The following is a 57671-nucleotide window of genomic DNA, read 5'->3' on the forward strand; positions in this document are numbered from 1 at the left end:
AGGCTACGTTCAACTTCGATAGATTGCCTGGGAGACCCCGGATAACACCTTTCGGTGTTTCCGGGGTAAAAACAGGCTATGCCTGTTTTTACTTCTTGGTGTATGCCGCTATGATGACTATGGTTTGGCCGTTTACTTTGCCTTCGATATGCAAGGGGTTATTCGTCAGGCGAATGTTACGTACCGGGGTGCCGCGTTTAGCTGTGAAGTTCGCGCCTTTAACCGTGAGATCTTTAATCAGGTGAACTGAATCCCCGGCTTTAAGCACGTCACCATTGCTGTCCAGTGTTGGTTCACGATCGTCAATGCCGGCTTTGGCCCATTCCAGCGTATCGTCATCCAGGTACAGCATATCGAGCAAATCCTGGGCCCAGGTCTCGCTTTCAAGCTGTTTTAACATCCGCCATGAAACCACCTGTACTGCCGGTACCTGCGACCACATGGCATCATTTAAACAACGCCAGTGATTAACGTCGATTGCGCCGGCATCGTTTAACTGCGGCAAACAAGTGGAACAAACTGCTACGGCACAGTTATCAGAATCGTTGGGGGATTCAGGCACCATGTAAAGGCTCAATCCCTCACTGTTACCACATAACTCGCATGCCTCATTAGCGCGCTTAAATACTGTTTGTTCATTTGCCATTGTTTTAGCCCGAAAGTAAAAAACCGCGAGTATAGCACAGGCCCGCTATTTTATAATAAACAATACCTACATTTAACTTTGACTATCCTTGTGCTCAACCCAGATCAGTTTAGAGGTGTCAAAGCCCAGTGATTTGGCTTTTTTGATCAGTCCATCCAGCACTGTTTGCGGTAACTCGGGTGTCCGGGAAAGTATCCACAGATAAGTCTTGTCCGGCCCGGTTACCAGCGAATAATGGTAATTTTCTTTATCCAGTTCGGCCACCACATAACTGGCATAAAACGGGCCAAAAAACGAGACTTTTAAATGACCGGTTTGCTTATCCTCCACAAAATAAGCCTTGCCCTCGGCTTCGTTCCATTCACCCTCCTCGGCATTATACCCCCGGTTCAGTACGCGAATTCCGCCATCGTCACGCATGGAGTAGTTCGCCGTTATTTGCGAAAGCCCACGTTCGAAACTGTGATCAAAGCGGGCTATCTCATACCAGGTGCCCAGATAACGGTCGGCTTCAAATCCCTGTACAGGCTTCACCCCTTCAGGTACCGACGTGCAGCCCCAAATGAGCCACACTGACGAAAGGACAATTAAAAAACGTTGCATAGTCATTCCTTGTAATGAAAACGGTTGTCAGCCGTCAATACGGTGGTCAACTATGTTTGTATCACTTAAAGGTTTAAGATAGGGTGTGATCAACATAAAAAATCGTAAAACACTATGCTAAAAACACAATTTCCACATGCCTCCAAACTAATTTTCGGTTGTATGGGACTGGGCGGGAACTGGTCTCATCAACCCTATACTAAAGCGGATCTTAACCTTGCAACCCAAGCCATAGAGCAAGCGTTAGCCTCGAACATAACTGTTTTCGATCACGCCGACATTTACACTCACGGCAATGCAGAAAAGGTCTTTGCAGAAGTGCTTGGGAATCAGCCCGACTGGCGCGAGAATATGATTATTCAATCTAAGTGTGGGATCCGATTTGAAGATAACAGAGGACCAAAGCGGTATGACTTCTCACCAGAGTGGATCTCCGCATCGGTGGAAGGGATTCTAAGCAGGCTTAATATCGAGCATCTCGACGTGTTATTACTGCACCGTCCGGATCCACTGGCCGATTTACCCGCCGTGGCAGAGTGCCTGACTCGATTGCATCAGGAAGGTAAGTTTGGTTACCTGGGGGTTTCCAATATGCACTGGTATCAAATTGATGCTCTCAACAAACTTCTGCCATTCCCGGTCATTGCAAATCAGTTGGAAATGAGTCTGGGCTATCGTGACTGGGTCGAAGAAGGTATTTGTACCAACAGCCCGCACAACAGCCAAAATGGTTATACCGCTGGTACATTGGAATACTGTCAGCAGCAGGGAGTTCAGCTTCAGGCCTGGGCACCGCTGGCTCAGGGTAAGTATTCCGGAAACGGTGATGCCGCGTGCCCCACCAGCCAACGGGTTAACGAATTAGCTGCCAGCTACGGGGTGAGTCGTGAAGCAATTGTACTGGGCTGGTTAATGCGCCACCCTGCCGGTATTCAGCCGGTCATTGGTACCACCAACCCGGCTCGTATCGCGGCCTGTGCCGAAGCCGAATCACTCACGCTGTCTCGCGAACACTGGTACCAGTTGTTTGAGTCAGCCCGTGGACAGGAAGTGCCCTAGCCATGTTTAATGCCATCCATCATGTTGCCATTATTTGCAACGACTACCCCACATCAAAAACGTTTTACACGCAGGTGATGGGGTTTAACGTGGTTGCTGAAAACTACCGTGCTGAGCGTGATTCCTATAAATGCGATCTGGCATTAGCGGATGGCACTCAAATTGAGTTGTTCTCTTTTCCCGGAGCGCCGGCCAGGCCCAGTCGACCTGAAGCGCAAGGGCTTCGGCACCTTGCGTTTAAGGTCACGGATATTGATGCAGCGATTGCGCACCTGAATAGTCATCAGGTGGAGTGTGAGCCGGTACGGGTTGACCCCTATACCCAAAGTCGCTTCACTTTCTTTAACGATCCCGATGGCTTACCACTAGAGCTCTACGAAGTTTAGCTATCCAGTAACGCCAGGGCACCGAATAATCCCGAGCGGGTGCCTAAGCCTGGTAAACAAATGATATCGTCCAGGCCAACTCCCGCTGGCATCACAATGTAATCGTTGAGTCTGGCTGTGGTGACAGCGATCACTTTTTCAACCAGGCCATGCTTTTGCATCACACCGCCGCCTAAAATGATTTTTTCGGCACTCAGTGTAACCATCAGGTTATGGCACATATCCCCCAGCACTTCACTCAATCCGTCCCAGGCAGGATGGTCGTCAGTAAAAGTATGGGATGGCTGTGACCAGATTTTGCCCAAAGCAGTCCCTGAAGCCAGTCCTTCTACGCAGTTTTGATGGAAAGGACATACACCGGTAACCCCGGCCGGAGGCTGTACCAGCATATGGCCGATTTCCGGGTGTACCAGTCCGTGCAGCGGCTTGCCGTTAATCACCAAACCTCCGCCAACACCGGTGCCGACCGTAACATACACCGCTACCGCAGTGCCCTGCGCTGCGCCCCAGCGATACTCGCCAAGTGCCGCGCCATTCACGTCGGTATCGATGGTTATTTCACAATCGAGTTGCCTGGCCAGGTATCCGGCCAAATCGGTATCACTCCAGACGGGCTTCGGTGTTTTGGTAATATAGCCATAAGTAGCCGACGCCGGATTAAGATCAAGCGGCCCAAAACTGGCAATACCCATCCGATTAAACGCCAATCCCGCCTGACGCTGCTGCTGAAAAAAGTCTGCCGTTTTCGCCAATGTCTCTTCTGGCGTCGTGGTTGGAATGCGTATTTCCGCCACAATCTCGCGCTCTGCTGTAACCACAGCACAGTTAAATTTGGTACCACCGGCTTCGATCACCGCATAGTAAGGATCAGTTAACGCCATATGCTATTGCCTCAATGTTCTGGAGCCTGGTTTAATAACGCCGACAGTCTGCTGCGGGTTATCAATACGTCGGGTTCTGTTAATTCACAAGAGTATTTGCCTGTTTATAAGTTGTAGCACGGAGCTGACAATTCTCACGGCCACCATTTAACAAAAATTATACAAACAGAAAAACTTAATCATTTAACTTAATTTAAGAAAATAGTAACCAAATAAAGTTCTTATTGGTAACCAAGTACTTTTGATGGACATTTAGTTGTAAATTTCTTGATAAATTAACTTAATCGTTTAAGATTAAAGCTAGCAAAGCTTAGAATTGCTGTAAACAAATTTGTGAAACTTTTGTAAAACCATCTTTGAAGTTAAAGTTGGCCGGAGAATACTGATGAATTACGCGGCGTCGAGTGAACAATGCCTGAGCAGAATACTGGCAGGGTCAGACTTATCGTTTTTGTCACAGCGCGACTATAAACTCTTCACCCAGCGCCTGAACAGCCATTTTCACGAATTGTTTTCACGCTATATCGATGTCTACGGCCATCAGTATGATTGCTACTATCATTTGTCCCAGTTGGTTTTGTCACTGGCGCAGGGACTCAAAAACCGAAAAGCCGATCTCAAACGCCTGGATAAAGCCAGAAGCGACGGTGACGCGCTATGGTATAAGGAAGAAAATCAGGTGGGTATGGCTTGCTATGTCGACCTGATGGGGCCAACCCTTAAAGACCTGCAGGAAAAAATCCCCTATTTTAAGTCGCTGGGGCTCACTTACCTGCACCTCATGCCACTTTATGCTGCGCCCGAGGGTGACAGTGACGGTGGTTATGCGGTGTCTGATTATCGCAAGGTCAATCCCGTGCTTGGCAACATGAAAGAACTGGACGCCTTATCAAAGGCCCTGCGCGATGCCGGCATTAACCTGGTTCTGGATTTTGTGTTTAACCACACCGCCGACGAACACCGCTGGGCGGAAGCCGCCCTTGCCGGTGATAAACATTACCAGAATTACTATTACCTGTTTGATGACCGCACTATCCCGGATCAGTATGAGCAAAGCCTGAGAGAAATTTTCCCTCAGGTTCGACGAGGCAGTTTTACCTGGAACGAGTCGATGCAAAAGTGGGTATGGACCACCTTCAATAGTTTCCAGTGGGACCTGAATTACAGCAACCCGGCTGTGTTTAACGCCATTACCGAAGAAATGCTATTTCTGGCCAATATTGGCTGCGCAGCCTTACGTTTGGATGCTCTGGCCTTTATCTGGAAAGAAATGGGCACCAATTGTGAAAACCAGCCCAATGCCCACAAACTTATTCAGGCGTTTAATTGCTGCCTGCAAATTACGGCACCCGCGGTTGTGTTTAAATCTGAAGCCATCGTTCACCCTGATGAAGTGCTTAAGTACATTCATAAAGACGAATGTCAGATATCCTACAACCCGTTGCTGATGGCACTCATCTGGAACAGCCTGGCAACGCGTAAAACCCGGTTATTAACCAGCTCCATGCAAAAGAGCTTTGCCATTGAGCAGGACTGTACCTGGGTAAACTATGTGCGCTGCCACGATGATATAGGCTGGACATTCGATGATGCCGTGGCACATCAACTGGGTATTAACCCCTATGATCACCGATATTTCCTCAACCAGTTCTTTACTGGTCGGTTTGAGGGCTCATATGCCGATGGCGTGCCGTTTGCGGAAAACCCATCAAACGGCGATTGTCGCGTCTGCGGCTCACTGGCATCTTTATGTGGATTGGAAGGCGCGTTGCAGGCTAAAGATGAACAGGCCATTGAGACGGCTATTCGTCGGATAATGCTGGTACACGGTGTCATTATGAGTATTGGCGGGATCCCATTAATTTATTCTGGCGATGAGATGGGCTTGCTCAACGATTATAGCTACCGTGACGACCCGGCCAAAGCCCATGACGATCGCTGGGTCAACCGTATTGCAGTTACCCCGGAACATATTAACGGCATTGAAACGCCTGTCGAGTCAACTGATTCACTGCAGCGTCAGACGCAAAAAGTGATTTTCAGCGGCATTAAAAACCTTATCTCTCTGCGTAAGAATAATGCCGTTTTTGGCCACGCCCGTACACACATTTTGCAGACCAGCAATCAGCATTGCTTTGTCTATTGCCGGGTAGCCGATAATGGCCAGAAGTTACTGGTTTTATGTAACTTCTGTGAGCACCCACAAACACTTGAAGCCAGTGTACTTAGTGTTTTTGATGGTCAACCTGCAAAAGATTTGCTCAGCGACACCCGCATTGATTCACCGTCCGATATCCACTTATCCCCCTATCAGCAATGCTGGCTGCTTGGTTGAATAAAGCCTAAAGGAGGTGAGACAGTCGCCTCCTCAACTTCCGCCTGCTACCGCCCTTCCTCAAAAAAGTCACTATCAGCATATTAATTATCCGATTCGCAGGAGACTTCGCTGAGAGCTGCTATAATTAAAAAGTGTTGAGTTCTTCACATAATTGACCTCATTACTGAGATAATGAGGCGTGGGGTATCACTTATATACCCAGGACAAAAGAAACAGGGCAATCAGCTTTTGATTGTCAAAGAAGGGATCGCTGTTTCGGAAAACCAAGGAGCAAACGGAAAATGCTAAGTCAGGCCTATTTAGAATATCGCTGTCCTCGTTGTGGCTATATTAATGCTATAGCTAAAGAAGTGGTATTAGACATGTACAAAGAACAGTTCGACGCGTGTCATCACTGTCAGCAAAAACTGGAGATCATTGCCGCCAATGGCATTAACGATCAAATCAACCTGATAGTTTCAGAACAGGAAGATGGCGCTAAATAACCGACAGACATTAAAAAAGGGGATGCCGTTATGGTATCCCCTTTTTGCTAGCTGAGCAGTTAGCAATAACTACCCGCCAAAAAACTCCCGGCGCAACTGTGTGTCAGCCAGAAACTGCCCTCCCAGTGCCGATGTCTTGGTATAGGAAAGGCTATCGCGTATGCCTCTCGCCTTTACACAATAATGCGTGGCGTTAATCACCACCGCCACGTCTTCGGTACCGGTTAATGCCTGCAATGCCACCAGCACTTGCTGAGTAAGGCGTTCCTGCACCTGAGGGCGCTGAGCAAAGAAACCCACCAGACGATTAATTTTAGACAAACCAATCACGGTATCCTTAGGGATATAAGCCACCGTGGCAGTCCCATCGATGGTGACAAAATGGTGTTCACAGGTGCTGGTAAGGCTGATATCACTCACCTGTACCGGCTGCCCTACCTGCATTTTATTTTCAATCTGGGTTATTTTGGGAAACTTGCGATAATCCAACCCGGAGAAAATTTCATCGACATACATTTTAGCGATGCGCTCTGGCGTCTCAGACAGGCTGTCATCTGACAAATCGAGGCCAAGCGTTTCCATCACGTCCCGCATGGCGTGCTCTATCCGCTGGCGCTTCGCTTCGTCGCTCAGACCATTTTCCAGCATAGGCGTTTCCAGGCCTTTCTCCACCAGTGCTTCATGCACTAACAGCGCCTCTTTGGAAATTCCCAGTTTTACAGCATCGCGCACAACTACCGCTTCTTTTGCTAACATTCACTCATTCCGTAACAACGACTAACCCTGCTTATACTAGTGATACTGCAGATTAGGATTAAAATAACCTGTTAATTTGTTATTAAAACGATCTGCAATCCGTGTAAAGTCGTAATTAGTACCAAAATTATCGGAGGTATTTTTTGTCTTTACCTATACTCATTACCGGTGGAAGTCAGCGTCTCGGACTCGCTATTGCTCAGGACCTGCTTGCCAACGATCAACCGGTTATCATCACATACCGACGACATAAGCCGTCTGTTGACGCGCTTAAGAAAGCCGGTGCAATTGTGTTGGAGGCGGATTTTAGCACTCAGGCGGGTATTTCGCGAGCAATAGAGCAAATAAAACGCACAGCGCCGAAGTTAAGAGGAATCATCCATAACGCGTCAGACTGGGTACCTGAAAATCCGGAGTCTGCGCCCGGTGATCTGATGCATAATATGATGATGGTTCATTCCAACGCGCCCTATCAACTCAATCTGGCACTCAAGGCCGCTTTGCAATCCGACGACGGTACTCTGACCGACATTATTCACATGACTGATTATGTACAGGAAACCGGTAGTGAAAACCACATTGCCTATGCAGCCAGCAAAGCGGCTCTGCACAACCTGACGCTGTCGTTTGCCCGCGTTTATGCTCCCCAGGTAAAAGTTAACAGTATTGCCCCGTCGCTGGTGATGTTCAATGAAGATGACACACAGGAATACCGGGAAAAGGCGCTCAACAAAAACCTGCTCGGTATCGTTCCCGGCGCCCAGGAAGCAGTTAAAGCGGTTAATTACCTGCTCAATGCCGACTATGTAACCGGTCAGACACTCCATTTAAATGGCGGCAGAAACTTAAAATAACCCATATCAGCGACCTAAGTTGTTGGCCCGCCTGGGCTGGCAGCGTATAATCGCAGGGTCAAATACTTAATCAGGAAACACTGTGACCACCTCACTTATTCCAGAATGGAAAGCCAGCGAAGCCGTTATTCTGGCCTGGCCTCATCAGGATACTGACTGGGCGCCTTGGCTGGAGGATGCCCGTCAGACCTATCTGTCTATCATCCGTATTATTAATGCCAATCAGGCCGGCGTGTTGCTACTGTGTCGCGAAGAAGACCTGGATGATGTGGAGAGCCGACTGGCGTCCGACGCACGGGTAATGCTTATCAAAGCCGATTACAATGATACGTGGGCACGGGATTTTGCCTTTTTAAGCTGCGGCAGCCTGGATGCGCCCTTTCCGGTAGAGTTTACCTTTAATGGCTGGGGCAACAAATTTAATGCCAGTAAAGACAATCTGGTCAACCAACGTTACCTTGCGCCGTTATGTCGCGAAAAGCTGCGTACATCACCAATTGTTGCCGAAGGTGGCGCGCTGGAAATAGACGATAACAGTCATCTGCTGTCCACCGCATCCTGTCTGTATAATCCGGCCCGCAACGGTCAGATGAGCGCTGCCTCCTATCACGATGAATTTACCTCTTACCTTGGTTGTGCCCGGTTGTCGATTTTCGAGCATGGGCATCTTGAAGGTGATGACACCGATGGCCATATCGATACCCTGGTACGATTCACACCAACCAACGGGCTGGTGATTCAGGCGGCCGATAACCGTCCCGACGACAGTCACTACCCGGGCCTGGCCGCATTAGTGCAGGAATGTGCGAAGGCTCTGCCAGACCATTCTCGTTATTTACTGCCCTTACCGGCTATGTTTAACGATGATGGCGACAGATTGCCCGCCTCTTACGCCAACTATCTTATTTGTAATCATACGGTTTTATTACCGGTTTACGGTCAGCCAGAGGACAGCGAGGCGGTTGCCGTGATGCAGCAGGCATTCCCGCACCATGAAATCGTGCCAGTAAATTGTGCCACGCTGGTTCAGCAGTTTGGCAGCCTGCATTGCATTTCCATGCAGGTCCCCTGTAATACTTTGAAAACTGACGTCATCCACCAATTAAACTCAGGAGTGACCCGATATGTCTGAGCGCACCTTAAAAGTTGGGCTGGTTCAACAGTCTGTTGCGGATAACGACAAAGCCACCAACTGGAATAAAAGCGCTGCGAAAATTGCTGAACTGGCAGAACAAGGCGCTGAGCTGATCCTGCTTCAGGAGCTGCACAGTACGCTGTATTTTTGTCAGAACGAAGATACCGATGCCTTCGACCTCGCCGAACCTATCCCCGGCCCTGCCACGGCATTTTTTGGCGAAATTGCTGAACAGCACAACATTGTGCTGGTGACCTCACTGTTTGAAAAGCGGGGTTCGGGCCTGTATCACAATACCGCTGTGGTGTTCGATCGTAGCCGCGAGATTGCCGGTAAATACCGCAAGATGCACATTCCGGATGATCCCGGTTTTTATGAGAAGTTTTACTTTACACCCGGCGATATGGGGTTTGAGCCGATTCAAACCAGTGTCGGCAAGCTCGGTGTATTGGTATGCTGGGATCAGTGGTACCCGGAAGCCGCCCGCCTGATGGCCATGGCCGGCGCTGAGATTCTGTTTTACCCCACCGCTATCGGCTGGGATATGACCGACACCAGTGATGAGCGTAAACGTCAGCATGATGCCTGGCACACCATTCAACGTGCCCATGCCGTCGCCAACTCGGTGCCGGTGGTTGTAGCCAACCGCACCGGTTTTGAAAGCTCGCCCACTGAAGGCGATCCGGGCATTCAATTCTGGGGGCAGAGCTTTATAGCGGGCCCGCAGGGTGAAATTCTGGCTCAGGCCAGTAGCGACCAGGAAGAAACCTTACTGGTCGACATTGATATGACCCGCACCGAACAGGTTAAGCGTATCTGGCCTTACTTTCGCGACCGCCGCATTGATGCCTACGACGATCTGGTAAAACGCTGGCGCGATTAACAACTAGCTCCCGGCGGGCAGTGTGATTACGCGCTGCTCGCACAACATATAGCACTGACGTTGCAGCTTGGGCGCGAGTGCCGTTAGCACTTCATCATCGATCATTAAACCACCGGTATACTGACCAAGTGCAGGCATTAGCATCAGCTTATCGGTGGTCACCAGACTTTTACCCCGAAAACGCCGTTTTCCCGAAACAAACCCGGCTTTGGGATGAAAATGACCGACAATCTGCAAGCCACTGTCGCGCTCAGGAATATGCCGGCAATGAATGACTGTGCCATGTTGCGTAAGCAGCGGATAAGAGTCCCCCCGCTCCCCGGGAAGCGCTTCAGGCACCTGCGGATCATGGTTCCCCTCCAGCCATATCCATTCTTTTACACCTGCCACTAAAGCCTGCAATTGTTGTACATCTTCGGCTAAAAGTCGGTCAAATGCGCCGATATCATGGAAGCTATCGCCCAGACATATGACCCGCTCGGGTTGATAATTATCCAGCAGCGAAGCTATCGTCCTTAACGTGGCTCGGGAATCATAACGAGGCACCGGCGAGGCATACTGCGAAAGATAACTGCCTTTTTCAAAATGCAGGTCGGCCAGCAACAGGCTGTCCTGCTCAGGCCAGTAAACCGCAGCGCGGCTATCGAGCAGCCACAAACTACCGCCAAACCGTAAAGGCAAAACCTGCTTAGTGTCGATAAACTGTTGTAACTGCCCGGTAGACAACATAGTCAGTCGTCACCCGACAGCAAGGCCCTGACCTCATCGAGCATAGATTCCGCTTCCGCATAGAGCGCGGCCTGATCAAGCAGCGCCTGTTCGCCGGCGCCCTTCACCTGTTCGCTTCTGACATCCAGCACAATAGGAATAGCCATGGGGGAGACCTTGGGTAAATCAATAAACTGCGTTTTCCCAACAAATCGTATCAAAGTATCTGCCAGTCGCCGCAGATCGAGTAGTTCTCGCTCCGCATCGTCTCGCGCAACCTTAAGCAGAATATGATCGGGTTCGTATTCTCGCAGCGTATCGTAAATCAGATCAGTAGAAAAGGTGACCTGCTTCATGGTTTTGCGTGTGCTGTGATAGCGCTGTTCGGTCAGTCCGCTAACAATGGCAACCTGGCGAAACGAACGTTTAAGCATGGGGGCGTTCAGCATCCAGTCTTCCAGCTCATCGCCAAGAATGTCTGGCTGAAACAGGGTGGCAATATGGCTTTCATCGATGGGCTTGAGTGCGCAGACCGACAAACCATAATCCGTTACGCTGAAACTGAGCGGCTTCAGACCCAGCTTTTCCATTCGCCGGGTAAGCAACATCCCAAGTGTCTGGTTGGCCTTGCGCCCTTCAAAGGTGTAATACAACGAATAGAACGCACGACGATAGGGAAACTGCTCAATAAGCACTTTATCCTGCGCCGGTATGCGTGAAAAAGCCTGTTGCAGATTGAGCCACTCACGCACCTGTGCGGGTAGAGCCTGCCACTGCTCGGGCGCATTCAATAATGCCCGCACACCATCAGCCAGATACGTGGAAAGGGGTAACTGGCCACCCACATAACTCGGAATTTTCGGCTCTTTCCCCTTCGCTGGCCTGGCGTGTAACTGCATGTCCCGAATGGCTTCAAAACGCAGCATTTCGCCGGCAAATAAAAAAGTATCGCCCGGAGTGAGCTGCTGGGCAAAGTACTCTTCCACTTCGCCAATGATCTTCCCCTGATTGCCCCGGCGGATCCGCTTTACCTTGAGCTTACCCGCCTCAACAATGGTACCTATATTCTGCCGGTGCCGCTGAGTTACCCGCTGACTGGCCGGTTTAAACGTGCCATCGGGCTGTTGCGTTAAACGCTGATAGCGCTCATAGCCTTTGAGCGCATAACCGCCATCCACACTAAACTGCCACAACTGGTGGAACTCGTCCGGCGTTAGACCCTGATAAGGCGAGGCATTAAGAATTTGCTGATACACCATGTGTGGCGATACCGCTGCGGAACATGCACAGTTGATGATAAACTGCGGGATGATATCCATCGCACCGGGTTGCACCAACGCGCCATCACGTGCACCCTGATTAATTGCTTCAATGGCGGCCTGACACTCCAGCGCTTCAAACCGGTTTGCCGGAACTAATAGTGCTTCACTGGGCTCCTCAAACCGATGGTTCGCCCGGCCAATACGTTGCAACAGGCGACTAACCCCTTTCGGCGCCCCTACCTGAATCACCAGATCCACATCGCCCCAATCGATCCCCAGTTCCAGTGCCGATGTAGTCACAATGGCTCGCAGCTTACCGGCAGCCATCATTTCTTCGGTTTTACGACGCTGATCCTTACTCAGCGAGCCATGATAGAGCGCAATGGGCAACACCTGAGAGTTTTCAGACCATAACAACTGAAACAGCAGCTCTGCCTGCGCCCGCGTATTGACAAATACCAGCGTGGTATCTGCTTTAACAATGGCCTGGTAGATATCCCCAATGGCATACTTAGCCATAAAGCCACCAAAGGGCATTCGCTGCTCGGAGCGCAGAATATTAATCGCCGGCCTGGCGGTATCTTCCACCTCCAGCAAGGCGGCCGGTTCGCCGGTAGGCCCCAGCCAGTCAGCCACTAAAACCGGTTTAGCCACCGTCGCAGAGAGTCCAATACGCTTGTAACCAGGTGCTAAGTGCTGTAAACGGGCTAATGCCAGTGTGGTGAAATCACCACGTTTATTGCCAATTAAGCTATGAACTTCGTCGATAATCACCGTTTTTAATTTACCAAAAATTGCTGGCGCATCGGCGTAGGACAGCATTAGCATCAACGATTCAGGGGTGGTCAGAAGAATATGCGGAGGACGCCTGCGCTGACGTTGGCGCTTATGTGACGGCGTATCGCCAGTGCGCGTCTCGACAGTGACCGGCAAGTCCATTTCTTCTATGGGGCGGAGTAAATTACGATGAATATCCTGAGTTAACGCTTTAAGCGGCGAGATATAAAGTGTGTGCAAATACTCAGACGTTTCATGTTGAAGATCTACTAGTGACGGTAAAAACCCAGACAGCGTTTTACCGGCACCGGTAGGCGCAATAAGCAGGGTGGCCTGTTCTGCAACACCACGGTTGAGCATCTCTTGCTGGTAAGGTCTCAAAGACCAGCCTTGCTGGCTAAACCAGGCAACAAATTCAGCGGGTAAAGGCAAATTCAATGAAACGGTAAATCCGGTTGGTAGAATGGTAAGGATATACGTTTAGTAACACAAAGCGGTTTAATCGTGACCACAACATTCGCTATACTGGCCATTCACTTTTTCTGCTTACTCCTCTACATGAAACGATTTGCCGTACGACTTTGCTTAATAACCGGTATTGGCGGGCTCAGTGCCTGCAGTGAGGGTTCCCTGCCAACCATCGGCCGTACTCATGGCGACGTGCCTATGAGCCGTCTGATTACCTTCGATACGCAGCAGAAATGCTACCGTTTTTTAGAAAATGTATCTTTTGAAGCCCCGTTTGCTGACGGAATGGCGTATCAGCAAACCACTTGTCTGACAGAGGGGAAAAAAATCGGCCGTAAAACCATTGAAGAGGTAGCCAGTCTGCACGTTTCACTCACCTCTGATGGTGAATATTACATCGTTAAAGGCGGCTATTGAGCTTTTCTGATTAACCCTGCGTAAAAGAAGCCAAATGGCTTTATTAACGGAGTGTTTTTGCAAGCAGATAAGTGGTTACAACCGCGGGATAACGGCCTTTATTGCATTGCCGCTGATTACTACATCGATCCTACTTCTGAGGTTGCCAACGCCCTGATCACCCACGGTCACGCCGATCATGCCATGGGCGGGCACCACAACGTTGTGGCAACCGTCCCCACCATCGCGATTATGCAGACCCGCTATGGTGAGGAGATGGCACAAACAGTTCAGGCTCTGGACTATGGCGCCTCCATTAAACTGGGTGATCCCGACGACCCGGTCAGCTGCACATTTTATCCGGCTGGGCATATCCTGGGGTCGGCACAAATTCTGCTTAGCTATCGCGGCACACGGGTGGTGATTTCCGGCGACTATAAGCGCCAGCCCGACCCCACCTGCTCGCCCTTTGAAGCCATTGATTGCGACGTTTTTATTACCGAGGCAACCTTTGCCCTGCCGGTATTTAAGCATCCGCCCATTGAGCAGGAATGCGAAAAACTGCTGCACTCACTTGCCCTGTTTCCGGAGCGTTGTCATCTGGTCGGCGTGTATGCGCTGGGTAAATGTCAGCGCATGATCCTGGGGTTACGCTCACTGGGCTATCACCAGCCTATTTACCTGCATGGTGCCCAACGACGGCTCTGTGATCTGTATCAGGACCACGGTATCGACCTTGGACAGCTAACGGATGTGGCGGATGTGTCCGACAAGTCTGAACTGGCCGGCCAGATAGTGCTGGCTCCGCCCTCAGCGTTGAGTGACCGCTGGTCACGCTCGTTACCGGAGGTTCGCAAGGCTATGGCATCCGGCTGGATGCAGATTCGTGCTCGGGCTCATCAACGGCAGGTTGAGTTGCCTCTGGTGGTCTCTGATCACTGCGACTGGCAGGCACTGCTGACTACCATCAACGAAATCAATCCGGGCGAGGTGTGGATAACCCATGGCCGGGAGGACGCTTTGCTACATCAGCTTACGACTCAGGGCGTAAAAGCCCGGGCATTATCGCTGATTGGCTATGACGAGGACGCCACAGACTAATGGACGCTTTTTCTCAACTCCTGCAACAACTGTATTTTACCAGCAGTAATAATGAGAAGAGCCGTCTGCTTCGTTATTATCTGGCCAATACGGCCGACCCGGATCGTGGCTGGGCGATAGCAGCACTCGCCGGCACCTTAAAGTTTGAGTTTTTTAAACGTAATGCGGTAAAAAACCTGATGCTGGAACGGGTAGATCCTGACCTTTTTGCCATGAGTTATGATTACGTTGGTGAAATGAGCGAGACAGTCGCCCACTTATGGCCCGACACCACCAGTAACATTGAACTTCCGGGCCTGGCAGATCTCATTGACCAGTTTCGCCAGGCCAACCGTGAGCAGGTAAAAGCACTGCTGGTGCATTATTTATCCGGCATGACAGCAGAACAGCGCTGGTCGCTGCTTAAACTGGGGACTCGCGGCCTCAGGGTCGGATTATCGGCCCGCAGCGTTAAACGCATCCTGGCCGAATATGGCCAGGTGCCGGTAAGTGAAATTGAAACCCTGTGGCATGCCCTGTCTCCCCCCTACAGAGAACTCTTCGACTGGCTGGAAGGCCGGGCTGATAAGCCCGATATTACCGGAGCCGTCACTTTTCATCCGGTCATGTTGTCGCACCCGCTGCCAGATAATAGTGCGGAGCGGCTGACGGTTAGTGACTGGCAGGTTGAATACAAGTACGACGGCATTCGTGTCCAGTTAGTTGTCACAGAGCAGGGAAAAGCCCTTTACAGCCGAACCGGGGACGACATTAGCGAGTCTTTCCCGGATGTCCTCAGCGGCGTTGACGAATGCGGTGTTATTGATGGCGAGCTGTTGATTATTCATGACGGTGAAATTGATTCCTTCAATGCGCTGCAGCAACGGCTGAACCGCAAAAAACCCGCGAAGAAACTCATCACACAAAAACCGGCTGGCATGGTTGTGTATGACCTCCTCACCGACGGCAACCAGGACATTACTGCGCTTTCACTGACTGAGCGACGCCAACGCCTTGAATACTGGCTTTCCCGTGCTGAGGCCAGGCATCTGCAATTATCGCCTTTGCTGCCGGTGAGTAACAATAAACAGTTACAGCAAGCCTATACCGATGCGGCAGCGGATCCCGGCGTAGAGGGGTTGATGCTTAAGCGCAAGGACAGCAGTTACCAGCCAGGCCGCCCGTCCGGACAATGGTTTAAATGGAAACGTGAAGCGCAGCATCTTGATGCAGTTATCATGTACGCTCAGCGTGGTCATGGTAAACGCTCAAGCTTCTATTCCGACTTTACCTTTGGCGTATGGCATGACAACACCCTGTTACCCATCGGCAAAGCCTACTCGGGCTTTACCGATGAAGAGTTAAAAAAGCTCGATAACTGGGTGAGACGTAACGCAGTGGGCCGCTTCGGACCAGTGCGTGAAGTGAAAAAGGAGTTGGTAGTAGAAGTCGCCTTTGACGCTATCCATCCCTCCTCACGGCACAAATCCGGTGTTGCCCTGCGCTTTCCCCGCTTTCACCGGATCCGCTGGGATAAACCGGCCAGCGAGGCCGATACGCTAACGAACGCCAAAGCGCTGATCATCACTTAGCTTTGGCGCGGCAGAGTGGCACTTTCAGGTATCTTTGCTAGTTTGAATAAAGGATAAATGGTTTACCACTCAAACAGGCCTTCGAATGATCCACCAAGCAACCAGCCAAAATGGCTTTGAAACCGTTTTTCAAAATTCCCAGGACGGGCTGGCCATTTTCAAGCAGGGCGTATTTGTAGACTGTAACCCTTCGATGTTGCGCATGGTAGGCCTGTCCCATAAAGAAGAACTGGTAGGTAAAACCCCTTTCGACTTTTCGCCGGCCCGCCAGCCCGATGGACGAACCTCGGAAGAAAAAGGGCTGGAGTATATTAACCGTTGTTTTACTGAAGGCAGCGTGAGGTTCGAGTGGGTACACCAAACCGTTAACGCAGAGCCCTTCTGGGCCGAAGTGCTTATCACCAAGATGGTGGTAGAAGGTGAAGTGGTTATTTATACCAATTGGCGCGACATATCAGAAAAGAAGGGGCTGGAGCTTAAGCTCGCAGAACAAAAAGAGAGCTTTGAGACCTTATTTAATGACTCCGTAGACGGACTCTGCCTGTTAGAGAATGAGCGTTACACTGACTGCAACAGAGCCTTTTTAAACCTGTCGGTTTTACCCGAAAAGAACAGGTTATAGGCCTCCACCCAGCCGATATTTCCTCTGCTATTCAAGCCGATGGCAAACCGCTTAGCGAGTCGGTACCGGCCAGACTAAAAGAAGCAGAAGATAACGAAAGTGTCAGATTCGAATGGAAACACAAGCGGGTAGACGATTCAGAGTTCTGGGCCGAAGTGCTGATAACCACCACGATTTTGAATGGTAAGAAAGTCCGTTACATTAGTACCCGTGACATTTCCGAGAAAAAAGAACTCGAAATAAAGCTGTCGCAACAAAAAGAGAGTTTTGAAACCCTGTTTAATGAATCCGTTGACGGCTTGTGCTGGCTGGAGGGCGATCGATACATCGACTGTAATAAAGCCTTTCTGACACTCTTCGGTTTCGAGTCGAAAGAGCAGGTAATTGGTCTCACTCCACTCGATCTCTCCGTTGAGTTCCAGGAGCAGGGCGTACCGTCCAAAGACCTCGTCCCCCTTCGACTTGGCGCAACCGACAGCCAGGAAAGTGTCAGATTTGAATGGCAACACAAAAAAGTCGACGGCACAAAATTCTGGGCAGAAATCATTTTAAGTCGAATCATGCTCAATGGCAGACACGTGCGCTACGCCATCACTCGTGATATCTCGGAAAAAAGAGAGTTAGCCATGAAGTTACAGGAACGTAACCACGCTCTGAACGCCTCTAATGCCGAGCTTGAGCAAATGCTGGTAAGTTTAAAAGAGGCTCAGGAAAAACTCATCGAGTCAGAAAAAATGGCCAGCCTGGGTTCTCTGGTAGCCGGTGTTGCCCACGAAATCAATACACCGGTAGGCGTCGGCCTGATGGGCATAACACAGTTTAAAGAAGACATCGATGCGGTTACCAAACGATACAACAACCGTGAGCTAACCCCGGACGATTTTGAAGATTTCCTGACCGATGCCAACGAGCTTTGTGAATTGGTCAGAGCAAACCTGGATCGAACGGCGCAATTAGTAAAAGGCTTCAAGCAGATTGCCGTTGACCAAACCAGTGAGGAAGACAGAGAGGTCAACCTTTACCACTACATTTCAGAGGTTGTGGCCAGCTTAAATTCGGTGTTAAAAAAATCGCAGGCTAGCGTTACTTTCACCTGCCCGGATAATATTCTGGTGATCATGAACCCGGGGCTACTCTATCAGGTACTGAGTAACCTGATTATGAATTCGATAAACCACGGCTTCAGAGACAAGCCTGAAGGACATATTCTGATTGATGTCGAGGATACCAGTGATACGCTGTTCTCACTTAATTATCGCGATAATGGCTCAGGCATCAGCGCCGAGCACCTGCCACAAATTTTTAATCCTTTTTTTACCACCAACCGCGCAAATGGTGGTACTGGACTGGGCTTAAATGTGACCTACAATATCATTACCAGTGCCCTGGGCGGTTCAATAGAATGTCGCAGCGATTGCGGGGAAGGCGTGGAATTTATGATTACATTTCAGGCTAAGCGCCGGCTTAAGCACAAGCAAAAATAGCCACAAAGCCCCTGCAGAGAAGGGGCCTGTTGATTGGCATTACGCTTTGGCGCTTGGTCGCTCACTCACCTGCTCATACCAGCGTTGCAAATGGGTGTGCTGTTCGCCGATACGAATTTTTACCACCCGGGCAAAGTCGATGGCGCACAGGGCAATGATATCTGCTATCGAAAATTGCTCTCCTCCAATGTAGGGGCTTTCCGCCAGATGCGTATCCAGCACGTCCAAAAACTTTATCGCGTCTTTTCCTGCCACCACGCCATAATCGGCAACGGGTGTCATACGATCACTAAAGTAGCCAGTTGTATGCTGGAAACAGTGAACGACCGGCAGCATCAGACACAAATCCACCCGTCGTTGCCACATGGCGACCAGCCCTTTTTCAAGAGCAGTCTTTCCGAGCAGGGGCGGATTAGGATAAGCCGCCTCAATGTAGGCGCAAATTGCATCACTTTCGCTGATGCAGGTCCCATCATCGAGTTCCAGAATGGGCAACTTCCCCATTGGATTTTTACTCAGCATTTCTGGCGTGAGGTTCTGACCGCCCTTTAAATCAACCTGTATGTATTGTGCACTAACGCCTTTTTCAGCAAGAAACATTCTTACCCGGCGAGGATTGGGTGCAGTTTGCGTATCGTAAATTTTCATCGCAAGCTCCTGATCGGTGAGGAAGGATCAGACTAATGGATTTCGTGGCCAAATCAACTCTCAATTCTGTTCAGTTCCCTGAACAGCCTGATAATCGGCCGGACCTTACGGGCTAAAACAGCCCATAAGACAGGTGAAGTAACGACTACTGAACCGTCAACATCGTAGAGTTGCCAGTCCAGTACAGCAGAATTACCTGCATTGCGTCAGTCAGACTCAGGTAATCACAAGGTTTGGTCATATAGGTATTGCAGCCTAAATCGTAACAGTCTTTGACATCCACATCGGTATCTGACGTGGAGAACATGATAACCGGGATGTGTTTCAGAGCGGTATTTTCACGGATCGCCGTTAAGACTTCCCGGCCGCCCATTCTCGGCATGTTCAAATCAAGCAGGATGAATGAAGGCAGCGGACCAGCCGGTGATAACTGCTCCATCAGATCAACACCATCGACGGCGGTTCTGATCTGGTTCTGTAGTAAATTACTGTCGATTAAAGCATCGGTAATCAGTTCGCGGTCGTCTTCATCATCATCAACAATGAAGATAAAGTTTAACTCACTGATCTTTTTTTGGTTAATTTCTAAATTATTCATAGCTCGTACATTATAACATTTTATCTTAACAACCTCACTGACGGCTTATTTCACCGGTAGTTGCATGTAAAAAACGCTACCTTCGTTCTCGCGGCCTTCGGCCCAGATACTTCCGTTGTGTTTTTCTACAATTTTTCTACAAATTGCGAGGCCCATTCCTGTTCCTTCGAACTCACTCTTGCCATGCAAGCGTTCAAATAGATTGAAAATTCTCGTGGCATACTGATTATCAAAACCAATGCCATTATCCCTGAAAGCCAGGGTTATATGCTCCTCTGTTCGCTCCACCACCGTTATTTCGATAACAGGGTGTCGCTCTGTGGCGACAAATTTAAGCGAGTTTTGCAGTAAATTCTGGAAAACCCGCATTATATGACCTTTATCAGCAAGAATGTTGCCAATGTCTGCCACTCTGATATCGGCCTGTTTATCATTTACCAGCAATGAAATATCGTCGAGCACAGTTTGCAAAGCACTGTTGGCATTGATGACCCTGAATTTCATGGCATCGCTGCTTAGCAGTGAAAAGCTCAGGGTATTTTTAATCAATGTCTGCATACGCTCTGCTGATGACCGCATCCGTTTCAAATAAGACTGGTTCTTTTCTGAGAAAGTGTCACCAGAACGCTGAATTCGGTCACCGAAAGTCTGAATTTTTCGCAGCGGCTCCTGCAGATCATGGGAGGCGATAAATGCAAAGCGCTCCAATTCACGGTTTGATGTTTCCGCATTCTCCAATGCTTCCAGCAAATGTAACTCTGCCGTTTTACGTTGTTTGATTTCCTGGTTGAGCTCGGCAGTGCGGTATGTCACCAACTCTTCGAGCATGTTATTCATTTTGAGTACTTTCTCAGACTCAATAATGATTTTACTCTGGATCATACTGCGCAACTTCAATGCACCTTCCAGCTCCGCCTCCTGCCAGGGCGCAGACTTCTTATATACATTTTGTTTCCACAGTTCGAAAGAACTTCTGGGCATTAAGCGATGACTGCCGTCATCGGTAAATTCGATGACTTTCTCGGGTTTACCGCCCCAGTTTTTTGCCTGAATAATCTCTTTACGAAACCACAGAATATATAAACTGTTATCAGCCGAAAGTGACACCATCATGACACCACTGGCAATATCAGCAAGGTGAGCAAAGTGCGGATTATCAATTCCCAGTTGGTGGGTGAAGTATGCTTCTTCCGGCTCTGTCATTTGCACAGCCAGCCACTCATGCAACTGCTCTATAGTGGCCGGATCTGGCACATCCCCGCTGGTGTGCACCGAACCGTCAAGACACCAGACCGCCCCCGTAGCATCCACCAGCGACAACAACTGCTCAGCTTTAATCTGCAGCGCATCCTGATAGTCCTGTTGTTCGGCCATGGCCGCTGAAATTTGCCCCAGCATCGCTAGCTGACGGGCATTACGCTGGGTGTCTTCTTCCTGAATTTTGACGGCAATGAGTTGTGACAACATGACCGAGATATACTGGGCAATTTCGCGTATTTCAAAGGGAACGAAATTGCTGGAATAATGATGACAGGCAATCAGCCCCCACAACTTGCCATTGATAATAATACTGATAGACATCGAGGCCTTAACGCCCATATTGCGTAAATACTGAATATGGATCGGTGAGACGCTTCGTAATGAACAGTAACTTAAATCAACATGGGGAGTGGCCGGATACAACCTGGCGACGGCCCCATCCACATCGCACAATAGTCGAATGGGATTCTTGATATAGAGTTCACGGGCTTGCTTGGGGATGTCAGACTCAGGGAAATGCTGTTTTAAAAACGCATTCAGGTGAGGCTCTTTCGCCTCGGCTATTACCTCACCATTATATTCATGGTCGAACTGGTAGAGCATCACGCGATCGAAACCAGAGAAGCGTTTTACCTCTTCCACAACGCTCTGATAAATTAAATCCAGTTTGTGAACGCCCATCAATGACTGCACGGAATTCTTGAGCATTTTGAGCACAGATTCATAAGCTTTGTCATTCACTTTAGAATCCGGCTCCAGCGCAATCAGGAGCACCGAGCCATTATAAGTAGCAATGGCTGACATCCTGTGGCTTTGCCCGTTAGAATGCTTAAGCGCAATCGACGTAGGGTTGAAAAGTTGTAAGGTTTCAGTGTGCCAGTGCTGGTTGATAATAGCGCAATACTCATCGTCAACCAGCTCATCCAACCCTTTACCAATACACTCATCCAGCGCCACACCACACACGTCAGTGATATTTTCACTAACACAGGATAACGTCATGGTAGCCGGGTCAACGACCAGCAAATAGCCATGAGGCTGGATAGAACCAGGGATATGAATGGGTTCTTCGTGGCAGTTATCCAGGGTTACTTCAAATTGATTAGTCAACCTGAACTCCTTTCATGAGGTCATTCATATTCGAAAATGACTGGTTGGCCCCTTGGATGACTTGCTCTTCACTGCCAGGGGTTGAGGCAACAAATTGCTGCAGGGCTGACTGAAACGCCCGCCACATTGCGGGCGTCTTCCGTCCGTAACTGTGAAAGAACCGCAACCCCTGCTCCGCGTCGAAACAGGGTTCGTGGCGCAGCTTATCAAGAATATGAGCGCCGCCCAGTGTCGCCCCCTCAAAGACATACAAAAAGCCCCAGGCCTGCGCCTCATTAACCGGCAGTTTAGTTGTCAGTGCATAATCCAACGGCTGTTCTTTGCGGTGTTGTTCACTACCGTCTTCCAGGTAATCGATATCACTGTTTAACCAGCTGATTTTGGAACGCTCTCTAATCATCACAGCGGTACTGTTAAATTCTGAAAGGCTGGCTTCAATTTGTGCATAATAATCGCGATGGCGACTGAGCATACGCTTATAGGCTTGTAGATCGATAGGCGTAGTAAAGAGAAGATCACTCATTACAGCTTCAATTTGACAGTGTGCGTCCCGGGTTTCTCGCCGCAGTCGCATAGCGATGTCGGGTTTTGCTACCTTGCAAGCAATTACGTTATCCGTCATGGTTCACTCTGGTTTAAAATAACTGATCCCGATGAAAAGACTGGGAAATGCAATCAATATACGCACCTCTGTTTTTTGTCAACAGAATCCTGCGAATTCGCAATAAGAATCAGATAGATTGGCATTACAATGCCTTTACTGAATCAGGTCCTGTCTGGACAGAACGGTTACCTGACGTTGTTTCAACGCTGATAAATCTGGATATAGTTAACTGCCAGAGACGATGATAATCGCCAGGTGCCGGTCAATGGGTTTAGCTTCATACCGGTTTCACTGACCAGTTCAAACTGCTCCGGTATAACCCATGCCTGAAGCTCTTCGGGTTTAACAAACATCTGCCAGTCATGGGTTCCCACCGGTAAATAGCGCATCACATACTCAGCACCAAGAATGGCAATTATCCACGACTTCATTGTGCGGTTCAGGGTTGCCAGTACCAGCGTGCCGGAAGATTTAACCAGCTTCGAACATTCGCTGATAAGCGCCGATTGGTCCGGGACATGTTCAACCACCTCGGCATTAATAACAGCGTCAAACCGCTCATCTTGCGCTAGCAACTCCCCGGCCAGACAATGGCGGTACGCCACCGTCAGACCAGATTGTTGCGCATGACGCCTGGCCACCTCGATACTCATTGCACTGGCATCGATTCCGGTGACTACCGCTCCTTTGCTGGCCAACGCTTCGCTGATGAGACCTCCGCCGCAGCCCACATCGAGAATACTGAGTCCTTTCAGGCAATGCTCAGTATTCGGATCCCGCCCGTGACAATGTGCCAGTTGGCGAACAATATACTCCGTTCGCGCCGCATTAAACGCCAGGGCGGTTTTGTATTTGCCATTGGGGTCCCACCACTCTTCCGCCAGGGCGTTAAATCGCGCAACCTCTTCGTGTGATACGTTTTCGGCGCCCACGGTGCCAGTGACTTTGCTTTTATCCAGCATAGCAAGAATTCACTTATAACTGTTCGCTCAGGCGGCGAATATCCTGGTTCAGTTTACGATCATTCTGGCTATAATCGACCGGGCAATCAATAATATGAACCCCTGGCTCAGCAATACACTGACGCATAAGTGCCCCGAGTTCTTCTGTCGCTGTCACCCGGTGACCTTTGGCGCCATAGCTTTGTGCGTAAGTAACAAAGTCCGGATTGCCGTAATCGAGTCCAAAATTATCAAATTCCATATGCGCCTGTTTCCACTTGATCATGCCATAGGCGTCGTCTCGCAGAATCAGTACTACCAGGTCTAAATTAAGGCGCACGGCCGTTTCGATTTCCTGACTGTTCATCATAAAGCCGCCGTCACCACAAACTGCCATCACAGGCTGTTCGGGATTAACCAATTTAGCCGCCATCGCGGAAGGAAGACCGGCTCCCATGGATGCCAGCGCATTATCCAACAGCAGAGTGTTGGGTGCATAAGCCGGATAATTACGTGCAAACCAGATTTTATAGATACCGTTATCCAGTGCGACCACACCATTATCGGGCATGACGGCCCGCACTTCGCTGACTAATCGCTCTGGCAGTACCGGAAAGCGGTTATCGCTGTCTGATTCCTGACGATGCTGTACGTAGGCATCATGCACATCCTGATAGAGATCCCGCTTCCAGTGGGGTTGAGGCGTTAGTCGCTCATTGATCTGCCAGACACTGTTAGCGATGTCGCCAACCACTTCTAACTGGGGAAAATACACCGGATCCACAGCCGCTGGTTCGAAGTTTATATGGATAACCTGTTTGCCATTGTGATGCATAAAGAAAGGGGGTTTCTCGACCACATCATGGCCAACATTAATAATAAGGTCAGCCCGCTCGATGGCTTTATGAACAAAATCACCGTCTGACAGCGCGGTATTGCCGACAAACAATGGATCGGATTCATTCAGCACCCCTTTACCCATTTGAGTAGTTACAAATGGAATACCGGTATGGTCCACGAACCGGCGTAGCATCTTTGCCGTGAGTTTACGGTTGGCGCCGGCACCAATGAGCAGCAAAGGAGCAGAAGCTTGTTCTATCATTGCTTTGGCCCGCTCTACGGCTTTCTCTTCGGCCACCGGCCGGCGAGACTGACTTTGCTTTAATAGTGGGGCCGTAGTGGATTCTCGGGCGATATCTTCAGGGATCTCAATATGAGCCGCTCCGGGCCGTTCTTCAGCGGCAAGTCTGAATGCTTCACGGATGACCGAAGGGATACGTTCACCGCTCACAATTTGCGTAGTGTACTTGGTTATCGGGCGCATCATATCGACGACATCCACAACCTGAAAACGCCCTTGTTTGCTGGTTTTAATCGGTTTCTGCCCAGTAATCATGAGCATCGGCATCGCACCGAGCTGGGCATAGGCTGCTGGCGTTACCAGATTGGTAGCGCCGGGCCCGAGGGTGGATAAACAAACGCCAACTTTGCCGGTAAGCCGTCCATAGGTAGCAGCCATGAACCCCGCGCCCTGTTCGTGTCGGGTGAGGACCAGTTTAATCGATGAGTGGCGTAAGGATTCGAGTAAATCCAGATTCTCTTCACCCGGTATGCCGAAGATATACTCGACGCCCTCGGCTTCCAGGGCTTGCACAAATAAATCTGCTGCTTTCATATTCCTTCTGCTTATTGGCTCACAATAGTAATTGCTACGCAGACGGCGATAAATAGTTTAGTTCAACAATCAATTAGCACGATTTACTGGGCGGATTTCCAGTTTTCCAGAGCGTCCTGGGTGCGTTTATCAATAGCGTCTTTATTATTGCTCACCCAGTATTTTTCCATGATCCGCACGTTCGCCTGGTTGGCCTTGTAGAAAAAATCGGCAATATCACCTACCAGCGGAATAAACCCCAACCCGAAATCGAGTAAACAATTGCGAACCATGACTTTAATAAGGCCTTTAGGCAGTCCCATTTGCTTACCGAGTTGCACTATCCGAAAAGACACCAGCAACATTAGCACGTCACCCACCCCGGGAATTAATCCCACCAGTGCATCCAGGCCGATACGAAAATTAATCAGTGGAATTTTAACCGACGTATCCAGCAGGTTAGCTAGCTTCTGTGCTTTCAGTAACGGTTTGGGCGCAGAGCCCGGGTAGTCATTCATCTTGGACATCCGTGTTTTTTGGCCAGTTGTGCACGCAATTCCACGTCAGAGTCTGCCTGCCAGCCGTGCAGGTTTTCCTTTACGAGTTCGAACAGCATTGAAATGTGAGCCGGCTCGCTGTTAAGTGCCGGGATGTATTCATAGCGCTCACCGCCGGCTTCCATGAAGTAATCGCGATTCTCTTCACCAATCTCTTCAATGGTTTCCAGACAATCCGATGAGAAGCCCGGACACACCACCTGCACTGATTTGATGCCCTCAGCGGGCAGCGCTTTAAGCGTTTCATCCGTGTAAGGTTTCAACCATTCCTCGCGACCAAACCGCGACTGAAATGTGGTCATATAGCGGGTGTTGTCCAGGCCAAGTTCTTCGGCTACAAGGCGGGATGTTTTAAGGCACTCACAGTGGTACGGATCGCCGTTATCAAGATACCGACGGGGCACACCGTGATAGGACATAATAAGCTTTTCGGCCTGCCCATTGATTTCCCAGTGCTGGCGAATCGTTTCGGCTACGGCTTTGATGTACCCGGGGCGGTCATGATAATGGCTGACAAAACGAAAATCGGGCAACCACCGGCGTTTTTGAAAGTCGGCCGCAATGGCATCGAAAGTAGATCCCACGGTCGAGGCGCTGTACTGCGGATAAAGCGGCAGCACCAGCAGCTTTCTGACGCCATTACTTAGCATACGCTCGACGACTTTTGACACCGCAGGCTCGCCATAACGCATTGCAAAGTCTACCACTACGTCATCGCCAAACTCGCGTTCGCATCGTTTCGCCAGGGCTTCGGCCTGTGCCTTGGTATGTACCATCAGCGGTGAACCCTGCTCTGACCAGACGGTCTCGTAAGCTTTAGCCGACCGTTTGGGACGAATATTTAAAATAACCCCATTCAGAATAAACCACCAGATCAGACGCGGTACCTCAACCACTCTTGGATCAGATAAAAACTCTTTCAGGTACGGCTTAAGCGCATCCTTAGTAGGTGCTTGCGGCGTACCAAGATTGGTAATCACAACACCAATTTTATCTGCCTGACCATGGCTGAATCCCGCGTTACTGGTGTACTTCATAAATATCAAATCTCAATAGTAAAATAGTTAACTGCTAATAATACGGCTTAACAGCCAAATTGGACTGCTAGGGTTGATAGTAAGTAGGTGTTTCCCACCCCACAGGCAGACCCAGGACAAAGACCCACAGATAAAACAGCAATGTCCAGCCCACAATGAATACCATGGAATAAGGCAACATCATCGCGATTAGCGTCCCCATCCCGACATCTTTCTTATACTTGGCGGCCATCGCCATAATCAAACCAAAATAGCTCATCATTGGTGAGATAACGTTAGTTACCGAGTCTCCAATACGGTAAGCCGCCTGAATCACTTCAGGCGCATAACCCAGTAACATTAGCATTGGCACAAAGACGGGTGCCGTGACCGCCCATTGCGCCGAGGCGCTGCCAAGAGACAGGTTAACGAGGCCGCACATCAGAATGAATAACAGAAAAACTTCCGGCCCCTTCAAATCCAGTTGAATAAGTAGAGCCGCCCCTTCTACTGCCAGTACCGTCCCCAGGTTGGTGTATTTGAAGAACGCAACAAACTGAGCAGCGAAAAAGACCAGCGCAATATACAGTCCCATGCTGCTCATACTGCGTGCCATGCCCTCAATGACATCGCGGTCATTTTTCATCGTACCTGCCACTTTACCGTACACAAAACCCGGGATGGCAAACATGACAAAAATCAACACAACAATCCCTTTTAAAAACGGCGAGCCCTTTAATCCGCCTGTTTCAGGGTTACGCAATAGTCCGTCGTCCGGGACCACTGCCAGTGCCACTAAGATGCACAGGGCCAAAAACGCCAGCCCGGCCATTTTCATGGCTTTCATTTCCTGGGCGCTGGGCAATGCCATGGCTTTTTCGTCGAGCACCATGGTTGACTTCGACTCATCAAACTTGCCCAGTCGCGGCTCTACTATCCGATCCGTAACAAAGAAACCCAGCGCAGCGATAACAAAGGTACTGGCAATCATAAAGAATTGATTGGACGCAGCACCAACCACATAGTTTGGATCAATCATCTGCGCTGCCGGCGTGGTAATCCCGGCCAGTAACGGATCGATTGTGCCTAGGAACAGGTTGGCGCTGTAACCGGCGGATACCCCTGCAAATGCCGCGGCAAGACCCGCCAGAGGATGGCGTCCCAGAGAATGGAAGATCATCGCCGCCAGCGGAATCAGTACTACATAGCCGAGTTCGGAGGCCGTATTGGACAAAATACCGCTTAATACAACGATAAAAGTAACCAGTCGACGGGGCGCATTAAGCACTAATGCCCGCATCGCCGTGGATAACAACCCGGAATGTTCGGCCACCGAGACCCCCAGCAGAGCTACCAGTACGGTTCCCAGCGGCGCAAAACCAGTAAAGTTTGTCACTACATGGGTGATGATCCAGTGCAGACCTTCCACGCTCATTAACGAGACGACCTCGATAGTGCCGGATGCGGTCTGGGCATCTTCGGGTCTGGGGTCGGCAACAGAAACACCGAGCCAGCTTAAAAAACCACTCAGTAGTACAATAAACACGGTAAGAATGGCAAACAGAGTCACCGGGTGAGGTAACAGATTACCTAACCACTCTACCGTTGCTAAAAACCGGGAAAACCATCCCTTATTATTGTCAGCTGTTGCCGTTATATTATTTTCTGTCAAAACAATTCCTCAGTCTTTTTATTATGGCTGCATTCACCGTTCTGTTTCGCTGAACAGATTTGGTCAATGCAGTCCGGCTGTCCCTGGCCGGTGATAGTATTATCTTACTGGCCTTTGAGCATTACTCCGGCCGTTTTTTATAGCGGCAGTTTACCTTAAATCGATACTCTTTGGCAGAGTTGGCCACTTTTAGCGGCAAAATTTGCGCATAAAAAAACCGGCTATAAAAGCCGGTTTTTAACTAAGGTCGAAAGCATTACTGACCAGAGCGCTTATTCATGTAACGGAAGAAGTCGCTGTCAGGCTCTACTACCAGAATATCGTCTTTGCTGTTAAAGCTGGCACGATAGGCATCCATACTGCGCAGGAAGCCGTAAAATTCCGGGTTTTTCGAGTATGTTTCAGCGTAAATTTGCGCTGCCGTTGCATCACCTTCACCGCGAAGCTGACGAGCATTACGTTCAGCATCGGCCAGCATAACGGTTACCTTGGCCTCTATATTCGCTTTGATAACTTCAGCCTGTTCCTGACCCTCTGAACGGTGTTCACGAGCCACTGCCGCGCGCTCAGCCCGCATACGCTGGAAGATGGAGTTGCTGACCTCGGTAGGCAGATTGATTTGCTTCACCCGCACATCTACGATTTCGATACCCAGCTCATCAGATGAACTTGAGGCCTGCTCCATTGCCTGTTCCATTAACTCAGTACGTTCGCCAGACACAATCTGGGCAATGGTACGGCTACCGAACTCAGTACGCAGACCGTTATTTACCTTCTGTTTTAACAGCGCTTCAGCCTGCAATTTATTACCGCCGTTAGTCGAAAGGTAATAACGTGCAAAGTCTTTAATCCGCCATTTAACATAAGAATCAACAATTAAGTCTTTTTTCTCTGATGTTACGAAACGATCCGGAGAATCATCAAGCGTTTGAATACGGGCATCAAGTTGACGTACCGAATCAATAAACGGCAGTTTAAAGTGTAAGCCTGGTTCAAATACTTTGGTGTCGCCGGTCTCAGCATCACGCTGAACTTTACCAAATTGGATGACAATAGCACGCTGCCCTTCGCGAACGACAAACAGTGAGCCAGTCGCCAGCACCAATAAAGTGATTAAGATTGCGATTATAAAATTTTTCATCAGTTCTTATCTCCCACCACGACCGCTGTCACTGCGCAGACCGGAAGTTGATGAAGTCGAGCTACGCGAGTTGTTGCCACCGGAGTTTGCAACATTGTTCTGCAACCCTTCCAGGGTGTTACGCATACGATCCAACGTAGAACTATTGGTGCCCTGATTTTGCATCATCTTATCCAGCGGTAAGTACATAATGTTGTTACCACCGTCACCGCTATCAACCATAATCTTACTGGTGCTTGAGAATACCTGCTCCATGGTTTCCAGATAAATACGTTGACGAGTCACTTCCGGGGCTTTTTCGTATTGTGGCAACAGCTCTTCAAAACGGGCCACTTCACCCTGTGCTTCAAGCGTAACACGCTCTTTATATGCCTGGGCTTCTTCATTCATACGGTTAACCTGTCCACGGGCGCGTGGCTCAATCTCACGTGCGTAGGCTTCTGCTTCGCGGATAAAACGCTGTTCATCTTCCTGAGCAGCAATAGCGTCATCAAACGCATCTTTTACCTGCTCCGGCGGACGAGCGTCTTTAAAGTTCATATCAACAATAGCCACGCCAATGTTGTAGGGCTCCAGGATACCTTCCAGTTCTTCCCATACACGCTGACGAGTCACTTCACGGCCGTCGGTCAGCACATCATCCATCGCCGAGTGACCCACCACATAGCGAATTGCACTATCAAGTGCCTGGCTCAGGCTGGTTTCAGGGCTGGTTACCGCAAACGTCCAGCGATACGGGTCAACCACCCGGTACTGAACTTCCATCTGCACGCTTACCAGGTTTTCATCTTCGGTTAGCATTGAACCTGATGAAGACTGATAGCGGATAGACTGCACATCAACCGGAATGACTGAGTCAACAAAGGTCGGCTTCCAGCGCAGACCCGGCTCAACCAGTGAATTGTATTCGCCGAAACGCAGTACCACGCCGGACTCTGCCTCACGAATGGTGTAGAAGCCACTGACGAAATACACGATTGCCAGTAAGCCAATCAGGAATGCCGCGCCAATACCGCCCAGCTTCTTACCTGAGCCGCCGCCATCACCGCCGCCGCCCATTTTACCGAGCTTACCGAACAGGTTCTTAAACACATCATCCAAATCCGGAGGACCTTGGTCTCGTCCTCCGCGATTTTTCCACGGGTCATTATTTTTATCACCCGGCTCATTCCAAGCCATGCTAGTACTCCGAAAATTTAATTATTTAATACTGAATTCTATTGTTTTTAGATTTCAAAATATATAAAACACGCTATCAGTGCTTAACGACAAACTCTGATAAACCATGATCTAAGCGTTTTTCTAACCGGTTCCAATCAGCGGCCGGCATTCGCACATCGACCACCCAGTCGCCCTGTGCGTCGTAGGATTGCTCTGAAATACAATCCAATTCATACAATACGCCACGCAAACGACTCTGCGCAGGCGGGATTTTGAGAGTGTAACTCACCATGCTCTGAGCCAGGCAATCATTGATTGCCTCAAACAACAACTCCGTCCCCTGGCCGGTTTTTGCCGACAGCCAAACCCGGATTGGTGTGCCCTGTTCATCCCTGTCAATTTTAGGCTCAACTTCTTCCAACTGGTCTATTTTATTGCAAACAATCAGTTGTTGAATGTCACCGGCATCAATTTCATCGAGTACCGTATTAACTTCATCCATGGTTTCCAGATAATTATTGGCAGAATAATCCACCACATGTAGCAACAAGTCGGCTTCCTGGGTTTCTTGCAACGTTGCTTTAAAAGCTGCTACCAGATCATGGGGGAGATGACGAATAAAACCAACCGTGTCAGCCAGAATTACTGGCCCCACTTCCTTGAGATCCAGCTTGCGAAGCGTTGGATCCAACGTAGCGAACAGCTGATCTGCGGCGTAAACATTCGCATCGGTGATGTGATTGAAGAGGGTAGACTTACCGGCGTTGGTATAGCCAACCAGTGACATCGTTGGAATTTCTGCCCGTTTACGGGACCGTCTGCCCTGCTCGCGCTGTTTAGCGACTTTTTCAAGGCGACGAAGAATAGTTTTGATCCTGCCGCGCAATAAGCGACGGTCAGTTTCAAGCTGGGTCTCACCCGGTCCGCGTAAACCGATCCCGCCTTTTTGACGCTCGAGGTGTGTCCAGCCTCGGATCAAGCGGGTAGAAATATGTCTGAGCTGTGCGAGTTCCACCTGAAGCTTACCTTCATGCGTACGAGCCCGCTGCGCAAAAATATCCAGGATAAGACCAGTGCGATCAATCACCCGGCATTTGCAAATGGCTTCAAGATTTCTTTCCTGAGAAGGAGACAGCGCATGATTAAAGATCACCACATTGGCCTCGTGGGCTTTCACTGCAGCAGCGATCTCCTCAGCTTTACCCGATCCAACAAAATACTTTGGATGTGGGGCTCCTCTGGACGTGGTCAGTACATCAACAGCACTAACGCCCGCCGATGAAACCAGTAATTCCAGCTCAGCCAAGTCTTCGCGACTGTCTTCATCGGCAAAATTTACATGAACAAGTATAGCCTGTTCACCGGCTTCATAACGGTCAAACAAGCAGGTTACCTTTGCAATTACTCACTTTTGTTCTCAGAATCCCCTTGCGCGCTTGGCATCGTAATAGCTCGTGAAGGCACGACCGTTGAGATAGCATGCTTGTAAACCATCTGACTCACTGTGTTCTTTAACAGGATAACAAACTGGTCGAATGACTCTACCTGCCCCTGGAGTTTAATACCGTTCACTAAATAAATAGAGACCGGAATCCGCTCCTTCCGTAATGCGTTTAAAAACGGGTCTTGTAATGATTGCCCTTTAGCCATCTCAGATCCTTAATTTTTATTATTAAACCGACAACTCAAAAAAATTGTCCCAGCGCTAATTAAATTTATATCACACTTGTTCAAACTAAAGTGTGACTTTTGCAGTAATTTTAGTCAAATTATCTTTAGCAAATGTGTCAAGCCAGGTTAAATCTGACCACCCTCGTAACCAGGTCAACTGCCTTTTCGCTAACTGCCTGGTTGCAATGATACCTTTATCCCGCATTTCTGCATAGCTTAACTCACCTTTAAGGTACTGCCATACCTGACGGTACCCCACTGCCCTGATTGCTGGCATGTCCTCGTGAAGGTCGCCGCGCTCGTACAACGCTTTAACTTCGTCCACCAATCCTTGCGCTAACATCAAATCAAACCTTTGTGCTATCCGATCATGTAACACGGCTCGCTCCTGTGGTGCAATCGCAAACTGGTCAATCTTGTACGGACAACGGTAAATTGCCTTTTCCTGCCAGTGGGTTAGTGATTTCCCCGAACTGCGATACACTTCCAGTGCCCTGGTCAGCCGCTGCGGATCATTAGGATGAATACGCCCGGCACTGACCGGATCCACCTTTTCCAGATCGGCATGTAAAGCCTGCCAGCCCCGGTCTTCGGCTTCACCCATAATCGCTTCGCGAATCACAGGGTCAGACTTAGGTAGGGGCGAAATACCATTTATCAAGGCATTAAAATACATAATTGTTCCGCCAACTAATATGGGAAGGTTTCCCCTGGCGTGAATTTCGCTGATCAGGCGTGTGGTATCGGCCACAAAATCCGCCACCGAGTATGCCTCGGTGGGTTCGATAATATCGACCAGCCAGTGCGGCGCAACGGCCATTTCCTCTGGCGTCGGTTTGGCCGTACCAATATTCATATGTTTATACACCAGTGCCGAGTCGACACTGATTATCTCAGCCGGTACCTGACTGGCCAACGCCAGCGCCAATCCGGTCTTGCCGGATGCAGTGGGACCCATTATTGATACCACAGGGCCTGTTTGATTACTCATTGCTTGTTTTAATCCAGTGAATAAGCTTTTGCTGCGCCACATCGAAGCCGTTTTGTTCAAGTATGTCAGCTTGTGCCGAAACCGCCAGCTGATCAAACCACTGCCACAATGGTAACGCTTTAGTGTCCTGATTCTGCAAGGCCAGTGCCAGGCTTTCATGCAGAGCATCGGCCTGTTGTGGAGAAGACTCTACCAGCGCAGGAAACAAGCCCGCCCAGGGTAACTGACGCAGGCCACCAGGCACTTTAAGCAAACGTGACTTGCCTCCGGCGGCACTGATATCAAAGCCTTGTTCCGCCAAAAAAGCCGCACTGTCTGCTATCAGCGACTGACTCACCGCCACAGGCATCAGTAAAGGCTGGGCTACACTTGCTTGCTGAAGCTTATGCGCTAACCAGGGGGTAATTAACTGGCGGTGCTCCAGCAACACACAATACTCATTCTGCACATACAGCCGTGCATCGGTTAATTGCACGAAACGTGGCGCACCGTCATGGCTTTCTGAATACTCTGCGGTTGGCGTCATCAGTTGCTGATAATGCGCCTGATACTGTCCGCTTACCCTGCTACCGGAAGGGGAGTAAGGCGCACCTCGCCCTGTAGCAGTACCCGACGCCCTAACCTGATGGGACGGCTCTGCCCCAGAGGTATGCTGCTCGTCGTTTCGCTGCACCAGCGGGCGGATGTAATCATGATTGGGTTGTAACGGCGACTCCGTGTGCATGACGTCCTGAACGTCTTCACTACTGCTTAGCGCATCACAGATAGCCTTGCAGATGAAGTCGTGTACCAGGCGGCTCTGTTGAAACCGAACTTCGTGTTTTGCCGGGTGTACATTGACATCAACTTCCTTTGGGTCAATAGTCAGATAAACCACGAAAGCCGGCTGCTCAGGCAAAGCCAGTACCGACTCATAGGCCTGACGCAGCGCATGCAGAATAAGTTTATCGCGCATGCCGCGGCCGTTAACAAAGCTGTACTGGCAGTCATTGCTGCTTCGCATCTGGCTGGCGTCTCCCAACCAGGCTTGCAGAGTGATGGCACCGTACTCACACTGTGTGTGAATAGCATGCTGCAAGAACGCCTGTCCGCAAACCTGCCCCACTCTTAAGGCTAGCTGGTCATCACCGACTGCCGCAAAGCGTTTGGTAATCTTACCGTTGTGACGAAGCACAAAGGCAACGTCCGGGCGACTCAGCGCGATCCGTTTGATTACGTCTTCAATATGCTGATATTCGGTTTTTTCGGTGCGCAAAAATTTGCGCCGTGCCGGGGTATTATAAAAAATGTCTGCCACATCAATGGTGGTACCGTCGGGATGTGCCGCTGGCTGGAGCGTAACCGCCATATCGCGGCCCTCACAGTTTGCCTGCCAGGCCTGCTCCTGGCCGGCCGGTTTTGAGGTTAGCGACAAACGGCTGACCGAGGAAATACTGGCCAGCGCCTCACCGCGAAACCCCAGTGACAATATTTGTTCAAGGTCGTCCAGCGTAGCGATTTTACTGGTCGCGTGCCGGGACAGTGCCAGCTCCAGCTCATCTTTGGCAATACCTGAGCCATTGTCCCGTAATTTAATACGCTTATGACCGCCTTTCTCAATATCGAGCTCAATGCGGGTGGCACCGGCGTCCAGACTGTTTTCAACCAGCTCCTTAACGACTGAAGCGGGGCGTTCCACCACTTCACCGGCAGCAATTTGGTTTGCCAGTCTGGGCGGCAAGAGTTTAATCGGCAAAGAAATTCCTGTTAACGTTTTGCTTAGGTGCTGGGAATAGTGAGTACCTGACCTATGCGGACCATGTCACTATTGAGGTTGTTAGCCGCTTTAATGCTGCTGACTTTCACATTATACCGTTGTGCAAGCAGCGATAAAGACTCGCCACTGCGTACTTTATGAGTGCGGGTTTCCGATTTAATAGAAGCCCATAATGTACCATCCGGCGGCGTTTGCCGGAAATAGCGTTTGGTTGCGCCTAGCAAAGCATCAGCAAGCTGTTGACGGTACTTCGACCAGTTGAGGTTTTTCTCTTCCTGAGGATTCGAAATAAACCCCACCTCAACCAAAATAGACGGGATATCGGGCGCGGTGAGCACCGCAAAACTGGCTGCCTGTGGCGCACGCTTATGAAGTCGGGTTATGCCCTTTAATTCGCTAATCACCTTTTTACTCAGGTCGTAGCTGGTAGACATGGAGTGGTCCATCGACAACCCAAGAATGGTCTCAGCCAGATATCGCTCTGACGCATTATCGGAAATGACCTCTGCGGCACCGCCCAGTAATTCTGAATGCCGCTCACTTTTTTCCAGCCAGCGTCCCAGCTCACTGTCGGCACGTCGCATCGACAATACCCACACCGAAGCACCACGCGGCTGGGGTTGACTGAAAGCGTCAGCATGAATTGAGATCAGCAAATCGGCCTTGTGTTTGCGGGCGACTTCCGGACGACCATTGGGCGAAATGTAATAATCGCCGCTACGAGTCATCACCGCACGCATGCCCACCTCGGCGTTAATCCGGCTTTCGAGCATTTTGGCAATGCTCAGCGTAATATTTTTTTCAAAACTGCCAGCGGGGCCAATTGAACCCGGGTCCTTACCGCCGTGCCCTGCATCAATCGCCACAATAATGTCACGATCGCGACTGGACTGATTCATGTCGAGCACCACTCCGGGCTCTCCGGAAGGGGCAGAATCGACCAAATCCACCACTAAGCGATGGCCTTTATCTTCGGCAGGGGGAATGGCAAACAGTGCAGTTTCGGCTTTACGATTGAGTTCCAGAACAATGCGGGTGGATCCGTCATCTTTGGGTGTGGAGTAGCGAACCCTTTTAAGTAATGACCCTTGTTTATCAATATCCAGCGGAGTATCGCTTTGCGTGGTGGCCAGGTCAATCACCAGCCTATCCGGGTTTCTCAACGTAAAATAGGTGAACTCAGGGGCGCTTTTAAGATCAAAAACCACCCGCGTACTGCCTTCCGAAGGCCATACACGCATATTGTTTATATCGTTTGCGGCACTCACGTTAAAGGTAAGTAAGCACAAACTTATAATGAGTAGTAACTTGTCGCGCAACATACTTAGCCCTGGTCTTAAATTATATTTATCAGGCCGTAAACTCCCCCGAATGACGAATGGATCCAGCCCCTGGCTATATCCGCTTACATTGCTGCAAAGTGGCTCGTCCTGTCAGCGAAATCGCCGCAATGTTAAATCGTCTTCCAGACTTATCTGGTTCTATACTAATCACTAAATCCGCTGGTGCCAAGTTTTGCCCGCCATTTTGCGGCCACTCAATAAGGCAAACGCGATTATCGCCAAAATAATCCCGGATCCCCATAAACTCGAGCTCTTCAGGATCAGAAAGCCGGTATAAATCAAAATGAAAGACTTCAATACCGCCCAGCGAATACGGCTCTACCAGAGTATAAGTTGGACTCTTAACGTTGCCTGAATGGCCGAGGGCCTGAATAAAGTGACGGCTGAAAGTGGTTTTCCCAGCGCCCAAATCGCCCTGCAGATAAACCACAATTCCCAGTGGTAACTGCTGCCTGACAGCCTGGGCTAAATCGATTGCCAGTTTGGCCGTATCCTGCTCAGTTGCCGCGTAAAACGCACCTTGCGCTAATGCCATTTCGATTACTGCTACTCAATGATTACTGATTGACCAACGCTCGCAGTGACTCAAACAAATCACTGGCAAGCATCCCGCGCTGACCATAAAGGCGCGCTACCTCATCGCCGGCTTTGGCATGAATGGAGACGCCGTATTTGGTTGCGATATCTTTGCTGAGCCCCTGCGCCAGCAACGAGCCAAGAATACCACTTAATACATCGCCCATACCAGCCGTGGCCATACCCGGATTGCCGTGCTGACAAACCCAGGTTTGCGTTTCGTTATCGATAATTGAACCGGCGCCTTTTAGCACACAGGTTGCATGAAACTTTTGTGCACATTGCTTAGTGCTGTTGAACCGGTCGGCTTCCACTTCATCTACGCTGGTATTGAGCAACCGTGCGGCTTCGCCGGCATGGGGGGTAATAATGCAATCGGTAATGGTGTAAGACAGCGCGTGCTTGCTCAGCAGATTAAGCGCATCCGCATCAATAACCATAGGCTTAGGATGAGTCTGACAATGCTTCATCGCCTGTTCAAACGCCGCCAGTGCCCAGTCGTCCTGGCCAAGACCCGGACCAATTACCACACAGGATGCCCAGTTAAGCGCGTCCTGCAGATTCTCATGGGATACCATCAGCTCAGGCCGGCCGGCGCTGACCTGAATAGTGGACGCCTCATGACAGAACACCTTTACTAAACCAGTACCACAACGCAATGCGGCTTCGCTGGCCAGACGAATTGCGCCGGCAGTGCCGCGATTACCGCCAATACAGAGCAATCTGCCGTACGTGCCTTTATGGCTGTGAATTTCCCGTGGTGCCATCCCCTGAAACTGCTCGATAGTCAGTAATGTTGCCGATGAACGGGCCAATTCAACGAAGGCCTTACCAATGCCCAGATCATCGAAAACCAACCGACCGCAGGATTGTTTACCGGCGCCGGTGGTTAAACCGGGTTTGATCCCCACAAAGGTGACCGTCACATCGGCTTCTATGCAACGCCCTAATGACTGCCCGGTGTTAGAGTCCAGGCCGGACGGTACATCAATACTAACCACAGGTTTATCGGCCTGATTCACCGCATCAATAATGTCGGCAAATTCATTGCGAATATAACTGTTAATCCCCGTGCCTAGCAGCGCATCAACGATCAATTCACACTTATCGATATGGGCGGCCTTGAATGGCTCAATTTTACCGCCCGCATCGAGCCATTTTTGTTGTGCTGTACCGGCGTCGCCTTCCAGGATCCGATGAGGCTCAACGGCGCACAGTAACACCTGTTTACCCGCCTCTTTGGCATGCAAAGCGGCAATGTAACCATCGCCGGCATTATTCCCCTGCCCCACCAGCACTAAAAACACATCGGTGTTGGGCAGCAGCAACTGGCACTGCTTGAAAACCGCTTTGCCGGCCCGCTGCATCAGCTCAAACATTTCCACACCAGACTTTTCTGCTGCGGTGCGTTCATTTTCCCGAACCTGGTCGGCGCGATAGAGTTTATATGGTAAGCTGTCGAGCAGTTGAGTATCTAGCATGTGTACATGTCCACTTTACAATCGATAGATCTGGTCAATTTGGTAGACGATATCAAGGCTTGGGCCGTTGCGCTAGGCTTTCAGCAGGTTGGTATCAGTGATATTGATCTTAGTCAGCATGAATATGCCCTGCAACAATGGCTGGACAAGCAGTATCACGGCGACATGGACTACATGGCCAGCCATGGTATGAAGCGGGCCCGCCCGGCTGAATTAGTGCCTGGCACCTTAAGGGTGATATCCGTAAGGATGGATTACCTTCCTCCTGATGCCTCCTTTGCCCGCCATCTCAAAGACGGCGACATGGCCTATATTTCCCGCTATGCACTGGGCCGTGATTACCACAAGGTCTTGCGTAAAAAGCTCAGGCAACTTGGCGAGCAGATCAGCGAGCGGCTGGCAGATACTCAGTTCCGCCCGTTTGTAGATTCTGCACCGGTACTGGAACACGCGATTGCCGAAAAAGCCGGACTGGGCTGGACCGGCAAACACTCTCTCACTCTCAATAAACAAGCAGGTTCGTGGTTTTTCCTCGGCGAGTTATTTATTAACCTGCCGTTACCGGTGGATGAGCCGGTAGAAGAAAACTGTGGTACCTGCACCGCTTGTATGACCATGTGCCCCACCCAGGCTATTGTCGCGCCTTATCAGGTAGATGCCAGACGCTGTATTTCCTACCTGACCATAGAATATAACGGCGTTATCCCCGAGGCATTGCGCCCGGCCATGGGTAATCGCATATACGGTTGCGACGATTGTCAGTTGGTTTGTCCATGGAATCGATTCGCGCCTGTCACATCGGAAAGTGATTTTCACCCCCGCCAGGTGCTCCACGGTCAGTCGTTACTGACCCTGTTCAACTGGGATGAGCCGACCTTCCTGCAAAATACTGAAGGCTCGCCCATTCGCCGTATCGGTTATGCAAAATGGCAGCGTAATCTGTGCGTAGCCATCGGCAATGCACCTTACTCGCCAGAGTATATTGCGGCGCTGAACGCAGCAAAAGAAAGCGCAGGTGAGCTGGTTTTGCCGCATTTAGAGTGGGCGCTTACACAACAGTGCAATAAGCAGCAAGTCAGTAATGAAGAGAACCGACAGTTGGCCAGGTTAACCCGGACTATCGAGAAAGGATTGCCGCGCGACGCCTGAGGTCACGCGGCCTGCACAAAGCAATTACTTGTGGTACTGAGCGCTTAAACGGTGAACTGACTCAACAAACACACCGGCATGCTCGGGTGGCACATCCAGATGAATGCCATGACCGAGGTTGAATACGTGGCCGCTCCCTTCACCGAAGCCAGCCAGGATATCGCCGACTTCCTGTTCAATGCGAGCTGGCGGCGCGTACAACATGGAGGGATCCATATTCCCCTGCAGAGCCACTTTATCGCCCACCCGGGCTTTGGCATCCGCGATATCAATGGTCCAGTCCAGCCCCACCGCATCGCAGCCGGTAGCTGCAATAGCTTCCAGCCACATACCGCCGTTTTTAGTAAACAGAGTCACTGGCACCCGGCGACCTTCACTTTCGCGGGTTAAACCTTCTACAATTCGCTGCATATATTGCAAGGAAAACTCTTTGTAATCCCGTGGCGATAACACACCACCCCAGGTATCAAATACCATGACAGATTGCGCACCAGCCGCAATCTGCGCATTCAAATAGCTGGTTACAGAATCCGCCAGCTTGGCCAGCAAGGCATGCAATACCTGCGGCTCAGCAAAAGCCATTTTCTTAATTTTAGTAAACGCTTTGCTTGAACCACCTTCAATCATGTAGGTGGCCAGCGTCCAGGGACTGCCAGAAAAACCAATCAGTGGTACATCGCCTTTGAGCTCACGACGAATAGTCCGCACAGCGTTCATTACATACTGCAGTTCACCCTCTGGATCGGGCACACCAATACGGTCCACATCGGCTTTACAGGTAATGGGGCGTTCGAAGCGCGGGCCTTCACCGGTTTCAAAATATAAACCCAGTCCCATAGCATCAGGAATCGTCAGAATGTCGGAGAACAGAATTGCCGCGTCCAGCTCAAAGCGACGCAGAGGCTGTAAGGTGACTTCACAAGCCAGCTCGGCATTTTTGCACAGTGACATAAAGTCGCCGGCAACCGCTCTGGTGGCTTTATATTCTGGTAAATAACGGCCAGCCTGGCGCATCATCCACACCGGCGTTACGTCTACAGGTTGCTTGAGCAACGCTCGCAGATAGCGGTCATTTTTTAAAGCTGGGCGCTCAATGCTGCCATTGGTTTCTGCCATGGGGTTCCCCGAATTAATTACACTACAAAAAATTGGCGGCGAGTATAGCAAGAATTGGCGAATGTTGCGTAAAAATGAAGAGTCTGATGAAAATTGCACCGATTTACTTGATTTATCGCAAATGCTCTGCTACTACTATTAAGCATAAATACAGAAGCTCGCTAACGGGCCCTTAGCTAAACATACTCAAACCCCGCATTTTGCGGGGTTTTTTATTGCGCTTGTATCGGGTTACGGCGCCTTACTCAGCCGCTCAATTAATGCTTCCAGCATTTTGCCGGCAATAGACAGTTTTGGCGGAAGTAATGGCAGATTGTCGATAGGGTACCAGGCGGCATCAACAATTTCTTTCTCATCTATCACGATGTCACCGCTGTCGTATTCGGCAAAATACCCCATCATTAATGAATGAGGGAAAGGCCATGCCTGGCTGCCGAAATATTCCAGATTCTTAATTCTGACACCGACCTCTTCACCCACTTCTCGGTGAGTAGCCTGCTCTACACTTTCGCCGCTTTCGACAAAACCTGCAATCACCGAGTACATCTTAGGATTACTATGACGCACGCCCCTGGCTAAAAGAATTTCCTGGCCTCGGTAAACCGCTACGATGGTGCATGGTGACACTCGCGGATAACAGCGATGCCCGCATTGGTGACATTGAACGGCCATTTCCCAATCGACAGCCTGTGTTGGCGAACCACAGCGACCACAAAAGCGATGGGTGCGTTGAAAATGAACATATTGCCAGGCCCGGGACAGGGTTTCATAGGTAACCGGTGGCTCACTGGTCATTAATTCACGCAAACCAGCGTTTCGCCAGCCAGTGGCGGTTAGGTTCTCCGCCCCGAGGTCAATAATGTATAAGGGGTGAGAAAGCGGTAAATCAGCGGCATGCAGATGATGCACCTGATCCTGATAGTGATGCAAAAAAGGCAAATCTGACCAACTCAATAATGGCAAGAGATCACCTTCTTCAGGTACCAGCAACTGATCGCGGTTGAAGATCAGCCAGTGACCCGGCTGCACCATGGAGTTTCCTGTAAACTTTAACATAACAGCTACCATAAAGACGTTGCTCGTATCCTAACACAGTGTCATTTAATTGAGCTAAACGCAGCTACCTTTTACCTGCTTAATGGCTATTTTCTATTATCCTTTAGAAGGTTAACGTGATTTATTTCCGACTGTCATTTGTGAGACTCTGAGGCAGTGTTATACTCAAATGAGATTGATGACAACCTCATGAGGAAGTTCAGAGTGTTAAATCAGGTAGAGATAGCCCGGCAACGCTGGGGCGGCGCAAGTAAAACCATCGATAACTGGCTGGATGAGCGAAGACAATTGCTCATTCAATATTGCCATTTGGCCGGCGTTAATTACCAATCAGCCAGTACGCTGCCTGACGAAGCCGAGGTGAATGAATTTTGTGCGTTGCTGATGGACTATTTATCAGTTGGCCATTTCGAAGTATACGAAATGTTAGTCAGCGATGATGAAGATGTCCAGGCGCTGAAACAGGAGTTATTTCCAAAACTCAGCGCCACCACTGATCAGGCGTTGGATTTCAACGACCAGTTTGCCGAAGGCTATACAGCAGAGAACACACGTGATTTTGAGCTGGCTATCACTCAATTAGGCGAAGCCCTCGACGACCGCTTTGAGTTGGAAGATCGTTTAATTCAAAGAATGCACGGCCTTGTTAACGACTCTGTTACCGGTTAGCGTCCCGGTCAGGAAAGGGTTATCATTATTTCTATGCCACTAATTCGTATCAAATTTATCAAAATACAGCATGAAAAACACCACTATAATAAGTAAAGCAAGAGCCTACTGCGAGCAAAGGGGAGCACGATTTACCCCTCTCAGGGAAAAAGTGTATGAACTCATGCTGGAAAAGCACGGGCCTATGGGCGCTTATGAGTTGCTCGACGGCCTCAAAGAAACCGAATCCAGCGCCAAGCCGGCGACCGTTTACCGGGCACTGGATTTTCTGCTCGATTTTGGTCTGATTCATCGCCTCGAGTCTACAAATGCCTTCGTTGCCTGCTACCATTTTGGTTGCCACCACCCGGTGCAGTTTCTAATTTGCGACAGTTGTGGTGACGTCTCAGAGATACAGTCTGAAGGACTAAAAGACACCCTCGACAACCAGGCCAGGCAGCACGGTTTTAAAATTTCAAAGCAAACCATTGAAGCTCATGGCCTTTGCGCGGACTGTCAGGAGAGCGAGTCCACTACACTGGGAGAAGAACAACATGAATGCTGAGTTCGTAAACCCTTTTATCGGCGGCCTGCTTAACGTTCTGGAAACCATGGCACAGACAACGCTAACCCCCGGTAAACCCAAGAAAAAAAGCGATGATGTTGCCCACGGCGACGTCTCTGGCCTGATTGGTATGCTGGGGCCTAATGTAAAAGGCTCAATGTCTATCACCTTCGATGAAGCGTTAATACTGGCCATTATGCAAAACATGCTCGGTGAAGCGTCCAGTGAAATTGATGCCGAAGTTGCCGACATGGTGGGTGAAATTACCAATATGATTTGTGGCAACGCCAAACGTGATCTGGCCGAGAAAGGGTATGAGTTTGGGATGGCAACGCCGGTTGTTGTCTCAGGAAAGCAACACAGTATCAGCCATCAGGTGGATGGTCCGAAGATAATATTGCCGTTTAATCATGAACTCGGTAAAGCTTATCTGGAAATCTGCTTTGATAAATAATTACTGGCACTCTGAAAAAATTACCCTGTCCGCTTATCCCAGAGGCTTTCATTTAATCACCGACACCATCATCAGTGCCTTACCGCAAATTCGCAATATCGAAGTCGGTTTACTGCACCTCATGCTCCAGCATACCAGCGCCAGTTTAACGATTAACGAAAATGCCGATCCATCGGTTAGAAAAGACCTGGAATCTTTTTTTAATCATACAGTTAAAGAAAACACACCGTATTTTATTCATACCTACGAGGGGCCTGACGATATGCCCGCTCATATCAAAAGCAGTCTGATGGGATGTCAGTTAACTATCCCCATCCAACAGGGAAGACTCGCGCTTGGCACCTGGCAGGGCATTATCCTCGGCGAACACCGCGATAGCGGCGGCTCGCGCTCAATTATCGCTACTCTTCAGGGCAACTCAGGCATATAATTGTTACACTTCAGTTCAATGCTGGCACAGCTTTAGCATAGAGCTACAGGACACACTTTATTGCCAACACAGGAAGTCAATAATGAAAAAATCAACGATTACTCTCGCACTCATTGCCGCTGGCTTAGTTTCAGCCCCTTCATTCGCTCAGGAAACAGAAGCGAAAAACTGGGCGGGTATCTACGGCCTTTATCACAGCACGGACGAAGGCAAACCAGAGCCAACCGGCCAGCTGGACGACGGTTTTGGTCTGGGTGCTGAATACGGTTTCCGCTTCGATGAAAGCTGGGCAGCCAGAGTTTCAGCTTCTTACCTTGATATAGACGGCACCAATGGCGGCAGCGACGAAAGCGGCCCAATGTTTGGTGTTGATGCTATGTACTTCTTCCAGGACGACCTTTTTTATGTTTTTGGTGGTTTATACCATCAGGATCTGGACGATGATTACCAAATGCTGGGTTACGGTATGGGTAAACACTGGGCAGTTAATGACGACGTAGCTGTCATCAGTGAAATTGCCGCTTACCGCGATCTGAGCGACAACTTGTATGACTACAGCGTGAAGCTGGGCGTTTCGTACACGTTTGGCAACACTTCCACATACTCAGAGCCAACGCCAGCACCTATGACTACCGCAGCACCGACTGACTCAGACTACGATGGTGTGGTAGATACACTGGACAAGTGTCCGGGTACGCCTTCGGGCACCGTGGTAGACAGCATGGGTTGTAACGCAGATAAAGACGGCGACGGCGTCATTAATAGCAAGGACCAGTGCCCTAACACGCGTGCAGGTGTAGCAGTTGACGGCGTAGGCTGTGCAATTGAGCCTGATAGCGATAATGACGGCGTTATCGACAGCCAGGATGCCTGCCCGGACACGCCGAAAGGCGACAAAGTACACCCTAACGGTTGTACAGTGTTCACCGACAAAGAAGTGTCTATTGAAGTGCGTATCCTGTTTGCCAATAACAGTGCGGATATCGAAGATGCCAACGATCCACAAATCGTCGACCTTGCAGAGTTCCTGAGCCGTTACGGCAGCACTTCAGCAACGATTGAAGGCCACTCTTCAGCACCTGGCGCTGCGCCGTACAACAAAGACTTGTCTCTGCGTCGCGCTAAAGCACTGAAATCAGTACTGGTTAACCAGTACGATATCGATGCCAGCCGTTTAAATACCGTAGGTTACGGTGAAGAACGTCTGTTAGATAGTGCCAACACTAAAGAAGCGCATCATCTGAATCGTCGCATCGAAGTAAAAGTCAGTGAGATCATTGAAGTACCAGCTCAGTAATCAATAACTGAACTAGTCACGATATAAAACGCCTGCTTTCGCAGGCGTTTTTGTTAGTGTAAAGTTTTCCGACTATTTAGAGACTTGCTTTAATCTGCTCTCGCAACGACCGGGTGGGATGACCAAGTAACTGACTCAGGACCTTGCTGTCATTAAATAACGCTCCCTGAGCGGCACCTGCATCTGAATCGGCAAGCATGTCAGCCAGGGGTAACGGTAAACCGGCTTGCACCAGGGCAGCGCTGAATTCTGCCGGCGGTAAATCGATATAAGGAATTTGATTACCTGACGCTTCGCTAAGAATGGCACACAACTGAGCCAGAGTGTAACTTTCATCACCAGCCAGCTCGTAAACGTTGCCCTGTTGAGGCAACTCACTCAAGAGTACTTTGGCCGCCGCTTCAGCATAATCTTCACGGGCAGCAGAACTAATTTTTCCTTCTTTAGCACTGCCGATAAAGCCACCGTTTTCAAGCGCCGGGCCAATACTGGCCAGGTAATTTTCGGTATACCATCCATTGCGTAATAACACGAACCCGACTCCGCTTTGCGCCAAATATGACTCCGTCGCCTGGTGCTCTGCCGCAAGCATCAAGGGGGAGTTATCAACGTTTAGTAAGCTGGTATAAGCAATAAGCTTAACGCCAGTCTGGCTGGCCGCATCAATCACATTTTGATGCTGAGGCACACGCTGCCCCACTTCACTGGAAGAGATTAAAAGTAACTTCTCAACTCCGCGCAGAGCGCCTTTGAGAGCCTCAGGCTCAGAGTAATCGGCAGTACGCACTTCCACCCCCAGCTCGCTGAGCTCTGAAGCCTTTTCCGGGTTGCGAACCACAGCCACAATATGGCTTGCTGTGCGTTCTTTAAGTAAATGTTTGATAACTAATCGGCCCAATTGGCCCGTCGCACCAGTCACTGCAATCATTCTTTGCTCCTTGGTTGTTTGTTGTCTGGACTGATAACTATTTTGCGCTTAAACTAACTAAAAGAAAGTACGCACCTTTTGGTAAGTATGATTTCCACCACCAGCAACGGAGTTTAAACGATGAATAACAGTGCCACTGCCGGCACAGATCCCACCCTGACGGATAAATTTCAACGGGGAAATGTGCTGGCAAATAGCTGCCCTTCTCGAGGCATATTGCAGGATGTCACCAGTCGATGGGGTGTCTTGGTGTTATTTGCATTGTTGCAGGGTACGCATCGTTTTAGTGAATTACGCAAGACCATTACGGGTGTGAGTGAGAAAATGCTTTCTCAAACCTTACACGCGCTGGAAGCGGATGGTTTCGTACTGCGCACCGCTCACCCGGTAATTCCTCCTCACGTGGAGTACAGCCTGACCAGTTCTGGTCGCGAAGTGGCCGCACGGGTAGAAGAGCTGGTGAATTGGATTGAGGTGAATATAAACCCGATCTTAAGTGCCCGCGATGAGTATGCGGCTCATAAATCAGCATAAGCCTCCTGGCCGGAACACAAAACATGACATCGCCTCTGTGGCTGGTGCTTGCATATTCACCGCTTAATTATTATTCTCGATAAAGTCTGTAAGCGGGCAGAGAGAATGTTTGTGCCGCGGTTCAGCCCCCATCATAAGACTGGCAGGGATTGCCAAAAGCCCTTATCAGTTTTGTTTTAAAACAGCGCTTTGGCGTTACGCAATATTTGTTGAGAATGTTTTATGTCCTGTGCCATTTCTGTATTAATGCCGGTATTAAATGGCGATTTCACCCACTTATCTGAAGCAATCAACAGCATTCTCAGACAATCATTCGGGGACTTTGAGTTCTTAATTGTGGATGATGGCAGTAACCAGGAGACCAAAGAATTTCTGGCCGACTATGCAGCAAAAGATGCACGCATCATCATTATCACTAACCCAACCAACATTGGTGTGGGTAACTCTTTGAATAAGGGGCTTGAACAAGCGTCAGGACGCTACGTCGCCAGGCATGACGCCGACGACGTGGCTCATCCCGAACGCCTTGCCAAACAGTTTGCTTACATGGAAGCCCATCCCTCCATTGTATTAAGTTGTACCACGGTAAATCATATCGATATGCAGGGCCAAAACATTGGCGGCTATCCGGTAAGCACCGACAGCGACTTACTCGAAGCAGAGCTACTGCTAAATAGCAGGTTGTGTCATCCAAGCCTGATGTTTCGGACCAAAGAAATCCGCGATAACGGTGGTTATCCGGTAACAAAAAGTGCCCAGGATTATTTGTTATACCTTAAATCGCTTAAAGCCGGCTTTAAGTTCGGCGGGATTGACGAGCCTCTGGTTGACTACCGAATCAATACCGAAAGTATCACTCGCAAAAACCGAGGCAAGCAATTATCCACAGCGCAAGCTGGCTCTTACCAGCATGTTACCCGGCTGGTCGGCGAAATAGACCCGCAGGCATTTGAACGCTTTTGGTTTTTTGTGGCGACTCAGGGCCAGAGCACTCTGCGTATCAGCGATATAAAAACCCTTCGTCCTCTGCTCAGCTATATTCAGCAGCATCCCGCTTATTACCAGGCCTGGAAAGGTTCGTTTCGCTATGTGTCCCGCAATGCGCTAGATCTAGGATTTTCGATTCAGAAACTCATGATTGCCATTTATTTCCGCTATTTTTTTAACGCACTTTATTAATGGAGCACTGTGTGGAGGTTTACTTTTATCACCCCGACTTTTCCAATTATACAGAAGATCAAATACTAGCATTGGAAGAAGATTGGCGTTATTTCGCAACCGGACCAAAAGTTTGGATTGTTCAAACTTACATCAGATTAAAAAAAGCGGGATATCCGGTAATCGCTATCTCAGAACCGCCAAAGACAGGAGTAGTGGTTCTGCATTATGAGCAATTCACGACATTTTGGAACAGCGCCCCTTCAACAAGAGGCATTGTAACTGTTGTGGTGAGAGCGGACCGGATTGAAAATAAATTTTCAGACTTTGAGGTCCTTCAAAATCAACATTTTGCAGATGAGAAGAAACTCTTTTTCATACCCCACTGGCCACAACCGAATATTATTCAGCGTAATAACGCCAGAGGCACAACGATCAAGAACATTGCATTCAAAGGCTTCCTAAGCAATTTACATCCAATACTTGAGTCTGATGAATGGAAGCAGTTTTTAGCCCAACGAAACATTGAATGGATAGCTGATGGTCAACAATGGGATAGCCTGGATGCCCGGTACGATTTAATTAACTGGAATGACTATAGTGAAACCGACCTCATTGTTGCCTTGAGGCAGGATTTAGCTCGCAATTATCCGGATAAACCCGCCTCCAAATTAATTAATGGCTGGACTGCTCAGGTGCCTTGCATACTTGGTCCGGAAATCGCATATCAGGAACTGAGAAGAAGTGAACTGGATTATATTGAAGTTAACGATTTAAAACCGTTAATGGTGGCGGTGGATCACTTGATTAATAACCCGGATGTTTATCAAAAAATGATAAGTAATGGTATATCCCGGGCTAAAGAGTTCTCTGTCGACAGTATCATTGAACGGTGGGGCAAGCTTCTGTTTGAAAAAATCATACCTCAGGCTAGCCGACCAGTTTCAAAATTATATTACTCCTTGTCGATCGGGGAGCGCAGAAAATTTAAACAGTTGATTAGTAATAGCTGAGTATAGCAATGAGAAATAACCCTGTAACATTAGCAAACTACTGGATCGTATTTGTTGTTTATTCGTCTTCTCGACTGGCCGAAAAACATCAACGCTTTTCAGCATTATTTGAGCTTTTCAGATCATTTGGGGCTGAGGGCGTTGTGATTGTCAATAATGCAGCAGGGAATGACGCTGCGGCAATCGACGCATTCTTCGCAGATTCAACAGCTGAGGTTATTGCCGGAACCAATCAAAATGCCGAGTTTTCCGGATGGATAGAAGGATTAAGCTATTTAAGAGAAAACAAAAAAATCGATGACTCCACTTCTTTTATACTGTTAAATGATACCGTGTTTAGTCATTACCCATTGTATCTCTCTTCAATACTGCGATACCTGAGGTCTGCCCCGCATGTTCATCAACACACCACACCAGCAATATGCGGTAGTCTCCACAAAATGTCCCAGCGTGAATGCAATGTATTGGGATTGAAGCTTCCGTCATTTGTTGCCACGGCAATATTTATGGTCAACGCCAAAGCGGCAAACTTACTTGTTGACCAATGCCAGAGAGTATTTAACGAATGGCAAAATGTCTCCATAAAGCAAGCTGATTCATTTTCACTGTTGAAGCAATTTTATAATGAATCAGGCGCGTACTATGTAGGCGGCTGGCTATTCTCTGGTGGATGGTATAACAGCAGTAGTTTTGACACTTTTGATAAAAACTTATTACGTTTAAAGCTGACCGCAATAATGTGTGAGCATAGTATTTCGGCCAGAGTGCTGGCCGAGCAGGGCGAACTGATCGACTATGAAAGCCTGACGCCTTCTAAAGGCTTACTTGGCACATTGAAGCAGTTCAACATGAAACAACTATTCGCTATTCTCAGGTACCGCAACAGTTGATCCGTATAAATCAGGCAACTTTAGTCTAAGTAACCGTTTGCAATGATTGATAGGCTTCGCTTAAATAGTCTTTGTTTTCAATAATTAACTTAAGCTTATTCACAGCAATCCAAAGTTCTTCAAAACTGACATAAAGCGGTGTAAAGCCGATTCTGAGTAAGTCGGGCGCTCTGAAGTCGGCAATAACGCCGGCATCTATCCAGGCCTGACAAATCGCATAAGCCTGCTCATGCTGAAAAGCCAGCTGGCTGCCCCTTTCTAAAGCGGAGTCAGGCGATACACAAACCAATTCTTTATCCAGCTCACAGGCCTTAAGACACTCAAGGAAGAATTCCCCCATGGCCAGGGATTTCTGTCTGACTTGCAACATATCGACTTGTGACCAGATAGAAAGGGCAGCCTCTAACACACTCATGGCTATCACTGCTGGCGTACCGGATAGGTTTTGTTTTACCCCTTGCACTGGTGCGTAGTCTGAATCGAAACTAAAGGGGGCAGCGTGTCCCATCCAGCCGCTTAACGGCTGCTTAAAGGCGGTCTGATGACGATGAGCGACATAAATAAATGCTGGCGCACCGGGGCCACCATTAAGGTATTTGTAAGTACAACCTACGGCAAAGTCCGCCTTACACTCATCAAGCTTTACCGGCAATGCGCCGGCAGAATGCGCCAGGTCCCATATCACCAGAATGCCCCTGGCATGAGCTGCTTCGGTGATGCGCTGCATATCCAGCAACCGTCCACTGCGGAAATTGACCTGGGTCAGTAACAGCATAGCTACACTCTCATCCAGTTGCGCCTCAATATCACTTTCATCGCTCAGCACCAGTTCACAGGACGCTGCTCCCAATTGTTGCTTAAGCCCTTCAATCACATAAATATCGGTGGGGAAATTATCCTTTGTGGTCACAACTTTTTGGCGCCCTTGCTGCATCTTCAGTGCGCCGCTTAATACTTTAAAGAGGTTCACCGAGATAGAGTCACAGCAAATCACCTGGCCTGGCGCAGCACCAATAACCGGTGCAATCAATTCACCGCATTGCTGAGGCAAATCAATCCAGGCGTGCTGGTTCCAACTGGTGATAAGGTCTTGCCCCCACTGCTGATTAACGACCTCAACAGCCCGTTCCTTAGCCGCAACAGGTAATGGCCCCAGTGAGTTACCATCCAGATAAACCGTGTTTTGCGGTAGCAAAAACTGCTGGCGAAGTCCGGCAAGGCTATCCTGCTTATCGAGTGTTTGCGCTGTGGACAACATTATTCAGCTCCTTTCAGCAACTGATTGAGAAACAGCTGATACGCAGGCGTTTCGCTGTGCAGCCAGTCGAAATGACCAGCGCCTTCGCTGATAATCACTTCGCTCCCGGCCAGCTCACTTTGTGTTACCGGTACAATGCTATCGGCATCGCCCTGGAGCAAAATTACCGGTGCGGTAATACTGAGCGTGTTCGGCGTTGCCGCCTTGTAGGCTTCTGGGTATTCATCTGGTGCACCGTTAAAGAACTGCGGCGTGGCGGTCTGACAACTATTAGTGCCTTTGGCATAGGCAGCCGGATCGGTAATAGCTGCCAACCCAATTACGCCGTCAACTGAAAAAGACAAAGACTGCGCAGCCAGCAAAGCTAAGTGCCCGCCAGCTGAGTGCCCTGCCAGATAAACCGGCACATCGCCGAGTGATTGTTCATCCAGCCATTGTTTTACTTCAGGCAACGCCTGTTGTATATCCGATAACGTGCCGGGCCAGCCACCACCAGAATCTCCTGTGCGGCGGTATTCAATGGCAAAGGTAGCCACGCCCTGTTTAGCCAGCGCAGTGAACATGCCACGGGCATGGGTGTAATCAAATGCGTTAAGCCAGCAACCACCGTGAATAAAAATTAACGTGCTCACTGGTTTATCCTGGGCGGGCCAATAGTAAATACGCTGCAACGTGCTGTCTGAATAGGCAATATTGGATGCTGCAATCTGATAACGCTGGCTGAGAACTTCATTGTACGCGACATTCTTAGCGTCACGTGCTGCCGTCTTATCGGGTGCAGACTGACATGCCTGGAGAACGACCAATACGGCCAGGAGGCTAATTATTCTTATCATGGGTTACTCTTCTACTCTGATTCATAGACGCACTATAACTCCTGCTGTGCTGGAATTAAGCGGGTCATCAGAGTAACGGCTATTGAAAACCGGTGCAATAAGCCGCTTAACTCCATTTTAAGCCGCAACAAGTTAGTAAGTACACACACTCAACAAAAAATCAAAATAAATAGGGTGTCATATCTCTTGTCATATGCCAGTCGGCATCGGGTCACCCTGGTGTCGTCACACCTGATGGCCCAAATCTGCTGCAATAGCGGCGTCGAATCATTACACCCCGTTTTGATACGGCGAACTGAAATGACAGGTTATTTTATAGGTATGGAGTCCGGAATATGGCACACTTAAGTTCTTCTAAACATAAACAAAGCGCAGCAATGTCATCACCTAATTTTATCGATGGTTATTGGTTTTATTTTAACGATGGCGATACCGATATAGCCGTACACGGCTCCGCCTGGTCGGGAAAAGAAACCGTATATGTGAACGACAACCCGGTGTCGAGCAAACGCGAGCTATTGAAAACGCAAAGCAATCATCAATTTGTTCACAACGGCCATCAGTATCAGGTGCGTTACCATATTACCAGCCTGATGCGCGGCGATCTTGAGTGCAAAGTGTTTAAAGACGGTGCGTTACTGGCGTCTCAATCAAAAGCCTTTCTCTCATCCTCTAAGCGTAGCTGGTTCAATATCCTAAAAATGTTTGTTGTCGGCTTTATCTTTGGTTTATCGGCGGTAGCGCTAATCAAGTATCTGGTTGCATAGGGAGCAGTGCTGTGGAAATCGACGCGCTGCAGATAAAAGCGCTACGGCAACAACACCAATGGACTCAGCAACAGCTCGCAGAGATGTGCGGCGTGAGTTTACGCACCATCCAGCGGGTAGAAAAAGAAGGTAATGCGGCAACAGAAACGGTGATGAGTCTGAGTGCGGTATTTGAAGTGCCGCAGCAGTCTTTACAGATAATACCAGAAGCAGACTCGTCCTCCTGGCAGTCTATTAACATCGGTAAGCAAACACTGAGTATTCTGTTCACCCTAATGGTAGGTATTATTACCGGTGGGGCGCTGATGTACGGGTTACTTAGCGCTTAAACCACACTGTATTTTCTGGCCCTAGTACTCATCAGGCACCGCAGGGCCGGCATAATTATCAAAGCGCGAAAACTGCCCCTGGAAGGTTAAGCGACAGGTTCCGATGGGGCCGTTACGCTGCTTACCAATAATGATTTCAGCAACGCCTTTATCTTCACTGTTCTCGTGATAAACCTCGTCACGGTAAATAAACATGATCAAGTCGGCGTCCTGCTCAATCGAGCCGGATTCCCGCAGGTCGGAGTTTACCGGGCGTTTATCGGCCCGTTGTTCCAGGCTCCGGTTAAGCTGTGAAAGCGCAATTACCGGGATGTTGAGCTCTTTAGCCAGCGCTTTAAGTGAGCGGGAAATCTCGGCAATTTCCAGCGTCCGGTTATCGCTTAAGGAAGGCACCCGCATTAGCTGCAGGTAATCCACCATGATCATGCTCAGTCCGCCCCGCTCCCGGGCCAGCTTTCTGGCACGGCTGCGCACATCCATGGGTGTCAGGCCGGATGAGTCATCCACGTAGATATTGTCTTTCTCTTTGAGCATCGCCATGGTGTTAGAAATACGCGCCCAGTCTTCGTCGTCGAGCTGTGCGGTACGGATTTTGGTTTGATCCACCCGACTGAGTGAGGCCAGCATACGCATCATGATCTGTTCAGAAGGCATCTCCAGACTGAATACCAGTACCGGTTTATCTTCCGCCAGCATGGCGTTTTCGGCCAGGTTCATCGCGAAAGTGGTTTTCCCCATAGACGGACGCGCAGCAACAATAATTAGATCGGAAGGCTGCATACCACTGGTTTTTTTATCCAGATCGGAAAACCCGGTGGTAACCCCGGTGACTTCCCGGTTGTCTTTAATGAGCGCTTCAAGACGGTCAATGGTTTTGCCCAGTACCGACTCTATACTCTGCGGCCCTTCGGAAGCGCCGGTGCGCCGTTCAGCAATCTCAAACACCTTGCTCTCGGCCATATCCAGAATATCGGCGCTGTCGCGGCCTTCCGGATTGTAGCCCACTTCGGCAATTTCGTTGGCCACGCCAATCAGCTCACGGGTAATAGCCCGTTCCCGAATAATTTTCGCATAAGCCGTAACGTTGGCAGAACTTGGCGTGTTGCGGGCCAACTCCCCCAAATAGGCAAAGCCACCCGCATCTTCGAGCTGATCGTTATTTTCGAGTAATTCAGACACGGTAATCAGGTCGACTGGCTGACTTTGCGCCAGCAAATCGAGAATAGCCTTAAACACGATTTGGTGAGAGCGGTTATAAAACTCCGCATCCGTCACCAGCTCAGACACCTTATCCCAGGATTCCGGATCGATTAGCATACTGCCTAGTACAGCCTGCTCAGCTTCTATGCTGTGCGGCGGCACCTTCAGTTTTTCTACGCTTTTATCGGAACTGGCCGGAACAACTTTCACCTGACGATTTACCTGAATAATTTGCAAGGGGGTTATTATGCGATATTTAGCGTCCGGTTGCATCGTTTGTTGGGGGAAAATGATCCTTTATGACGGCGAAGTCTATATACTTAAGTTCAAAACAAAGGCCATACGCCAAACAGGAATGTTATGAAAAAAACGTCGTTATTGCTGCTCATTTCCGGACTAATTTCAATCAGCGTGAGTGCCAGCGAGGCGTTAGTTGCGTTGGAAAGTTATCCTGAACCGGGTGCGTCCCGCCCGATGCCAGAGTTTAAAGTAGATGCCAGCTGGCCCGATTTGCCGGATACCTGGCTTATCGGGCAGGTACCTGGCCTGGCTGTCGATAAAACCGATAATCTGTGGTTACTGCACCGTCCGAACTCGTTGAGTCCGCTTGATTTAGCCCTTGAACAAACGCCTCCCACCGGCGTTTGCTGTAAGGCCGCTCCTCATGTGGTGCAAATCTCGCCGGCTGGGCAGGTAATGAATAGCTGGGGTGGCGAAGCCATTGCACCAAAGATTGACGGAGTTAACCAATGGCCACAAACGGTACACGGCTTATTCGTTGACGATAACAACACCGTTTGGCTTGGCGGCAACGGTAAAGGCGATCATGTGGTCCTGAACTTTACCGCCGACGGCCAGTTTATTCGTCAGTTTGGCAGACGCAACAGCACAGAAGGTAATCAGAGTAAGCAGTCACTGGGCAATCCCGCTGATATCTATCACGACACGCATACCAATGAAGTCGTTATCGCCGACGGTTATATCAATAAGCGGATAATTGGTTTCAACACCAACGACAACGTATTCTCGCAATACTGGGGCGCTTATGCATCGATTCCGGGTGGCGGTACCCGGGCAGGCGACTTTGATGTCTCACAAGCCACCGCGGGCGCTGCAAATATTAATACCGATGCGCCCAACTTTGGTGACATAGTTCACTGCATAACCAAGTCAGATAACGGTCTGATTTATGTCTGCGACCGGCGTAATAACCGCCTGCAGGTATTTAAAAATGATGCCAAAGGCAAGGCGACCTTCGTGCGCGATTTAGTGATTGCCGGCGACACTATGGGGCTGGGAACGGCTACTGATGTTGCGTTCTCGCCTGATAACCAGTACATGTACATAGCCGATATGATGAACGGCCGAATCTGGGTGCTGTGGCACGATACTTATGAAGTGCTCGGCAGCTTTGGCCGTCCCGGTCGCTACCCTGGTCAGTTTACCTGGTTACACAGTGTGGTAGCCGATAGTAAAGGGAACCTTTATACCTCAGAGGTGTCTACCGGGCGTCGGGTACAAAAGCTCGTTCTGGTTAAGCCAGCAAGTTAGTACTAACCGCGACACATCATTAGATAAACAACCAAAGAGAAGCGCCTTGAATAGCCGTAAATTGCCTATTTTTATGATGACTGGACTGGTATTGCTGGGTGCTGGCTGTCAGCAGCCAACAGAGGCTGACCCAGCTATTAATCAACTCAGTAAACCTGAACGTGAAATTACGCGAAAATTAGAGCGGGACACGCCAGTAGCGGAACAATCGCTGATAATGCTTATGGATATCCATGTAGGTAAACAAGGAGAAGTAAAAGACGTCAGGCTATCATCCGCTGAGCAAGGTAAAACCCTCTCCCCGATTGTGGAACATCAGGTGCGCACGGAAACCTTTGAGGTTAAAACAGAGCAGGGTGTAGCGGTTGATTACTGGTTAACCGATTATCCCTATGAGGTACTGAAAGCGAAGCCTTTATAATAAAAAAGTGAGGAAAATACATTTCCTCACTTCTTATATTTTCGTTACCGAAAAGATTTATTTACTGACTTTACGACGACGTGAGCCGAATGCCAGCGCAATGCCAGAAAGTGTCAGCAGTAAAGTGGCCGGAGCAGAGACTTCGCTCGGATCCAATAACTCTTGAGTGGAAGCAATCCAGTCAGTAAACGCACTTACCCGGGTTGAACCATTAAACTCACCGTAGCCAAAGTTAACCGGATCGCCAGCTGTCGTTCCAAAAGAATGCACGCCAGCTACATACCATTCGTCATTTTCTTCTAAGAATAATGCACCGCCGCTGTCACCAGGGGCCACTGAGATTTCCAGTTCTAACGCATTACCGGAAGGATAGCCAAAATAACCCAGAGGGTTATAGGTAAATTCAGGTAGGTCTATGAGGTCGGTGCCTGTACTTAAATCAGTGCCTACCGGGGCATCAAAGTCGTTATACAAGATTCGGTCGTGACCTTCTCCTGCAAGGTTTGTTGCATCAATAGCGTTTTGCCCGGCCCGCTTGGTGCCTGAAGAATCAGTGGCACCAGTTAAACCATTGCCCGTCATCCCGAAACCAACGTGTGAACCGACCTGGCCAATTTCACTGTTGCCAGTATAAAGGTTGGCAGCAGCAACATCGTCAACGTCATCAAATAATTTGACCAGTGCGATATCCCAACCACTGAACAGCGAGCCGTCCCAGTTTTCATGGGCTACCCAGCTTTCCGCCCAGTAATTGCCGCTTCCCACAGCAAAGTTCATAAATTCGAACTGCGTATTATCAACACAGTGTGCTGCAGTAAGGATCATATTCGAATCAATCAACGTACCTGAGCAGCGCGAATAAAAACTAGTGCCCCAGCCCGAAAGTAAATCACCCACAGCAGCAAATTGAGACTGCTGGGCATAATCAAGGTAAGCCTGATCGTCGACATCATGACGAATAACACCTGCTTCTGCCGTAAAAGCGGCGACCATTAACATGGTTCCCGTTAGTAACTTCTTCATATTTATTGTTCTCTGGATGTTCAACATATTTTAACTAATTTACTGCATCTCTATAATGCACGCACACAAGCACCAGCAAAATTCATTCCTTAAATAATAAACCATAAAAATCAATGATTTGGAATGACACCCCGTATTATCCTCAATTTAAACTGTAAAAAAAGCTGACACAAATAGACTCTGAAAGACGTTAAAAAATCTATCTGCGGTAGCATGCTAGGGTGCCGCAGCAACCGGGTAGTCACTGGAAATCCCAGCCACTGATTGATCGCACTGACTAAACACATTATTTTCCTGTCGGTAGGCAATCGTTTCAACGCCAGTCATGCCCATGAGCATGTCGAATATATTGTCATGGGATATTTTTCGAGCCACAAACTCACTGTCACAGCCCCGCGAAATACCTGCGTAGTCTGATTGCAAATTCTGCCAGTAAAGCATGGGCACGTGGGT

58 protein-coding genes (1 of these 58 running past the window's edge) are annotated in these 57671 nt (G+C 49.4%); 26 read left to right on the forward strand and 32 right to left on the reverse strand.

The window, feature by feature from the left end:
* Positions 1-88 precede the first annotated feature (88 nt).
* Positions 89-646, reverse strand: coding sequence for a PhnA domain-containing protein (locus AC27IB_RS08920; protein ID WP_296053766.1), 558 nt, complete (start codon positions 644-646; stop codon positions 89-91).
* 72 nt (positions 647-718) lie between these two features.
* Complete coding sequence (locus AC27IB_RS08925) at positions 719-1249, reverse strand: lipocalin family protein (protein WP_487120404.1); 531 nt, start codon at positions 1247-1249, stop codon at positions 719-721.
* Between the two features lie 114 nt (positions 1250-1363).
* On the opposite strand from AC27IB_RS08925, the gene AC27IB_RS08930 reads away from it, so the two are divergent.
* Positions 1364-2308 carry an aldo/keto reductase gene (locus tag AC27IB_RS08930; protein ID WP_296053769.1) on the forward strand — a complete coding sequence of 315 codons (945 nt, stop codon included), beginning with the start codon at positions 1364-1366 and terminating at the stop codon, positions 2306-2308.
* Between the two features lie 2 nt (positions 2309-2310).
* Complete coding sequence (gloA2, locus tag AC27IB_RS08935) at positions 2311-2694, forward strand: SMU1112c/YaeR family gloxylase I-like metalloprotein (protein ID WP_296053770.1); 384 nt, start codon at positions 2311-2313, stop codon at positions 2692-2694.
* Here gloA2 and AC27IB_RS08940 read toward each other — a convergent pair.
* A complete protein-coding gene (locus AC27IB_RS08940) occupies positions 2691-3575 on the reverse strand; it encodes an ROK family protein (protein WP_487120406.1) in 885 nt (294 codons plus the stop codon). The genes gloA2 and AC27IB_RS08940 overlap by 4 nt on opposite strands.
* A gap of 385 nt (positions 3576-3960) precedes the next feature.
* Between AC27IB_RS08940 and AC27IB_RS08945 the strand changes: the two genes are divergently transcribed.
* Positions 3961-5910 (forward strand): alpha-amylase family protein, encoded by a 1950-nt coding sequence (locus AC27IB_RS08945; protein ID WP_296051260.1) that lies wholly within the window; start codon positions 3961-3963, stop codon positions 5908-5910.
* Between the two features lie 284 nt (positions 5911-6194).
* Positions 6195-6398, forward strand: a complete 204-nt coding sequence (locus tag AC27IB_RS08950) for a hypothetical protein (RefSeq protein ID WP_296051263.1) — start codon at positions 6195-6197, stop codon at positions 6396-6398.
* A gap of 69 nt (positions 6399-6467) precedes the next feature.
* On the opposite strand, the gene folE is transcribed toward AC27IB_RS08950, so the two are convergent.
* Positions 6468-7154 (reverse strand): GTP cyclohydrolase I FolE, encoded by a 687-nt coding sequence (gene folE, locus AC27IB_RS08955; RefSeq protein WP_296051266.1) that lies wholly within the window; start codon positions 7152-7154, stop codon positions 6468-6470.
* 143 nt (positions 7155-7297) lie between these two features.
* Here folE and folM point away from each other — a divergent pair, with 143 nt between their 5' ends.
* The 3 genes from folM (at position 7298) to AC27IB_RS08970 (ending at position 10026) form a co-directional block, all read left to right on the forward strand.
* Entirely contained in the window at positions 7298-8008 is a 711-nt protein-coding gene (gene folM, locus AC27IB_RS08960; RefSeq protein ID WP_487120409.1) for a dihydromonapterin reductase, read from the forward strand.
* An 82-nt stretch (positions 8009-8090) separates the two neighbouring features.
* Positions 8091-9140 (forward strand): agmatine deiminase family protein, encoded by a 1050-nt coding sequence (locus AC27IB_RS08965; protein WP_487120411.1) that lies wholly within the window; start codon positions 8091-8093, stop codon positions 9138-9140.
* Entirely contained in the window at positions 9133-10026 is an 894-nt protein-coding gene (locus tag AC27IB_RS08970) for a carbon-nitrogen hydrolase (RefSeq protein WP_487120413.1), read from the forward strand. The genes AC27IB_RS08965 and AC27IB_RS08970 overlap by 8 nt, the downstream gene beginning before the upstream one ends.
* 3 nt (positions 10027-10029) lie before the next feature.
* Here AC27IB_RS08970 and pdeM read toward each other — a convergent pair whose 3' ends face one another.
* Positions 10030-10755, reverse strand: a complete 726-nt coding sequence (pdeM, locus tag AC27IB_RS08975; RefSeq protein WP_487120415.1) for a ligase-associated DNA damage response endonuclease PdeM — start codon at positions 10753-10755, stop codon at positions 10030-10032.
* A 2-nt stretch (positions 10756-10757) separates the two neighbouring features.
* Positions 10758-13211, reverse strand: a complete 2454-nt coding sequence (locus AC27IB_RS08980; RefSeq protein ID WP_296051276.1) for a ligase-associated DNA damage response DEXH box helicase — start codon at positions 13209-13211, stop codon at positions 10758-10760.
* A 66-nt stretch (positions 13212-13277) separates the two neighbouring features.
* Between AC27IB_RS08980 and AC27IB_RS08985 the strand changes: the two genes are divergently transcribed.
* The 5 genes from AC27IB_RS08985 (at position 13278) to AC27IB_RS09005 (ending at position 18415) form a co-directional block, all read left to right on the forward strand.
* Positions 13278-13658 (forward strand): hypothetical protein, encoded by a 381-nt coding sequence (locus AC27IB_RS08985; protein ID WP_296051279.1) that lies wholly within the window; start codon positions 13278-13280, stop codon positions 13656-13658.
* A 57-nt stretch (positions 13659-13715) separates the two neighbouring features.
* On the forward strand, positions 13716-14738 hold the full coding sequence (locus AC27IB_RS08990; protein WP_296051282.1) for a ligase-associated DNA damage response exonuclease: 1023 nt from the start codon (positions 13716-13718) through the stop codon (positions 14736-14738).
* Positions 14738-16309: a cisplatin damage response ATP-dependent DNA ligase gene (locus AC27IB_RS08995; RefSeq protein WP_296051285.1), complete on the forward strand. Its 1572-nt coding sequence runs from the start codon at positions 14738-14740 to the stop codon at positions 16307-16309. Before AC27IB_RS08990 ends, AC27IB_RS08995 begins: the two co-directional genes overlap by 1 nt.
* Positions 16310-16394: 85 nt before the next feature.
* Positions 16395-16931, forward strand: a complete 537-nt coding sequence (locus AC27IB_RS09000) for a PAS domain-containing protein (protein WP_487120418.1) — start codon at positions 16395-16397, stop codon at positions 16929-16931.
* Positions 16932-16960: 29 nt separating this feature from the next.
* Positions 16961-18415, forward strand: a complete 1455-nt coding sequence (locus AC27IB_RS09005; RefSeq protein ID WP_487120539.1) for a sensor histidine kinase — start codon at positions 16961-16963, stop codon at positions 18413-18415.
* Between the two features lie 39 nt (positions 18416-18454).
* Here the strand turns inward: AC27IB_RS09005 and AC27IB_RS09010 are convergent, their stop codons facing one another.
* The 18 genes from AC27IB_RS09010 to AC27IB_RS09095 all read right to left on the reverse strand — a co-directional run bounded on the left by AC27IB_RS09010 (position 18455) and on the right by AC27IB_RS09095 (position 38595).
* Positions 18455-19063, reverse strand: a complete 609-nt coding sequence (locus AC27IB_RS09010; RefSeq protein ID WP_296051290.1) for a glutathione S-transferase family protein — start codon at positions 19061-19063, stop codon at positions 18455-18457.
* Between the two features lie 145 nt (positions 19064-19208).
* Entirely contained in the window at positions 19209-19661 is a 453-nt protein-coding gene (locus AC27IB_RS09015; protein ID WP_487120420.1) for a response regulator, read from the reverse strand.
* Positions 19662-19706: 45 nt separating this feature from the next.
* A complete protein-coding gene (locus AC27IB_RS09020) occupies positions 19707-22031 on the reverse strand; it encodes an ATP-binding protein (protein WP_487120421.1) in 2325 nt (774 codons plus the stop codon).
* Positions 22024-22653 (reverse strand): biliverdin-producing heme oxygenase, encoded by a 630-nt coding sequence (locus AC27IB_RS09025; RefSeq protein WP_296052820.1) that lies wholly within the window; start codon positions 22651-22653, stop codon positions 22024-22026. Before AC27IB_RS09025 ends, AC27IB_RS09020 begins: the two co-directional genes overlap by 8 nt.
* A gap of 182 nt (positions 22654-22835) precedes the next feature.
* On the reverse strand, positions 22836-23597 hold the full coding sequence (gene ubiG / locus AC27IB_RS09030; RefSeq protein WP_296052822.1) for a bifunctional 2-polyprenyl-6-hydroxyphenol methylase/3-demethylubiquinol 3-O-methyltransferase UbiG: 762 nt from the start codon (positions 23595-23597) through the stop codon (positions 22836-22838).
* 13 nt (positions 23598-23610) lie between these two features.
* Positions 23611-25251: an acetolactate synthase large subunit gene (locus AC27IB_RS09035; RefSeq protein WP_487120422.1), complete on the reverse strand. Its 1641-nt coding sequence runs from the start codon at positions 25249-25251 to the stop codon at positions 23611-23613.
* A gap of 83 nt (positions 25252-25334) precedes the next feature.
* A complete protein-coding gene (locus AC27IB_RS09040) occupies positions 25335-25748 on the reverse strand; it encodes a DUF4112 domain-containing protein (RefSeq protein ID WP_296052825.1) in 414 nt (137 codons plus the stop codon).
* Positions 25745-26824 carry a ferrochelatase gene (gene hemH / locus AC27IB_RS09045; RefSeq protein ID WP_487120424.1) on the reverse strand — a complete coding sequence of 360 codons (1080 nt, stop codon included), beginning with the start codon at positions 26822-26824 and terminating at the stop codon, positions 25745-25747. Before hemH ends, AC27IB_RS09040 begins: the two co-directional genes overlap by 4 nt.
* Positions 26825-26891: 67 nt before the next feature.
* Positions 26892-28475: an AbgT family transporter gene (locus AC27IB_RS09050; RefSeq protein WP_487120426.1), complete on the reverse strand. Its 1584-nt coding sequence runs from the start codon at positions 28473-28475 to the stop codon at positions 26892-26894.
* A gap of 256 nt (positions 28476-28731) precedes the next feature.
* On the reverse strand, positions 28732-29616 hold the full coding sequence (hflC, locus tag AC27IB_RS09055) for a protease modulator HflC (protein WP_487120428.1): 885 nt from the start codon (positions 29614-29616) through the stop codon (positions 28732-28734).
* A 6-nt stretch (positions 29617-29622) separates the two neighbouring features.
* Positions 29623-30795 (reverse strand): FtsH protease activity modulator HflK, encoded by a 1173-nt coding sequence (gene hflK / locus AC27IB_RS09060; RefSeq protein ID WP_487120430.1) that lies wholly within the window; start codon positions 30793-30795, stop codon positions 29623-29625.
* Between the two features lie 76 nt (positions 30796-30871).
* Positions 30872-32161: a ribosome rescue GTPase HflX gene (gene hflX, locus AC27IB_RS09065; RefSeq protein ID WP_296052834.1), complete on the reverse strand. Its 1290-nt coding sequence runs from the start codon at positions 32159-32161 to the stop codon at positions 30872-30874.
* Between the two features lie 17 nt (positions 32162-32178).
* The gene (hfq, locus tag AC27IB_RS09070; RefSeq protein WP_105935156.1) at positions 32179-32427 is read right to left on the reverse strand and encodes an RNA chaperone Hfq; all 249 of its coding nucleotides are present in this window, start codon (positions 32425-32427) and stop codon (positions 32179-32181) included.
* 85 nt (positions 32428-32512) lie between these two features.
* Positions 32513-33439 carry a tRNA (adenosine(37)-N6)-dimethylallyltransferase MiaA gene (gene miaA, locus AC27IB_RS09075; RefSeq protein ID WP_296053632.1) on the reverse strand — a complete coding sequence of 309 codons (927 nt, stop codon included), beginning with the start codon at positions 33437-33439 and terminating at the stop codon, positions 32513-32515.
* Entirely contained in the window at positions 33432-35174 is a 1743-nt protein-coding gene (gene mutL, locus AC27IB_RS09080) for a DNA mismatch repair endonuclease MutL (protein ID WP_487120433.1), read from the reverse strand. The genes miaA and mutL overlap by 8 nt, the downstream gene beginning before the upstream one ends.
* A 23-nt stretch (positions 35175-35197) precedes the next feature.
* A complete protein-coding gene (locus AC27IB_RS09085; RefSeq protein WP_487120435.1) occupies positions 35198-36517 on the reverse strand; it encodes an N-acetylmuramoyl-L-alanine amidase in 1320 nt (439 codons plus the stop codon).
* A 73-nt stretch (positions 36518-36590) separates the two neighbouring features.
* The gene (gene tsaE, locus AC27IB_RS09090) at positions 36591-37073 is read right to left on the reverse strand and encodes a tRNA (adenosine(37)-N6)-threonylcarbamoyltransferase complex ATPase subunit type 1 TsaE (RefSeq protein WP_296048070.1); all 483 of its coding nucleotides are present in this window, start codon (positions 37071-37073) and stop codon (positions 36591-36593) included.
* A gap of 22 nt (positions 37074-37095) precedes the next feature.
* Entirely contained in the window at positions 37096-38595 is a 1500-nt protein-coding gene (locus tag AC27IB_RS09095; protein ID WP_296048073.1) for an NAD(P)H-hydrate dehydratase, read from the reverse strand.
* A 6-nt stretch (positions 38596-38601) separates the two neighbouring features.
* Between AC27IB_RS09095 and queG the strand changes: the two genes are divergently transcribed.
* Positions 38602-39744, forward strand: coding sequence for a tRNA epoxyqueuosine(34) reductase QueG (gene queG, locus AC27IB_RS09100; protein WP_296048076.1), 1143 nt, complete (start codon positions 38602-38604; stop codon positions 39742-39744).
* A 24-nt stretch (positions 39745-39768) separates the two neighbouring features.
* Here queG and hemE read toward each other — a convergent pair whose 3' ends face one another.
* A complete protein-coding gene (gene hemE, locus AC27IB_RS09105) occupies positions 39769-40860 on the reverse strand; it encodes a uroporphyrinogen decarboxylase (protein WP_296048079.1) in 1092 nt (363 codons plus the stop codon).
* A gap of 231 nt (positions 40861-41091) precedes the next feature.
* Positions 41092-41916 (reverse strand): NAD(+) diphosphatase, encoded by an 825-nt coding sequence (gene nudC, locus AC27IB_RS09110; protein WP_296048082.1) that lies wholly within the window; start codon positions 41914-41916, stop codon positions 41092-41094.
* Positions 41917-42105: 189 nt separating this feature from the next.
* Here nudC and rsd point away from each other — a divergent pair, with 189 nt between their 5' ends.
* The 5 genes from rsd to AC27IB_RS09135 all read left to right on the forward strand — a co-directional run bounded on the left by rsd (position 42106) and on the right by AC27IB_RS09135 (position 45310).
* Positions 42106-42585 (forward strand): sigma D regulator, encoded by a 480-nt coding sequence (gene rsd / locus AC27IB_RS09115; RefSeq protein ID WP_296048085.1) that lies wholly within the window; start codon positions 42106-42108, stop codon positions 42583-42585.
* A 70-nt stretch (positions 42586-42655) separates the two neighbouring features.
* Complete coding sequence (locus tag AC27IB_RS09120; protein WP_296048088.1) at positions 42656-43129, forward strand: transcriptional repressor; 474 nt, start codon at positions 42656-42658, stop codon at positions 43127-43129.
* On the forward strand, positions 43119-43583 hold the full coding sequence (locus AC27IB_RS09125; protein WP_296048091.1) for a chemotaxis protein CheX: 465 nt from the start codon (positions 43119-43121) through the stop codon (positions 43581-43583). The genes AC27IB_RS09120 and AC27IB_RS09125 overlap by 11 nt, the downstream gene beginning before the upstream one ends.
* A complete protein-coding gene (locus AC27IB_RS09130; protein ID WP_296048095.1) occupies positions 43573-44013 on the forward strand; it encodes a secondary thiamine-phosphate synthase enzyme YjbQ in 441 nt (146 codons plus the stop codon). The genes AC27IB_RS09125 and AC27IB_RS09130 overlap by 11 nt, the downstream gene beginning before the upstream one ends.
* Before the next feature lie 82 nt (positions 44014-44095).
* The gene (locus AC27IB_RS09135) at positions 44096-45310 is read left to right on the forward strand and encodes an OmpA family protein (RefSeq protein WP_296048099.1); all 1215 of its coding nucleotides are present in this window, start codon (positions 44096-44098) and stop codon (positions 45308-45310) included.
* A gap of 76 nt (positions 45311-45386) precedes the next feature.
* Here the strand turns inward: AC27IB_RS09135 and AC27IB_RS09140 are convergent, their stop codons facing one another.
* Positions 45387-46238, reverse strand: a complete 852-nt coding sequence (locus AC27IB_RS09140) for an SDR family oxidoreductase (RefSeq protein WP_296048102.1) — start codon at positions 46236-46238, stop codon at positions 45387-45389.
* Between the two features lie 120 nt (positions 46239-46358).
* Between AC27IB_RS09140 and AC27IB_RS09145 the strand changes: the two genes are divergently transcribed.
* The 4 genes from AC27IB_RS09145 (at position 46359) to AC27IB_RS09160 (ending at position 49833) form a co-directional block, all read left to right on the forward strand.
* Complete coding sequence (locus tag AC27IB_RS09145; protein WP_296048104.1) at positions 46359-46772, forward strand: winged helix-turn-helix transcriptional regulator; 414 nt, start codon at positions 46359-46361, stop codon at positions 46770-46772.
* A 222-nt stretch (positions 46773-46994) separates the two neighbouring features.
* A complete protein-coding gene (locus tag AC27IB_RS09150; RefSeq protein WP_296048106.1) occupies positions 46995-47951 on the forward strand; it encodes a glycosyltransferase in 957 nt (318 codons plus the stop codon).
* 11 nt (positions 47952-47962) lie between these two features.
* Entirely contained in the window at positions 47963-48943 is a 981-nt protein-coding gene (locus tag AC27IB_RS09155; protein WP_296048107.1) for a hypothetical protein, read from the forward strand.
* Positions 48944-48951: 8 nt separating this feature from the next.
* Positions 48952-49833 carry a hypothetical protein gene (locus AC27IB_RS09160; RefSeq protein WP_296048109.1) on the forward strand — a complete coding sequence of 294 codons (882 nt, stop codon included), beginning with the start codon at positions 48952-48954 and terminating at the stop codon, positions 49831-49833.
* Positions 49834-49858: 25 nt separating this feature from the next.
* Here the strand turns inward: AC27IB_RS09160 and kynU are convergent, their stop codons facing one another.
* Entirely contained in the window at positions 49859-51091 is a 1233-nt protein-coding gene (gene kynU / locus AC27IB_RS09165; protein ID WP_296048112.1) for a kynureninase, read from the reverse strand.
* Positions 51091-51927 (reverse strand): alpha/beta hydrolase family protein, encoded by an 837-nt coding sequence (locus AC27IB_RS09170; protein WP_296048114.1) that lies wholly within the window; start codon positions 51925-51927, stop codon positions 51091-51093. The genes kynU and AC27IB_RS09170 overlap by 1 nt, the downstream gene beginning before the upstream one ends.
* A 335-nt stretch (positions 51928-52262) precedes the next feature.
* Here AC27IB_RS09170 and AC27IB_RS09175 point away from each other — a divergent pair, with 335 nt between their 5' ends.
* Positions 52263-52694: a hypothetical protein gene (locus AC27IB_RS09175; RefSeq protein WP_296048116.1), complete on the forward strand. Its 432-nt coding sequence runs from the start codon at positions 52263-52265 to the stop codon at positions 52692-52694.
* Positions 52695-52705: 11 nt separating this feature from the next.
* Positions 52706-53023 (forward strand): helix-turn-helix domain-containing protein, encoded by a 318-nt coding sequence (locus AC27IB_RS09180; protein WP_296048118.1) that lies wholly within the window; start codon positions 52706-52708, stop codon positions 53021-53023.
* Positions 53024-53044: 21 nt separating this feature from the next.
* Here AC27IB_RS09180 and dnaB read toward each other — a convergent pair whose 3' ends face one another.
* Positions 53045-54433 carry a replicative DNA helicase gene (gene dnaB, locus AC27IB_RS09185; RefSeq protein WP_105935178.1) on the reverse strand — a complete coding sequence of 463 codons (1389 nt, stop codon included), beginning with the start codon at positions 54431-54433 and terminating at the stop codon, positions 53045-53047.
* A gap of 150 nt (positions 54434-54583) precedes the next feature.
* Between dnaB and AC27IB_RS09190 the strand changes: the two genes are divergently transcribed.
* Complete coding sequence (locus tag AC27IB_RS09190; RefSeq protein ID WP_296048123.1) at positions 54584-55774, forward strand: NHL repeat-containing protein; 1191 nt, start codon at positions 54584-54586, stop codon at positions 55772-55774.
* Between the two features lie 46 nt (positions 55775-55820).
* Positions 55821-56195, forward strand: a complete 375-nt coding sequence (locus AC27IB_RS09195; protein WP_296048125.1) for a hypothetical protein — start codon at positions 55821-55823, stop codon at positions 56193-56195.
* 57 nt (positions 56196-56252) lie between these two features.
* On the opposite strand, the gene AC27IB_RS09200 is transcribed toward AC27IB_RS09195, so the two are convergent.
* Positions 56253-57218, reverse strand: coding sequence for a S1 family peptidase (locus AC27IB_RS09200; protein WP_296048127.1), 966 nt, complete (start codon positions 57216-57218; stop codon positions 56253-56255).
* Between the two features lie 216 nt (positions 57219-57434).
* On the reverse strand, positions 57435-57671 hold the end of the coding sequence (locus AC27IB_RS09205) for a phosphoethanolamine transferase (RefSeq protein ID WP_487120443.1). The gene runs 1446 nt beyond the window's last position; only the last 237 of its 1683 coding nucleotides appear in the window; the start codon falls outside the window, past its right edge — the gene reads right to left on this strand; it ends in the stop codon at positions 57435-57437.

It is taken from the genome of Alteromonas sp. 4NH20-0104 (genome assembly GCF_057547795.1).

Bases quoted from the DNA above. Each gene is read 5' to 3' on its own strand.
- AC27IB_RS09160 (WP_296048109.1), top strand. From the start codon at position 48,952: ATGAGAAATAACCCTGTAACATTAGCAAACTACTGGATCGTATTTGTT.
- AC27IB_RS09035 (WP_487120422.1), bottom strand. From the start codon at position 25,251: ATGAAAGCAGCAGATTTATTTGTGCAAGCCCTGGAAGCCGAGGGCGTC.
- AC27IB_RS09140 (WP_296048102.1), bottom strand. From the start codon at position 46,238: ATGATTGCAGTGACTGGTGCGACGGGCCAATTGGGCCGATTAGTTATC.
- AC27IB_RS08995 (WP_296051285.1), top strand. From the start codon at position 14,738: ATGGACGCTTTTTCTCAACTCCTGCAACAACTGTATTTTACCAGCAGT.
- AC27IB_RS08940 (WP_487120406.1), bottom strand. From the start codon at position 3,575: ATGGCGTTAACTGATCCTTACTATGCGGTGATCGAAGCCGGTGGTACC.
- AC27IB_RS08925 (WP_487120404.1), bottom strand. From the start codon at position 1,249: ATGCAACGTTTTTTAATTGTCCTTTCGTCAGTGTGGCTCATTTGGGGC.
- AC27IB_RS08920 (WP_296053766.1), bottom strand. From the start codon at position 646: ATGGCAAATGAACAAACAGTATTTAAGCGCGCTAATGAGGCATGCGAG.
- hemH (WP_487120424.1), bottom strand. From the start codon at position 26,824: ATGAAGTACACCAGTAACGCGGGATTCAGCCATGGTCAGGCAGATAAA.
- AC27IB_RS09010 (WP_296051290.1), bottom strand. From the start codon at position 19,063: ATGAAAATTTACGATACGCAAACTGCACCCAATCCTCGCCGGGTAAGA.
- rsd (WP_296048085.1), top strand. From the start codon at position 42,106: ATGAGGAAGTTCAGAGTGTTAAATCAGGTAGAGATAGCCCGGCAACGC.
- tsaE (WP_296048070.1), bottom strand. From the start codon at position 37,073: ATGGCATTAGCGCAAGGTGCGTTTTACGCGGCAACTGAGCAGGATACG.
- AC27IB_RS09145 (WP_296048104.1), top strand. From the start codon at position 46,359: ATGAATAACAGTGCCACTGCCGGCACAGATCCCACCCTGACGGATAAA.
- nudC (WP_296048082.1), bottom strand. From the start codon at position 41,916: ATGTTAAAGTTTACAGGAAACTCCATGGTGCAGCCGGGTCACTGGCTG.
- AC27IB_RS09200 (WP_296048127.1), bottom strand. From the start codon at position 57,218: ATGAAGAAGTTACTAACGGGAACCATGTTAATGGTCGCCGCTTTTACG.
- AC27IB_RS09170 (WP_296048114.1), bottom strand. From the start codon at position 51,927: ATGATAAGAATAATTAGCCTCCTGGCCGTATTGGTCGTTCTCCAGGCA.
- AC27IB_RS08970 (WP_487120413.1), top strand. From the start codon at position 9,133: ATGTCTGAGCGCACCTTAAAAGTTGGGCTGGTTCAACAGTCTGTTGCG.
- queG (WP_296048076.1), top strand. From the start codon at position 38,602: ATGTCCACTTTACAATCGATAGATCTGGTCAATTTGGTAGACGATATC.
- hflK (WP_487120430.1), bottom strand. From the start codon at position 30,795: ATGGCTTGGAATGAGCCGGGTGATAAAAATAATGACCCGTGGAAAAAT.
- kynU (WP_296048112.1), bottom strand. From the start codon at position 51,091: ATGTTGTCCACAGCGCAAACACTCGATAAGCAGGATAGCCTTGCCGGA.
- AC27IB_RS09175 (WP_296048116.1), top strand. From the start codon at position 52,263: ATGGCACACTTAAGTTCTTCTAAACATAAACAAAGCGCAGCAATGTCA.
- AC27IB_RS08945 (WP_296051260.1), top strand. From the start codon at position 3,961: ATGAATTACGCGGCGTCGAGTGAACAATGCCTGAGCAGAATACTGGCA.
- AC27IB_RS08930 (WP_296053769.1), top strand. From the start codon at position 1,364: ATGCTAAAAACACAATTTCCACATGCCTCCAAACTAATTTTCGGTTGT.
- AC27IB_RS09135 (WP_296048099.1), top strand. From the start codon at position 44,096: ATGAAAAAATCAACGATTACTCTCGCACTCATTGCCGCTGGCTTAGTT.
- miaA (WP_296053632.1), bottom strand. From the start codon at position 33,439: ATGAGTAATCAAACAGGCCCTGTGGTATCAATAATGGGTCCCACTGCA.
- hflC (WP_487120428.1), bottom strand. From the start codon at position 29,616: ATGAAAAATTTTATAATCGCAATCTTAATCACTTTATTGGTGCTGGCG.
- AC27IB_RS09085 (WP_487120435.1), bottom strand. From the start codon at position 36,517: ATGTTGCGCGACAAGTTACTACTCATTATAAGTTTGTGCTTACTTACC.
- AC27IB_RS09095 (WP_296048073.1), bottom strand. From the start codon at position 38,595: ATGCTAGATACTCAACTGCTCGACAGCTTACCATATAAACTCTATCGC.
- folE (WP_296051266.1), bottom strand. From the start codon at position 7,154: ATGTTAGCAAAAGAAGCGGTAGTTGTGCGCGATGCTGTAAAACTGGGA.
- AC27IB_RS08950 (WP_296051263.1), top strand. From the start codon at position 6,195: ATGCTAAGTCAGGCCTATTTAGAATATCGCTGTCCTCGTTGTGGCTAT.
- AC27IB_RS09190 (WP_296048123.1), top strand. From the start codon at position 54,584: ATGAAAAAAACGTCGTTATTGCTGCTCATTTCCGGACTAATTTCAATC.
- AC27IB_RS09000 (WP_487120418.1), top strand. From the start codon at position 16,395: ATGATCCACCAAGCAACCAGCCAAAATGGCTTTGAAACCGTTTTTCAA.
- gloA2 (WP_296053770.1), top strand. From the start codon at position 2,311: ATGTTTAATGCCATCCATCATGTTGCCATTATTTGCAACGACTACCCC.
- pdeM (WP_487120415.1), bottom strand. From the start codon at position 10,755: ATGTTGTCTACCGGGCAGTTACAACAGTTTATCGACACTAAGCAGGTT.
- ubiG (WP_296052822.1), bottom strand. From the start codon at position 23,597: ATGCTGGATAAAAGCAAAGTCACTGGCACCGTGGGCGCCGAAAACGTA.
- AC27IB_RS09015 (WP_487120420.1), bottom strand. From the start codon at position 19,661: ATGAATAATTTAGAAATTAACCAAAAAAAGATCAGTGAGTTAAACTTT.
- AC27IB_RS09120 (WP_296048088.1), top strand. From the start codon at position 42,656: ATGAAAAACACCACTATAATAAGTAAAGCAAGAGCCTACTGCGAGCAA.
- AC27IB_RS09025 (WP_296052820.1), bottom strand. From the start codon at position 22,653: ATGACGGATAACGTAATTGCTTGCAAGGTAGCAAAACCCGACATCGCT.
- AC27IB_RS09040 (WP_296052825.1), bottom strand. From the start codon at position 25,748: ATGAATGACTACCCGGGCTCTGCGCCCAAACCGTTACTGAAAGCACAG.
- AC27IB_RS09150 (WP_296048106.1), top strand. From the start codon at position 46,995: ATGTCCTGTGCCATTTCTGTATTAATGCCGGTATTAAATGGCGATTTC.
- hemE (WP_296048079.1), bottom strand. From the start codon at position 40,860: ATGGCAGAAACCAATGGCAGCATTGAGCGCCCAGCTTTAAAAAATGAC.
- hfq (WP_105935156.1), bottom strand. From the start codon at position 32,427: ATGGCTAAAGGGCAATCATTACAAGACCCGTTTTTAAACGCATTACGG.
- AC27IB_RS09125 (WP_296048091.1), top strand. From the start codon at position 43,119: ATGAATGCTGAGTTCGTAAACCCTTTTATCGGCGGCCTGCTTAACGTT.